The sequence below is a fragment of the Anaerotignum lactatifermentans genome, assembly GCF_016902535.1.
Taxonomy (GTDB): domain Bacteria; phylum Bacillota; class Clostridia; order Lachnospirales; family Anaerotignaceae; genus Anaerotignum; species Anaerotignum lactatifermentans_A.
The window spans coordinates 115,344-171,890 of the sequence record NZ_JACSNY010000004.1; the positions used below are offsets into that span (position 1 = coordinate 115,344).

At 52.2% G+C, this 56,547-nt stretch carries 60 protein-coding genes and 3 pseudogenes (2 of these 63 running past the window's edge); 7 read left to right on the top strand and 56 right to left on the bottom strand.

Annotation, left to right across the window (positions count from 1 at the left end; all coding sequences use genetic code 11):
* A protein-coding gene (locus H9X84_RS04575) for an RNA polymerase sigma factor (RefSeq protein WP_205133113.1) crosses the window boundary here: on the bottom strand, positions 1-301 show its 5' portion. The gene continues 122 nt to the left of window position 1, outside the view; 301 of the gene's 423 nt are visible here — the first part of the coding sequence; the start codon lies at positions 299-301; its stop codon lies off the left edge, out of view.
* A gap of 431 nt (positions 302-732) precedes the next feature.
* Positions 733-2,220, bottom strand: coding sequence for an Lsa family ABC-F type ribosomal protection protein (locus H9X84_RS04580; RefSeq protein ID WP_205133112.1), 1,488 nt, complete (start codon positions 2,218-2,220; stop codon positions 733-735).
* Positions 2,221-2,975: 755 nt separating this feature from the next.
* On the opposite strand from H9X84_RS04580, the gene H9X84_RS04585 reads away from it, so the two are divergent.
* A complete protein-coding gene (locus H9X84_RS04585; RefSeq protein ID WP_205133111.1) occupies positions 2,976-3,296 on the top strand; it encodes a hypothetical protein in 321 nt (106 codons plus the stop codon).
* 75 nt (positions 3,297-3,371) lie between these two features.
* On the opposite strand, the gene H9X84_RS04590 is transcribed toward H9X84_RS04585, so the two are convergent.
* Positions 3,372-3,968, bottom strand: a complete 597-nt coding sequence (locus tag H9X84_RS04590) for a hypothetical protein (RefSeq protein WP_205133110.1) — start codon at positions 3,966-3,968, stop codon at positions 3,372-3,374.
* Positions 3,969-4,609: 641 nt separating this feature from the next.
* Between H9X84_RS04590 and H9X84_RS04595 the strand changes: the two genes are divergently transcribed.
* Positions 4,610-5,098: a hypothetical protein gene (locus H9X84_RS04595; protein WP_205133109.1), complete on the top strand. Its 489-nt coding sequence runs from the start codon at positions 4,610-4,612 to the stop codon at positions 5,096-5,098.
* Positions 5,099-5,152: 54 nt separating this feature from the next.
* Here H9X84_RS04595 and H9X84_RS04600 read toward each other — a convergent pair whose 3' ends face one another.
* The 4 genes from H9X84_RS04600 to H9X84_RS04615 form a co-directional block, all read right to left on the bottom strand.
* Positions 5,153-5,911: a hypothetical protein gene (locus H9X84_RS04600; RefSeq protein WP_205133108.1), complete on the bottom strand. Its 759-nt coding sequence runs from the start codon at positions 5,909-5,911 to the stop codon at positions 5,153-5,155.
* Positions 5,912-6,031: 120 nt separating this feature from the next.
* Positions 6,032-6,385 (bottom strand): hypothetical protein, encoded by a 354-nt coding sequence (locus H9X84_RS04605; RefSeq protein ID WP_205133107.1) that lies wholly within the window; start codon positions 6,383-6,385, stop codon positions 6,032-6,034.
* 101 nt (positions 6,386-6,486) lie between these two features.
* Positions 6,487-7,161: a DUF4367 domain-containing protein gene (locus H9X84_RS04610; RefSeq protein ID WP_205133106.1), complete on the bottom strand. Its 675-nt coding sequence runs from the start codon at positions 7,159-7,161 to the stop codon at positions 6,487-6,489.
* Entirely contained in the window at positions 7,158-7,676 is a 519-nt protein-coding gene (locus tag H9X84_RS04615) for an RNA polymerase sigma factor (RefSeq protein WP_205133105.1), read from the bottom strand. The genes H9X84_RS04610 and H9X84_RS04615 overlap by 4 nt, the downstream gene beginning before the upstream one ends.
* Before the next feature lie 260 nt (positions 7,677-7,936).
* On the opposite strand from H9X84_RS04615, the gene H9X84_RS04620 reads away from it, so the two are divergent.
* The gene (locus H9X84_RS04620) at positions 7,937-8,182 is read left to right on the top strand and encodes a hypothetical protein (protein ID WP_205133104.1); all 246 of its coding nucleotides are present in this window, start codon (positions 7,937-7,939) and stop codon (positions 8,180-8,182) included.
* A 24-nt stretch (positions 8,183-8,206) separates the two neighbouring features.
* Here H9X84_RS04620 and H9X84_RS04625 read toward each other — a convergent pair whose 3' ends face one another.
* Entirely contained in the window at positions 8,207-8,956 is a 750-nt protein-coding gene (locus H9X84_RS04625) for a hypothetical protein (protein ID WP_205133103.1), read from the bottom strand.
* A 113-nt stretch (positions 8,957-9,069) separates the two neighbouring features.
* On the opposite strand from H9X84_RS04625, the gene H9X84_RS04630 reads away from it, so the two are divergent.
* Positions 9,070-10,107: an IS1595-like element ISSag10 family transposase gene (locus tag H9X84_RS04630; protein ID WP_002837184.1), complete on the top strand. Its 1,038-nt coding sequence runs from the start codon at positions 9,070-9,072 to the stop codon at positions 10,105-10,107.
* Positions 10,108-10,130: 23 nt separating this feature from the next.
* Complete coding sequence (lnu(C), locus tag H9X84_RS04635; RefSeq protein WP_019543803.1) at positions 10,131-10,625, top strand: lincosamide nucleotidyltransferase Lnu(C); 495 nt, start codon at positions 10,131-10,133, stop codon at positions 10,623-10,625.
* A gap of 401 nt (positions 10,626-11,026) precedes the next feature.
* On the opposite strand, the gene H9X84_RS04640 is transcribed toward lnu(C), so the two are convergent.
* Both H9X84_RS04640 and H9X84_RS04645 read right to left on the bottom strand, forming a co-directional pair.
* The gene (locus tag H9X84_RS04640; protein ID WP_205133102.1) at positions 11,027-12,430 is read right to left on the bottom strand and encodes a relaxase/mobilization nuclease domain-containing protein; all 1,404 of its coding nucleotides are present in this window, start codon (positions 12,428-12,430) and stop codon (positions 11,027-11,029) included.
* Between the two features lie 32 nt (positions 12,431-12,462).
* Complete coding sequence (locus tag H9X84_RS04645) at positions 12,463-12,900, bottom strand: hypothetical protein (RefSeq protein ID WP_205133101.1); 438 nt, start codon at positions 12,898-12,900, stop codon at positions 12,463-12,465.
* Between the two features lie 113 nt (positions 12,901-13,013).
* On the opposite strand from H9X84_RS04645, the gene H9X84_RS04650 reads away from it, so the two are divergent.
* Complete coding sequence (locus tag H9X84_RS04650; protein WP_330634401.1) at positions 13,014-13,259, top strand: helix-turn-helix transcriptional regulator; 246 nt, start codon at positions 13,014-13,016, stop codon at positions 13,257-13,259.
* 73 nt (positions 13,260-13,332) lie between these two features.
* On the opposite strand, the gene H9X84_RS04655 is transcribed toward H9X84_RS04650, so the two are convergent.
* The 5 genes and pseudogenes from H9X84_RS04655 to H9X84_RS13040 all read right to left on the bottom strand — a co-directional run bounded on the left by H9X84_RS04655 (position 13,333) and on the right by H9X84_RS13040 (position 21,920).
* Positions 13,333-13,623 (bottom strand): CD1845 family protein, encoded by a 291-nt coding sequence (locus H9X84_RS04655; RefSeq protein WP_205133215.1) that lies wholly within the window; start codon positions 13,621-13,623, stop codon positions 13,333-13,335.
* A 165-nt stretch (positions 13,624-13,788) separates the two neighbouring features.
* A complete protein-coding gene (locus tag H9X84_RS04660) occupies positions 13,789-14,133 on the bottom strand; it encodes a plasmid mobilization protein (RefSeq protein ID WP_205133099.1) in 345 nt (114 codons plus the stop codon).
* Positions 14,130-14,867: pseudogene (locus H9X84_RS13370) on the bottom strand (DUF3849 domain-containing protein); the annotation flags it as partial. The gene H9X84_RS04660 and the pseudogene H9X84_RS13370, both read right to left, overlap by 4 nt.
* Before the next feature lie 25 nt (positions 14,868-14,892).
* Positions 14,893-21,264 (bottom strand): SNF2-related protein, encoded by a 6,372-nt coding sequence (locus H9X84_RS04670; protein WP_330634403.1) that lies wholly within the window; start codon positions 21,262-21,264, stop codon positions 14,893-14,895.
* 299 nt (positions 21,265-21,563) lie between these two features.
* The gene (locus H9X84_RS13040; RefSeq protein WP_243423536.1) at positions 21,564-21,920 is read right to left on the bottom strand and encodes a TnpV protein; all 357 of its coding nucleotides are present in this window, start codon (positions 21,918-21,920) and stop codon (positions 21,564-21,566) included.
* 154 nt (positions 21,921-22,074) lie between these two features.
* Here H9X84_RS13040 and H9X84_RS13045 point away from each other — a divergent pair, with 154 nt between their 5' ends.
* On the top strand, positions 22,075-22,647 hold the full coding sequence (locus tag H9X84_RS13045) for a hypothetical protein (RefSeq protein WP_243423534.1): 573 nt from the start codon (positions 22,075-22,077) through the stop codon (positions 22,645-22,647).
* 122 nt (positions 22,648-22,769) lie between these two features.
* Here H9X84_RS13045 and H9X84_RS04675 read toward each other — a convergent pair whose 3' ends face one another.
* From H9X84_RS04675 to H9X84_RS04875, 41 genes and pseudogenes are all read right to left on the bottom strand, one after another.
* Complete coding sequence (locus H9X84_RS04675; protein WP_205133096.1) at positions 22,770-22,985, bottom strand: transposon-transfer assisting family protein; 216 nt, start codon at positions 22,983-22,985, stop codon at positions 22,770-22,772.
* A gap of 1 nt (position 22,986) precedes the next feature.
* Positions 22,987-26,280 carry an LPD16 domain-containing protein gene (locus tag H9X84_RS04680; RefSeq protein ID WP_205133095.1) on the bottom strand — a complete coding sequence of 1,098 codons (3,294 nt, stop codon included), beginning with the start codon at positions 26,278-26,280 and terminating at the stop codon, positions 22,987-22,989.
* 2 nt (positions 26,281-26,282) lie between these two features.
* The gene (locus tag H9X84_RS04685; protein WP_205133094.1) at positions 26,283-26,564 is read right to left on the bottom strand and encodes an immunoglobulin; all 282 of its coding nucleotides are present in this window, start codon (positions 26,562-26,564) and stop codon (positions 26,283-26,285) included.
* Positions 26,561-28,660, bottom strand: coding sequence for a type IA DNA topoisomerase (locus H9X84_RS04690; RefSeq protein WP_205133093.1), 2,100 nt, complete (start codon positions 28,658-28,660; stop codon positions 26,561-26,563). Before H9X84_RS04690 ends, H9X84_RS04685 begins: the two co-directional genes overlap by 4 nt.
* Positions 28,641-28,859: a hypothetical protein gene (locus H9X84_RS04695; protein ID WP_205133092.1), complete on the bottom strand. Its 219-nt coding sequence runs from the start codon at positions 28,857-28,859 to the stop codon at positions 28,641-28,643. Before H9X84_RS04695 ends, H9X84_RS04690 begins: the two co-directional genes overlap by 20 nt.
* Positions 28,856-29,629 carry a DUF4366 domain-containing protein gene (locus H9X84_RS04700; protein WP_205133091.1) on the bottom strand — a complete coding sequence of 258 codons (774 nt, stop codon included), beginning with the start codon at positions 29,627-29,629 and terminating at the stop codon, positions 28,856-28,858. Before H9X84_RS04700 ends, H9X84_RS04695 begins: the two co-directional genes overlap by 4 nt.
* On the bottom strand, positions 29,619-29,876 hold the full coding sequence (locus H9X84_RS04705) for a DUF4315 family protein (protein ID WP_205133214.1): 258 nt from the start codon (positions 29,874-29,876) through the stop codon (positions 29,619-29,621). Before H9X84_RS04705 ends, H9X84_RS04700 begins: the two co-directional genes overlap by 11 nt.
* A 30-nt stretch (positions 29,877-29,906) precedes the next feature.
* Complete coding sequence (locus H9X84_RS04710; RefSeq protein ID WP_205133090.1) at positions 29,907-31,643, bottom strand: CD1108 family mobile element protein; 1,737 nt, start codon at positions 31,641-31,643, stop codon at positions 29,907-29,909.
* Complete coding sequence (locus H9X84_RS04715) at positions 31,636-32,004, bottom strand: DUF3851 family protein (RefSeq protein WP_205133089.1); 369 nt, start codon at positions 32,002-32,004, stop codon at positions 31,636-31,638. Before H9X84_RS04715 ends, H9X84_RS04710 begins: the two co-directional genes overlap by 8 nt.
* A gap of 2 nt (positions 32,005-32,006) precedes the next feature.
* Entirely contained in the window at positions 32,007-34,388 is a 2,382-nt protein-coding gene (locus H9X84_RS04720; RefSeq protein WP_205133213.1) for a VirB4-like conjugal transfer ATPase, CD1110 family, read from the bottom strand.
* 10 nt (positions 34,389-34,398) lie between these two features.
* Positions 34,399-34,821, bottom strand: coding sequence for a PrgI family protein (locus tag H9X84_RS04725; protein ID WP_205133088.1), 423 nt, complete (start codon positions 34,819-34,821; stop codon positions 34,399-34,401).
* A gap of 20 nt (positions 34,822-34,841) precedes the next feature.
* Positions 34,842-35,711: a VirB6/TrbL-like conjugal transfer protein, CD1112 family gene (locus H9X84_RS04730; RefSeq protein WP_044943085.1), complete on the bottom strand. Its 870-nt coding sequence runs from the start codon at positions 35,709-35,711 to the stop codon at positions 34,842-34,844.
* 83 nt (positions 35,712-35,794) lie between these two features.
* Entirely contained in the window at positions 35,795-36,013 is a 219-nt protein-coding gene (locus H9X84_RS04735) for a Maff2 family mobile element protein (RefSeq protein WP_027644084.1), read from the bottom strand.
* A gap of 216 nt (positions 36,014-36,229) precedes the next feature.
* A pseudogene (locus H9X84_RS04740) lies at positions 36,230-37,054 on the bottom strand (VirD4-like conjugal transfer protein, CD1115 family); the annotation flags it as partial.
* An 87-nt stretch (positions 37,055-37,141) separates the two neighbouring features.
* Entirely contained in the window at positions 37,142-37,507 is a 366-nt protein-coding gene (locus H9X84_RS04745; protein WP_204882646.1) for a hypothetical protein, read from the bottom strand.
* A gap of 78 nt (positions 37,508-37,585) precedes the next feature.
* Complete coding sequence (locus H9X84_RS04750) at positions 37,586-37,777, bottom strand: transposon-encoded TnpW family protein (RefSeq protein WP_204882647.1); 192 nt, start codon at positions 37,775-37,777, stop codon at positions 37,586-37,588.
* A 43-nt stretch (positions 37,778-37,820) separates the two neighbouring features.
* Positions 37,821-38,684, bottom strand: a complete 864-nt coding sequence (locus H9X84_RS04755) for an ATP-binding protein (protein WP_205133087.1) — start codon at positions 38,682-38,684, stop codon at positions 37,821-37,823.
* The gene (locus tag H9X84_RS04760; RefSeq protein WP_110441039.1) at positions 38,681-39,433 is read right to left on the bottom strand and encodes a phage replisome organizer N-terminal domain-containing protein; all 753 of its coding nucleotides are present in this window, start codon (positions 39,431-39,433) and stop codon (positions 38,681-38,683) included. The genes H9X84_RS04755 and H9X84_RS04760 overlap by 4 nt, the downstream gene beginning before the upstream one ends.
* A 113-nt stretch (positions 39,434-39,546) precedes the next feature.
* Positions 39,547-39,945 (bottom strand): cysteine-rich VLP domain-containing protein, encoded by a 399-nt coding sequence (locus H9X84_RS04765; RefSeq protein ID WP_205133086.1) that lies wholly within the window; start codon positions 39,943-39,945, stop codon positions 39,547-39,549.
* Positions 39,932-40,102 (bottom strand): hypothetical protein, encoded by a 171-nt coding sequence (locus tag H9X84_RS04770; RefSeq protein WP_204882649.1) that lies wholly within the window; start codon positions 40,100-40,102, stop codon positions 39,932-39,934. Before H9X84_RS04770 ends, H9X84_RS04765 begins: the two co-directional genes overlap by 14 nt.
* Positions 40,103-40,201: 99 nt before the next feature.
* Positions 40,202-41,752, bottom strand: coding sequence for a MobQ family relaxase (gene mobQ / locus H9X84_RS04775; RefSeq protein ID WP_243423545.1), 1,551 nt, complete (start codon positions 41,750-41,752; stop codon positions 40,202-40,204).
* 195 nt (positions 41,753-41,947) lie between these two features.
* A complete protein-coding gene (locus H9X84_RS04780; RefSeq protein WP_204882651.1) occupies positions 41,948-42,244 on the bottom strand; it encodes a DUF3847 domain-containing protein in 297 nt (98 codons plus the stop codon).
* Complete coding sequence (locus H9X84_RS04785; protein WP_204882652.1) at positions 42,184-42,723, bottom strand: RNA polymerase sigma factor; 540 nt, start codon at positions 42,721-42,723, stop codon at positions 42,184-42,186. The genes H9X84_RS04780 and H9X84_RS04785 overlap by 61 nt, the downstream gene beginning before the upstream one ends.
* Positions 42,720-43,181, bottom strand: coding sequence for an RNA polymerase sigma factor (locus H9X84_RS04790; protein WP_204882653.1), 462 nt, complete (start codon positions 43,179-43,181; stop codon positions 42,720-42,722). The genes H9X84_RS04785 and H9X84_RS04790 overlap by 4 nt, the downstream gene beginning before the upstream one ends.
* Positions 43,182-43,191: 10 nt before the next feature.
* Positions 43,192-43,644 carry a sigma-70 family RNA polymerase sigma factor gene (locus H9X84_RS04795; RefSeq protein WP_204882654.1) on the bottom strand — a complete coding sequence of 151 codons (453 nt, stop codon included), beginning with the start codon at positions 43,642-43,644 and terminating at the stop codon, positions 43,192-43,194.
* Positions 43,645-43,747: 103 nt separating this feature from the next.
* Positions 43,748-44,161, bottom strand: coding sequence for an RNA polymerase sigma factor (locus tag H9X84_RS04800; protein WP_204882655.1), 414 nt, complete (start codon positions 44,159-44,161; stop codon positions 43,748-43,750).
* 528 nt (positions 44,162-44,689) lie between these two features.
* On the bottom strand, positions 44,690-45,100 hold the full coding sequence (locus H9X84_RS04805) for a hypothetical protein (RefSeq protein ID WP_205133084.1): 411 nt from the start codon (positions 45,098-45,100) through the stop codon (positions 44,690-44,692).
* Complete coding sequence (locus H9X84_RS04810; RefSeq protein ID WP_204882657.1) at positions 45,084-45,764, bottom strand: ABC transporter ATP-binding protein; 681 nt, start codon at positions 45,762-45,764, stop codon at positions 45,084-45,086. The genes H9X84_RS04805 and H9X84_RS04810 overlap by 17 nt, the downstream gene beginning before the upstream one ends.
* The gene (locus tag H9X84_RS04815; RefSeq protein ID WP_205133083.1) at positions 45,751-47,013 is read right to left on the bottom strand and encodes a hypothetical protein; all 1,263 of its coding nucleotides are present in this window, start codon (positions 47,011-47,013) and stop codon (positions 45,751-45,753) included. The genes H9X84_RS04810 and H9X84_RS04815 overlap by 14 nt, the downstream gene beginning before the upstream one ends.
* Positions 47,014-47,544: an FtsX-like permease family protein gene (locus tag H9X84_RS04820; protein WP_204882659.1), complete on the bottom strand. Its 531-nt coding sequence runs from the start codon at positions 47,542-47,544 to the stop codon at positions 47,014-47,016.
* Positions 47,545-47,652: 108 nt separating this feature from the next.
* Positions 47,653-48,315 carry a zf-HC2 domain-containing protein gene (locus tag H9X84_RS04825; RefSeq protein WP_204882660.1) on the bottom strand — a complete coding sequence of 221 codons (663 nt, stop codon included), beginning with the start codon at positions 48,313-48,315 and terminating at the stop codon, positions 47,653-47,655.
* Entirely contained in the window at positions 48,312-48,785 is a 474-nt protein-coding gene (locus H9X84_RS04830; RefSeq protein ID WP_204882661.1) for an RNA polymerase sigma factor, read from the bottom strand. Before H9X84_RS04830 ends, H9X84_RS04825 begins: the two co-directional genes overlap by 4 nt.
* Positions 48,786-48,820: 35 nt before the next feature.
* The gene (locus H9X84_RS04835; protein ID WP_204882662.1) at positions 48,821-49,339 is read right to left on the bottom strand and encodes a DUF6518 family protein; all 519 of its coding nucleotides are present in this window, start codon (positions 49,337-49,339) and stop codon (positions 48,821-48,823) included.
* 52 nt (positions 49,340-49,391) lie between these two features.
* Complete coding sequence (locus H9X84_RS04840; RefSeq protein ID WP_204882663.1) at positions 49,392-49,565, bottom strand: helix-turn-helix domain-containing protein; 174 nt, start codon at positions 49,563-49,565, stop codon at positions 49,392-49,394.
* 123 nt (positions 49,566-49,688) lie between these two features.
* Entirely contained in the window at positions 49,689-50,042 is a 354-nt protein-coding gene (locus H9X84_RS04845) for a TnpV protein (protein ID WP_205133082.1), read from the bottom strand.
* Between the two features lie 26 nt (positions 50,043-50,068).
* Positions 50,069-51,949: a recombinase family protein gene (locus H9X84_RS04850; protein WP_205133081.1), complete on the bottom strand. Its 1,881-nt coding sequence runs from the start codon at positions 51,947-51,949 to the stop codon at positions 50,069-50,071.
* Positions 51,950-52,040: 91 nt separating this feature from the next.
* A pseudogene (locus H9X84_RS04855) lies at positions 52,041-52,541 on the bottom strand (type IV secretory system conjugative DNA transfer family protein); the annotation flags it as partial.
* Between the two features lie 35 nt (positions 52,542-52,576).
* Positions 52,577-52,768: a transposon-encoded TnpW family protein gene (locus H9X84_RS04860; protein ID WP_087235179.1), complete on the bottom strand. Its 192-nt coding sequence runs from the start codon at positions 52,766-52,768 to the stop codon at positions 52,577-52,579.
* A 107-nt stretch (positions 52,769-52,875) separates the two neighbouring features.
* Positions 52,876-54,768, bottom strand: coding sequence for an AAA family ATPase (locus H9X84_RS04865; RefSeq protein WP_243423532.1), 1,893 nt, complete (start codon positions 54,766-54,768; stop codon positions 52,876-52,878).
* A gap of 15 nt (positions 54,769-54,783) precedes the next feature.
* On the bottom strand, positions 54,784-56,391 hold the full coding sequence (gene mobQ / locus H9X84_RS04870) for a MobQ family relaxase (protein WP_330612257.1): 1,608 nt from the start codon (positions 56,389-56,391) through the stop codon (positions 54,784-54,786).
* A 131-nt stretch (positions 56,392-56,522) separates the two neighbouring features.
* Positions 56,523-56,547: the 3' end of a DUF3847 domain-containing protein gene (locus tag H9X84_RS04875; protein ID WP_016147288.1), read on the bottom strand. The gene runs 272 nt beyond the window's last position; 25 of the gene's 297 nt are visible here — the last part of the coding sequence; the start codon falls outside the window, past its right edge; its stop codon occupies positions 56,523-56,525.

A 56,547-nucleotide genomic window follows, 5' to 3' on the forward strand; every position in this document is an offset into this window, starting at 1 on the left:
GGGCGTAGATCCACTTGGCCTGCTTGTCCGGTAGCTCCATCACCGCAGCATAGAGCTGATCGCGGAGCTGTTGGTTCTCCAGGATTTCTTCCGGGGTCGGCGGGCGCTGCACAATAGCCTTCTCAATGCCGTTGTCACAGTCCAGAGAGTATTGCGCTTTGTAATTATACATCTGCCGCAGGTAGAGTGCTTCGGCCCGTTTATCGGCCAGGAACACCGCTTGTACTTCATCGGTCACTTCCAAAAAAGTGTCTGTTTTATAAACATCGGGATAAAGCTCCCGAAGATTAATCTTCTGCATTATGTACCTCCATTTCGGTTCACGGGGTCAGCTGCCAGGTGAGCCGAAACGAGGGGGGAGAACGACAGTGTGGGATAGTTTCAGGCCAGTCTTGATTTGATTTTTCCCACACAAATGCAAAAGCGCCTGTGTGACAGCACGACACACAGGCGCAATTCTCGATATTATTCTGTATATTCCAACATTTTTCGCAATTATCGACACAATATATTGGAGGAATTAGGTGGCTTTTTTTAACTTGTGCTGTTGTTTTTCAAGCAGTTTACGCATAAAACCTCCAATATTTCTACATCTCTGGATACTCACCTCTTAAACGCCAAAGTTTATGTTATATTTCTATTTTATTGGGGGGAAACATAAAAAATTGTAAAACTAAAGCAGAATATCATACCTGCCATGAAGAAGACCATTTTTCGGCTTTCCCTCTTTTGTTATCCGACCGTCAAGCGTATGTTTTGGGTTGCAATCGCATTTCTGAAAGCCAGATCATGTTCTACAAAAATCATGGTAGGGGAAAACTCTTGAATCAGATTTTCAATTTGCATTCGAGAATAAATGTCAACATAGTTTAGAGGCTCATCCCACACATACAGATGCGCTTGCTCGCAAAGGCTTTTTGCAATCAACACTTTTTTCTTTTGCCCAGCCGAAAAATCTTCCATTTTCTTTTCAAACTGTATTCGTGAAAAATCCATTTTTCGTAAGATCGCCTTGAACAAACTCTCATCAATATGATTGGCATTTGCAAACTCTGATAAAGAACCGTTTAACATGGAAGTATCTTGTGGCACATAAGACAAGATCATTCCAGAACCCATTGCAACCGTCCCACGATGTTCAATTTGTTGCCCCATCAGTAACTTTAGAAGGCTTGTTTTGCCAGAGCCATTTTTCCCATCAAGAACAATGCGTTCGCCCTGTTTTATATCAAACGAGATTGGTTGGCATATATCTTTGCCATCAAAAATCGGTACAACATCAGAGAAAGTCACTAAGGTGTCTGAAAAATAGAGCAGTGGAGTAAGCTTCAAATCTTCTACTGTCTCCAAATTTTTAAGCAGGCGGGACTTTTCCCCGATTGCCCGTTGCTGCCGCGCTTCAATAGATTTTGAGCGTTTCATCATCTTTGCCGCTTTATGACCGATGTGGCCCTTGTCAGCTTTTATACCGCTGATTCGAGTTCCATTCTTGGTTTTTTCCACCTCGATAGACCAGCCTTTACTCTGTTGGGCAGCTTTTTTCATGCGCTCAATTTCTTTGCTCAATTTCACATTTTGAGCGAGTTCAAATTCTTGTTGACGTTGGAAGTTGGTAAACCAAGTAGAGAAGTTCCCGCTTTGCACTTCAATGTTTGACCGGTTAATGGATAAAATATGGTCAACACAGCCATCCAAAAAACAGCGGTCATGAGAGACTAGAATAAACCCTTTTTTCCGTTTCAGGTATGCCGAAACAGTTTCTCTGGCTTTCATATCCAAATGGTTTGTCGGTTCATCAATCAGCAAAAAATGTCCATCGTTTAGAAATAGAGCGGCAAGCAGTACTTTAGTTTGTTCCCCATTGGAAAGCGTAAAAAATGGTCTCCAAAGTACATCTTCACGGACTTCCAGATAGGATAATTCTCTCAACAGTTCCCATTCTTCTGCCATCGGGCAAACTTCCGAGAGAATGTCTGTAGTTAATTTGTTTTTATCGCTAACAGGATATGGAAAGTAATCAAATTGCACAGAGGATTGTATTTTCCCGTGGTATTCATACTTCCCAAGCAAGAGATTTAGAAAAGTCGTTTTTCCTCTGCCATTTCTACCGATAAACCCCAGTTTCCAATCTGTATCAATGTGAAAATTGACATTTTCAAAAATATTATCATAGCTGGATGGATAGGCAAAGGTGAGGTTCTCCACTCGGATCATCGACATATTGCATTCCTCCTTTCCGAGAATAAAGAACAAAAAATAAGAGCTGCAAGAAAGCCAATTCTTGCAGCTCGTCATAGCATAATAGTACCATTCCTTGTCGAGAATGATACAACTACAATATATCGAGTGAATAGACTTTTAACTTTCTTGCAATGGGCACAATGATACTGTAAAACACAGCATCACTGTATATTCCAATTTATTTGCAAGAAAAGTTAATCATCTTTTCACCTCACCTCTAATATTTATTTCAATATACCATAAGTAGACATATAAGTCAAATAGAAAGGCAGCCACAGATGATAAGTTACCCCAGCGAAGGTGGCAAGCAATGCTCCTGGATAGCCATTCGGCTTCCGGCGCTGCTTGTTGAGGGTATCCCCCAAGCCCCCATGAACGCAGAATTTCATTCTGCGGCTGCGCGTCCGTTGGACGCTTTTATCAGGCTATGAATAGCCCTGAATATGACTTTTGAGGGATGTGTTCTGTTGGAAAAAACAAATCGGGCAGCAGAATTGCCGCCCGATTTGTATGTGGACTGGGGGCAGTCCATTTTTATACCCCCTTGAGCCGTACAGGTGAACAAATACTTACGGATGAAGAAAAAAGTAAAGGGCTGGGCTTTTTTAGAAACGATGGTTGTGCTACTACTCCGAAAAAACAGAAGTAAATACTTCCTCTAAAAAAATTTTGTTGTGTCCAAATCTTGAAATGTAATTCGTTATTGAGTATAAATAAAAAAGGAGGCATATAAAATGGAAAAACTATTCTTTGGTGCAGGAGTTTTTGTTGTTCTGATCATTTTAGAGTTTGTAATGATGGGAGCTTATCAAACCCTGCCCTCTACAAAGGCCAAGAGAATTTTGACTGTCTTGTGCCGTGTCGTTTTGGGCCTTTTTACACTGGTATATCTTCTGTTGGTTGGAGCATCTCTATATATTGGCATTGACCTATTGATGAGTGGAGAAGTGAGCAAGGGTATTTCTGTTCTGCTCTTTGCGGTTATTATTGCTATTTGTATTTATATTTGGCTTCTTAAAGGCTGGCTTAAACATATCAAGCAAATGAAAAAATGAGAAGCAAACGAAACGGAATCCCCGATAGTGTCCGAAACTTTTTTCGGTACTATCGAGGATTCCGTTTATTTTGAGTTATCCGAGAACAATGTCCCAATAGCCGTTGTTGGGTTCAGGATCAGTACTATCCAGCCATTCAGCAATGGCAGTTCCAGGAGAAAGCAGGTTCTCTACAATGTTTGTAACAATGCCATCGAGATCGAGTACTTGCTTTACGCCAAACGCAGCAAGCGCACCAATTGCAGCCGAAGTAATTTTCTGGATGGCGATTTTTTTGCCAAATTGGGCAACGAGGGCTTTAACAGCTGCTCCAGTAGCCCCACCAATTGCAAGCGAGAGTGCTACATCCAAAGCAGCGGTAACAGCACTATTGGGAACACTCAAGTCAATAATTGCCCTTGTCTGGGGAACACCATGTTCCATCATATACAACAGAGAGTTGACCTGGGAAACAAACTCCTCCTCGTTGAAGTTCGGGTCGGCAGCTCTTTGCTCTGCGATGGCCCGGTTCATTACTTCATTGTATATCGCCAATTCTTCTTCAGACATTTCGGAAACATCCAAAGTGATGTCCGCAAAGGGATCATCGGTTTGAGACTCTGCAGCGAAAGCCGGGACAGCCAGACTGACCATCATAACGAGGGCAAGAAGGGCAGAAATAATTTTTTTCATAGTAGCATCTCCTTTATTCGGGGAATAGGTGAGAAAACTTCTGCTGTTCAGTTTCCTGCCCCATTGGAATCACCTCTCTCTTATAAAAGCTGTAATATAAACACATTAACCTTTAAGGATCATTTTCAGAAAGATTTATATCTTTGATGGGCAATCTGCTTCATTTACTTATATCCCGTAAACGAATAATGGAGGCTATTTTGGACAGTTGTTTTGAAAATTTTTGAAGTATTTTTTAGCGATCTATGACATCTTGATTTCACACTAAATAAATAGCCTGCTTCTTAATGCTAACTGTGCATTCCTCTGCGTCTTTGAAAAAAAATCTTTATAGTGTCCAAAATGCGAAATGTAATTCGTTATTATGTGCATAGCGCAAGTTTGAGGCGCAAACAAGCACACAATCAGCGGTGTTGCGGATTCTGCGGACCTGGAACTAACACTACCGCCAAAGTAGCCCACGCTATTGCCGGAACCAGAGCAGACCAAGAGTTTATGGAACGGGATTTTTAGTGGATATGGGTAGAAATGATAACGGAGGAGTGATAAAACCTCATCGGAACTTAATGCAGGTAAAGATGTTGCACAACTTTGTGTGCTCTAAGAAAATGAACACCGGTATATTTGAAAGGAGTCAGTTTATGAAAAAATTATTTGCTATTTCACTGGCCATCGTAGCGTTATTGGCTTTGGCAGCGTGTGGCTCAAAAACGACAGTACAAGATACCATATCAAAGGAATTGGGCCTGGATGTTTCTGGTGGTAAAGAGGTATTAAATATAAGTACTTACAGCGGTGGTGAGGGGACTTCTTGCGTCGCAGTTACCCTTGATGATGATACTGTTTTGGACGCAATAAAAAATAACACGGAATGGAAAGCATTTCCTCTTGACGAAACCGTACAAACTCTGGTTTATGGAATGGAAGATGGAACCAGCAAGGAAGGCCCATTTTTAGCTGATGAGAACGGAGATCCCATAGTGCCAGAAATCCAGAATGGCTATTATCTATTGATTGACCGCCATTCAGACACGAAAAGCAACATTTTAGAGCGTGGTTCATTTAATTTCACCGTGGGGCTGTATGATACAGACAGCAATACATTGTATTGCTGTAAACTTGATACCTAAGTAATTGGCAACGGCCGACCATGTGGTCGGCCGTTGTTGTTATGTTGTGTGGCGTTAGGCTGTAAAGTTGATGTTGATCGTTACTTTGTTCAGCACGCCGGTGTTCTGGCAAAGCCACGCCCAGTTGTTTACAAGAGTAGTGAAAAGGCTGCTGTAATCGTTATCCAGTGCAAAGTCAAAAATATCGTAGACATTGACCTTGTAGCTGGAACCGGACTTGTTAAGGGTAACGGTTGCGTTATGGAGAGCATAGAACAAATCAGCGTTATCCGATTTGGTGAACTCTCTTACCGCTCTGTTATAGGTTTTACCGCTGCTTTTGGTTGTGGAAAGGAAAGACTTGAAAGTAGATGTAGTTTTGATCTTAGCTGCAAAGGAGCCATTGTCTTCTGTGTAATTGATGCCCAGAACGGAGTGTTCGACTGCTTTTGCAGCGCAAGGATAACCAGCGAGTTTGGCCGCCTGAGCTGCTGCAAGCCATGCAGCTTTCAGCTCAATTGTGATACGCTGCGGGGCGCTTCTGGTTTCGGCTGCGTTGACAGAGGCAGAAATATCGTCAATATAGGCGTTCAGCTCGTCGATGGACATTTCCTGGAACTTCTCATATTCAGTAGCCAGGTAGTCACTATTGGAACGGACCAGCGGGTCGCTGCTTTTGGACAGAGTAGCTTCGGTGACTTCCAAATCAGGAACATTGGCCCAGGCCGAGAACTGGCTATCAGAAACAGCCGGAGTGGTTTCAGCGGCAAAGGCAGGAATGGAAATGGTACAAACCATTACCAGAGCAAGAGCGAGAGTAATAAATTTTTTCATAGTAAAATCTCCTTCACATGGGGAACGGGTGAGAAAACTGCTGCTCAATTTCCTGTCCCATTGGAATCACCTCCCTCAAAACGCAATTCGGATTCATTCAAACACATTGTTATATCGGAATTATTTGCAGGTTCCTTCCACAGAAAGTCTTGGTTGCGCCTTTCCTGCAAGAGTAACATCAACTGTTAATTGATAGGTTTTTCCTCTTGATACCGTTGCTGTGCCACTGAAGGCAAGATCTCCAACAGAAGATTTTTCCCAGGTTTTAAGGCACTGACTTCCTTGCCATAGTTTTATTACAGCATCAATGTCATCAGTCGGTCGATCCGCAGCAATGAATACCGTACAGGAAGCAGTGGTTCCATCAAAAGAGATACGTGGAACAACCGCCGCTGCCCTTGTTGATGCTGCATAGGCAGTGGACGAGAATAGCATAAGGAAGATAAACAAGATGGGTAAAATTCGCTTTTTCAAAGAGATGACCCCCTTCATTCGTTTATACCTCGTAAACGAATGAAGGGGGGTAAACGAATGAAGGGGGTCATTTTGGACAGTTGGATTCGGTTTTCTTAGAATTATTTTTTTTGGACACCCTCTGCCAATTTTATCATAGTATCTTCAGGAAGGTCTGCCATGATATAAAAAGCAAGGCCATTTTCTTCTGATGACCAAACCAGCATATTAGAGGACGTTTCTCCGTCAGCCTGATAGAAGTCTGCACGGGCATTACCAACTTGAGTAGATCGAGTCTCTGTATAGTCGGAAATAACAAACAGGCTTGCAGCATCATCCCCCCGCAAATAGGAAAATATGATACGCTGTCCCGAATCATTGGCATAAGTTAGATACATACCGCCATCAAGGTTCTGCTCTTTTTGAAAAGAAAAGCCTTCGGGCAGCCATGTTAGCTCATACTCTACGATAGCGTTTTCTTTTGTCGCGTCACCAATAAATCTGTACTCAACAAACGCCTCATACTTTTCCCGAACCCATGCGAAAAAAGCAGCTCTGGCTTCAACATCAACGGTCAACCATGTACCGCCAGCAAGAGCTACCACAAGAACAAAGCAGGCTGCATATTTGGGCAATTGATAGAGCACAGGATGATTTGCTTTGCGAAAGATGCGGCGCATTTTTCTTTGAAACGATGGGGAAAATTCACGTTTGCAGTCTGCTGGAGCGGGAAGCGAATCTCTAATTGCCTGATCAGCTTCAGCCGCTGCTTTTTTCAGCATTTCCTCACTTATCACAGGATTCCCGCCTCCTCACATAGTTTTTTCAATTTGTTTTTGGCTCGTTGATCCAATTTGATTGCGGCTGCAAGGGAGATGTCCATTATGTTGGCAATCTCTCTAACACTGTATCCATGATGATAGCGAAGCAATATCATTTCTCGATAACGGGCAGGTAATTTTAAGATACACTTTGTCAAATCGTTATTTCCCTCATAATGGGCCTCTGTTCCTTGAATATCATCAATTAGTTCGACAGTCTGGTGTTTTTGCCGCTTTCGATACTGATCTATTGCTTTGTTCTCCACAATAGTAACGACATAGCTATGCGTTTTTGGACACATTGGCTCACCAATTTTTTTAATGTTTTCTGCTACCTTTACGAAAGCCTGATGCACAGCATCTTCGGCATCCTGCTCGTTATGTAAAATATCATAGGCCACATGGAACATAAGCCCTTTATACTCCAGATAGATCTGTTCAAATTTTGACTTTTCCTCTGGAGTGTCAATCATTTGCAAATATACTAGCATAAATTCGACCCCCACAGTTGTTACTTACTTATTATATCGAAAATAGCTTCTACTTTCTATGACTAACATCATGAGGGCGAAAGAGATTTCTAGTTATTCGAGATTTTTTCTTTCTAGTGTCCACATTTGGAAAGGTAATTCGTTATTATTAAAGATAGAAGAAAAAAATTGGGAAATGCAGATAACAACTGCGAAAACTATCTGTTATGAAGCTTTTATTAAAGCGCAAGAAGTAAAGTGAGCTGAAAGGAATGACGAGTATGAAGATTTTTGTTTTTGGTCTATCTATGTTTATTACCGGTGCATTGGGACTAGCTATCCTTTGTGGTGCAGCCATGTTAAGTAATTATACAAGTGGCTCATTGTATTTTGTGGATATTTGGCGTTTGTTTGGTTTATCTAATGTTGTTATGTTTTTTCTGATAATAGGTGCTGTAGGTTTGATTTTCCTTATGTTAGATTTGGTGTTAATGATTTGGGCAAAAGTAAAAAGCAGCGGCTTTTAAGCCGCTGCTCGCTGGTTATTTCAATTACCTAGCGATGAGCTGCAAACCAAAGTAGCCATTTCGAGGAGCACCATTGGCGTAGCAGTCATCGTACTCATATGTAATGAGCTGAGGAATAGTATTCGGCCATACATAGGCAGTTTCATTTACAAAGGTGTAAACGGTGCAGGTGTAGTAGTATACAATTCGTCCTTTATACCCATTCGGAACGACCTTGCTGTAAGACTCGCTTTCTCCACGGGTATAAGACCCACCGACTGTGATGCCCAGGGCGCCTTCAACCGTACTTTTGGAGATACCGCCTTGTAAACTAAAGTCAGCATGGATCTCGATAGCCCTGCTGTACTCTTTAGTAACAGTAAATCCTTGATCTGCAAATTCAGTTGCAGGCTCATATGTGTTTAGAGTGTAACTGGATTGATTTGTTACTGTGTGGGTGTGGGGTGTGAGGCTGAAATGGTATGGTGTAGTTATTCCATCTGGTACGGTATGTCCATCATGGACAAGACCAGTGGCATAATCATCAGGATCAATATCCGGCATGGTTGTGACGGTTCCATCATTTGAAGGAGCAAGCGGAATAGTAATAATTTCGTTTCCATTTTCGTCAGTAGAAACGAGACCATATTCTTCTATGATTTCTTCCGTGATTTCATCTACATCCGCGGGTAGATATTTAATACCTTCTTCGCTTTCGGGACTGGCAGCAAAAACATTCACTGACATTCCCAGCATCATTGCAAACGAGATGATAAGAGACAAAAACTTCTTCATAAGAAATCTCCTTTAATTTAGGAATGGCTCTGTCACAACAAATGGTTGATTTTTGACGAGAAATAGCGTATAATAATAGTAAGAAACAGTACCACCGAAGGAGGTAATTGGATATGCCTACTATCAAAGACGCATTAGATATTATCGGTAAGTTGACTGTCGCAGAGCAGGAAAGCCTTAAAACAATGCTTTTAAGTCCTGCCTTTGTAAAGTCTTTGAATATTGAAGATTTCGTAGCAAAGGAACGCTTTGCAAATGGTCGTGTATGCCCTCTTTGTGGCTGTATCCATGTGGTTCGCAATGGTCATCGTAAAGATGGCACACAGCGATATGTATGTAAGGATTGTGGCAAGTCCTTCGTGATTGCTACGAACTCCATTGTGTCTGGTACAAGAAAAGACTTGTCCGTGTGGGAGCAGTACATTGATTGTATGATGAATGGCTTATCCATTCGTAAGACTGCTGTTGCTTGTGGGATTCACAGAAACACCGCATTCCTTTGGAGACACAAGATTTTGGATGCACTTCAGAATATGGCAGACGATGTTACCCTTGACGGCATTATTGAGGCTGACGAAACTTTTTTCGCCATCTCGTACAAGGGCAATCATAGCAAGAGTAAGACATTTGCTATGCCACGCAAGGCTCATAAGCGTGGTCATTCTACACATATCAGAGGCTTGTCCCAAGAAAAGGTATGTGTTCCTTGTGCGGTTAATAGGAATGGCTTGTCTATCTCCAAGATTACGAATACTGGTAGAGTTTCTACAAGAGATTTACATCATATTTATGATGGTAGGATTAAGACCAATTCCACTCTTGTTACGGACAAGATGAACTCCTATGTGAGATTTACAAATGCCAATGGCATTGACCTTGTGCAGTTAAAGACTGGCAAAGCCAAGAAAGGCATTTATAATATCCAACATATCAATAGCTACCATAGCCAGCTAAAGAGGTTTATGCGTGGCTTTAACGGTGTTTCTACCAAGTATCTGAACAACTATCTTGTGTGGAATAACCTTGTAAATTACGCCAAAGAAAGCGACATGGAGAAAAGGAACATCTTCTTAACTTTCGTTTTGGCAACATTGAAAACTGCTAAATGCAGAGATTTATCAAACAGACCAGCAGTTCCTCTGGTCGCCTAATTAGAATTTGTGGAGATGATAAGATGGTCAATATAACAGATGTAAAACAGATTCTTCAATTTGCAATAGATGCGGAGATTAAAGTCTTTCTTGATGGTGGCTGGGGTGTAGATGCTCTTCTTGGATATCAGTCAAGAGCCCATAATGATATTGACATTTTTGTAGAAAAGAACGATTATCAGAACTTTATAGAAATAATGAAAGCTAATGGCTTTTATGAGATTAAGATGGAATATACAACATTGAACCATACTGTATGGGAAGATTTGAAAAACAGAATTATTGATTTGCATTGTTTTGAATATACGGACGAAGGTGAAATTCTTTATGATGGGGATTGTTTTCCGGTAGAAACTTTTTCGGGTAAAGGAAGAATTGAGGAAATAGAGGTTTCCTGTATTGAACCATATAGTCAAGTAATGTTCCATCTGGGATACGAGTTTGATGAAAATGATGCACATGATGTGAAGTTATTGTGTGAGACACTTCATATCGAAATTCCAAATGAGTATAGATAACTGCAAATAACAGTTTGTAGGGGAGTTCTGATACTCCCCTATAAAAATGGCTATTTATCAACTGTTTGTTGTGACATAGCCTTAGGAATAATAAAAACCGTAACCGCTCAAATCCTCTCGTCCATCGGAATCACCTCTTTCTTTTTTGACTGCGAGTGCTTTGTCTTTTTTGTTTACCCCTTATAACGAATTTTCTGTTCAATTTTGGACACCCCTATTCATAAAATTCTCCTCTTCTGTAAGTTTGAAAAAGAACTCTTTCCGTGTATCTCATTTATGGTCGATGCTCTCAAAATCAGGACCATTCTCAACTAGGGCTTTTGACAGGCCTTTCTCGAATAGAACAAGATGTGAACTGTGACTTATAGATTGCAGGCATATTGCTGTAAATCAATGCACTCTTACCGCTCGTGGCCTTTTTCCTTCTGTTTTTCTTCCTCCATGCTCATGAGCCGATCCACATTGGCCTTTGCCGCCAGCAACTCTCGCATTTCCTCACGCGAGCGTCGGTACTCGGCATAGGTCTTTTTCTTCTCCTCCAGCAGCCGAGCATATTCGGCTTGCAGCTCCTTCACTTTTGGGAGTCGCTTGACCCCCATATCATCAAAGGCATTTTTGGCCGCCTGATGGAGCAGGATTTCCTCCTCATGTTCCTGGCGAAATTTCTTGGAGTAACCGGCCTTCCGGTAGGCCACATAGGTGTCACGGGTCTTGGCATAGTTGATGATATGGGTCCGCAGTACGGCGATCTCCGCCATGCGTTTCTCTGCCGCCTTGATTTTTGCAGATAGCTTATTGTGGTGGGCCGTGGCCGCCGCAGACTTTTCCTCCAGCACCGCATACTCCAGCAGGTTATGCTCGGTGAGAAAGTTCACGGTCTGCGCCATCTGTTTCAGATTAAATACCTTAGCCCACCGCACATACCCGGCACCTTTTCCGGCCTGGAGCTTTGCCTGGATGTCAACCAGCAGATTGACCTTCGGCGGATCTGCCTGCTTGACCTGCTTCTGACGGGGTGTATGCTCCTTTTGACCGGCAATGACGGCCAGCAGGTCCTCCAGGGCGTAGCCTTTACCCAGGCTGTCCAGACGGGACACTTTGCTCCAGCCAGAGAGCTTCAGACGGTAGGATTTCCCGCGTTTGGACACTTCGCAGCCGGATTCACGGAGCAGCTTCAGCAGCTCGTTCAAATCAGCAGGTTTTTGTGCCAGAGCATTGTCGATGGCCACGCGCAGCAATTCCCGATGGGAGGGCTTCGCCTGATCCCCCAGCCACTGGTCGTAGCTTTTGCCGTGGGGCTTTGGGTTCTCGACAATGGACAATCCGTTTTCAACACAGATGGTATCGCTCAAGCGACGGACGGCTTTTGTGCTACCCCAAAAGTTGCGGAACTTCCGGTCACAGTCCAGGTTGACGGAACTCCAGATAATGTGGTTATGGACATGAGCTTTGTCAATGTGGGTGCAAACGATAAAGGCGTGTTTGCCCTTGGTGAACCGTTTGGCAAACTCCACGCCCAGCCGGTTGGCTTCCTTCGGGGTGATCTCCCCAGGGCAAAAGGACTGGCGGACATGGTAGGCGATCACATCGTCCGCTCCACGGACCCGTCCGGTGGCAGCGATATACTGTCGCTTTGCCAGCATGAATTCAGCGTCGGCCACACGGCTGTCGCACTCATAGCCGGTGATGAGCCTGCCGTGGTCCGTCTTTTGCGGGTTGGCCACATAGTCGATAATCTCGCTGATGGCACGGCTTTCGGTGCGGCCTTTGCCAATATGCAGAGGCATAATGCGTGTGGTTGCCATGAAGTTTCCCTCCCTTCAAAAAATGGGCAGCTTCAGCTGCCCATCATGTCACAATATGAAATAATCTGCTTCTTTTTCTGTTTGGCGCACCGCAGCGTTGCGGCGGCTCCACCCCAATTATGGAGGACATAGGCCACCACTACATCAACGGTTTCTACCATCCAACGATTTCTGTGAGAAATTGCAAAACGGCGCGGCACAGTTTCCAACGGCGGATATACAGTTCTGTCGTAACCGGAACTTTCCTTCCTGGTGTTGAGATAAGCCAGAACGAGAACCAGCTCAATGTGCGGATACCGTCTCTTTTGCTGTCGCAGAACTGATGCTGCTAAACTGTCAAATGCCCCATATCCTCCAAGGTAAAAGGTAGTTGCTCCTTGCTCAATCAGATCTTGCGTTACGTCGCAAAGCCATTTTTCAACTTTTTCCCCCTCTGAAACCTGTGCATGGCCACAAAAGGTTACAGTCATGGTCAACACCCCTGACCTATCATAGCGCATAAATCGGCATTAGTACAGTTACAGGGACTAATTTTCACGCACCTACCCATATAATACCTTTAGTACAGGGACAGGGACGGTGAGTGAAATTGAAGCTAAATCAAGCAGTCAGCCGACGCCTTTCAGAGCTGCTGGACGAGCGAAATATGACGCAGTATCAGCTGTATATGAAAAGCGGGGTTCCCAAATCCACCATCGGCAATATCATTAACTGTTCCTATGATTCCGTAAAGCTGCGGATCATCCATGAGATGTGCCAAGGGCTGGGAATTGGGATAGATGCCTTTTTCGCATCGCCGCTTTTCAGAGAAGATAATTTGGAACCATAAGACCTCCGACGAACTTCGCCGGAGGTCTTATAATATGCAGAACACCCTCTCCACCAATGGGAGAGGGTGTTTTTTAGCCGTAGACCAAATCCTGTATTGCAAATTTCAAGTGCTGCACTTTACCAAGCAGCCAGAAGGCCAGCTGCGGCAGTCCAAACGGGCTGATAAGGAACGCAATCAGCAGCAGGATAAGGCCGTTTTGCGGGGAGTATGTCACCAGAACCGCCACGCCCAACAGGGCGATCACCATGCTGAGAAGCCCCAGCACCAAGCCGGATACATAGACCAGACCCACACAAATCCAAATAGCTACGGTGAGAAGCAGCACCACCGGTGCAACCACGATCTTCAAAATCAGTTTCATCAAACCAACTAGCAAACCCACAGAACGTCACCTCCAGTTGTATTCTAAATCCATTATGAATTATTTTCTGCCTAACATCAAGGATGCGGACAAAAAGAAAAAGCGGAGGGAGGCGCAGCGAAAAGAACGCCGTTCCTCCCTCCGCAGTTGGGATATTTATCCCTGTTACGAAAGATTGGAGAGCTGGGTCAGGATTTCCTTCACGCCCTCCCATAGTTGCTCCTGCCGCTGGGCTATATCCTCCAGGTCGGCGTCATAGACCCGCCCGGTTTCATGCACACGGCGGGTGAGCTGGTTCAGATTGTTGCTGCTCCGGCGCAGCAGGGACACCAGCTCCTTCAGCTCCGGCAGGTCAAGTTGCACCACATAACCGTCCAGGGCCATCTTCCGCAGATAGGCTTCCCGATTATTGGTCCCAAGTTGGGACATTTTCTGCTCGATCAGCGCCAGTTCCTCCGGGGAGACCCGGAAATTCAGCTGGACTGCCCGTTTGCGCTTCGGGACGCTCACCGTTCCGGCTCCTTTTTCTTATGGGCCAGAGTTTTCGGGGTTGCCTGTTTCGGCTCCTGTTTCAGATGTTTCCGGACAGAGGAACGGGGCTGGCGCAGCTCCTTGGTTCGATCTTCGCTGGCCAGGATGGTGGCATAGGTCCCAGGCAATCCTTTCATGCCGGTAAAGGTCAGACTGCGGAACGGCAGAAGATTCATCAGCCGGTCATGGTCTTTGCTCCCGGCACGATTCAGAAACTCCGGGGAAATGCGGGCCATGTAATGGGTCCCGTGAGGGCTGTTCGGCACATCCGGTGCGCGCAGCTCCCGCAGAATACGTTCCGCCTCTGCCTGGATGTCCGCTGCCGTCAGGGGCTGGCGCATCTGTTCCATACGGACCAGGTCTATAAACCCATCCAGCACGGCGGGATGGCTGTTTACGGCATAGCCGTAGCGGACAGTATCGGAGTTGTCGTTGGGAATGGTCTTTGCCCACGCCTTGTTGCGGGGCGAGTAACGACCATCCCAGTCCTGGAGCTGGACGGTATTGGCCAGAACAAACATCACCCGATCAATACCGTAAATTTCGATCACATCCTTGGCCGCATCTCGGCTGAGGTACATCCCATCGAAGTGTTCCCGTACCGCCGCTTCAATGGCCTCCTTGCACCAGACATTTGCGTTGTTTGAAGCCCGGTACTGCTCCAGCTCCCCATGCTCTTTTGCATAGGAGGCAGAGTGAGGGTAAATGACAGTATTCACATCGTTTGTTTTCATGTTTTTATCGCACCTCCTCATGCTGTTTCGGTTTCTTGTCGGGGTTGCGAGGCGGCACCGGGCGCTTCAAACTGTCCAGCACCGAAGGTCGTGCGCTCTTGGCGATCACGGACTCCGGCTGAGACCGGCCTCTGCCGTCCAGGTTCAGAAGCGTGTCCAGCTCCACCAGACGAGCAGACTTTACCCGCAGATCATCCTCATAGGGGAACGGTTTGCCCACTTCCACTTTGGCGGCAGCCTGCTGCTGGTACAGATCGTCCAGCTGGGCCTTGGTTGCCTCCAGACGTTGGGGCATTTGCGCGAGAGCGTTGTCGATACGGGTCAGGTTGCCACGGGGATCTGTTCCGAGACTTGCCCGGTGGGTCATTTTTCCTTTCAGCAGGAGCGTATATTCCTGCCGCCATGCGTCAAAAAACACCGACATGGCAAAGCCCCGGTAGCTGCCGATCTGCACCGGCTCGGAGTTTTTGATCTCCTTACAGGCGTCCAACAGAGCTGCACCGGCGTTCTCTTTGTCCGTCAGGGTATCCCCCCGGACTTCCATGCCCGCAAAGCCATCCTCCGGGTGAGGATGGGCGGCGAGAGTCTCCAGGTCTGCCTCAAACCCCTGGATATAACCTTTGTGCTTTTCGATTTCCTCCGGGAAGTATTTCAGCAGCTGGTCCTCCAGGCGGTACTGTTTGCTCTGATGGTCAGCCTTCATCAACTTCAGTTTGGAAACCTCCACATCCAGGTCCATGCGCTCCTTGATACGGGGGTCTCCGGCGCACAGGGCCTTGATCTCGGCAAAGGACAGCGCCGTTTCGTCCACATCGTCACAGGAGCGCACCGGACTTTTGCTGGTCATGATTTGCGAAATGAACTTCTGTTTGTTCTCCACCGTCTGCCACAGGTAGGCATCGAAAGTTCCCTCGGTGACATAGCGAAACACGTGAACCAGGGAATTTTGGTTGCCTTGGCGCTCGATGCGGCCCTTGCGCTGGGCAAGGTCTCCCGGCCGCCACGGGCAGTCCAGGTCGTGAAGAGCCACAAGCCGGTCCTGCACATTGGTGCCAGCGCCCATTTTTGCGGTGCTGCCCAGCAGGACACGCACCTGGCCGGTACGGACCTTCGCAAACAGCTCTTTTTTCCGCACCTCGGTGTTGGCGTCATGGATAAAGGCAATCTGATCGGCGGGCATCCCTTGGGCAATGAGCTTCTGCCGGATGTCCTCGTAAATGGTAAAGGCCGGTTCCGGCTTGGACAATGGCACAGACTGCTCAAGGGCGTGAAGCATAGGATTGTCCAGCGACTTGGCTGCCTTTTTGGAAGGGGCAGCCTGGGGCGTGGAAATGTCGCAGAACACCAGCTGGGTCAGTTTGTCAGCCTCGCCGTCCCGCCAGATCTGCATGATATTGCCCACACATTGATTGACCTTGGTGCCGGGTTCGTCCGGCAACGCCTGATTGATAATGCGCTGGTCCAGGCCCAACTTCCTGCCGTCCGATGTGATTTTGAGCATATTGTCCTGGGAGGGGTCCACCGTGCCGCTGTGTACCAGGGAGGCACGCTCGGAGAGCGCCTTCACCATTTCCTGTTGCTGCTCGGTAGGCTGGGCCACGACATTGTGGTACTCCACCTCCGGCGTGGGCAGGTGGAGTTGATCGGCGGTTTTGATGTCCGCCACCTCTTTGAAAAGGTTCATCAGCTCCGGGAGATTGAAGAACTTGGAGAAGCGGGTGCGCGCCCGGTAGCCGGTGCCCTCCGGAGCCAGTTCCAGCGCCGTCACTGTCTCACCAAAGCGCGATGCCCAGCAATCAAAATGGGTCATGTTCAGTTCCTGCAAGCGGTCATACTGAAGATACCGCTGCATGGTGTAAAGCTCGGTCATGGAATTGCTGACCGGAGTACCGGTGGCAAAGATAACACCCCGGCTACCGGTGATCTCATCCATGTAGCGACACTTGGCGAACATATCACTGGACTTTTGGGCGTCGCTGGTGGAGAGGCCCGCCACATTCCGCATTTTGGTGTAAAGAAACAGGTTCTTGTAGTTGTGTGCCTCATCCACAAACAGCCGGTCCACGCCCAGCTGCTCGAAAGTCACCACATCATCCTTGCGGCCCTCGGCCTGGAGCTTTTCCAGTCTGGCCTCCAGGGATTTCTTGGTGCGTTCCAACTGCTTAACCGTAAAACGCTCACCGCCGCTGTACTTTACTTCGGCAATGCCCTCGGTAATCTCGTCGATCTGCTCCTGAAGGAGCCGCTCCTGGCGCTCATGGCTGATGGGGATTTTTTCAAACTGCGAGTGGCCAATGATGACGGCATCGTAGTCTCCAGTGGCAATTCTGGCACAGAACTTTTTTCGGTTGTGAGTCTCAAAGTCTTTCTTGGTCGTAACCAGGATTTTCGCAGAGGGATAGAGCCTCAGAAACTCCGACGCCCATTGTTCGGTCAGGTGGTTCGGCACCACAAAGAGAGATTTCTGGCACAAACCCAGTCGCTTGGATTCCATCGCAGCGGCAACCATCTCAAAAGTTTTGCCCGCGCCCACTTCGTGTGCCAATAACGTATTGCCGCCATAGAGGATATGTGCGATGGCCCCCAGCTGATGGTCACGGAGGGTAATGGAAGGGGTCATACCGCCAAAGGTAATGTGAGACCCATCGTATTCACGGGGCCGGGTGGAGTTCATTTCCTCATTGTATTGATGAACTAAGGCTCGACGGCGCTCCGGGTCTCTCCAAATCCAATCCTTGAAAGCCTCCCGGATAGCCTGTTGCTTTTGGGCGGCCAAAGTGGTTTCCTTGGCGTTCAGCACTCGCCGCTCCTTGCCGTCTGCGTCCTCCACGGTGTCATAAATACGGACATCCCGCAGGTTCAAACTATCCTCCAGAATCTTGTAGGCATTGGCACGGCTGGTTCCGTAGGTGGTATAAGCCGCCACATCGTTTTCGGATACAGAGCTTTTGCCCGTGACCTGCCACTCGGCGGTATAGGCAGCGTAGTTGACCTGAATGGCACGCTGAAGGTAGTACGGTGTGTTGAAGGTTTCATACATGAACTGCTGGATATACTCTTTATTAATCCAGGTAGCGCCCAGGCGCACCTCGATCTCCGAAGCGTCCAAATCTTTAGGCTGGGCGGCGGTCAGGGCCTCTACATTGATGGCAAAGGCCGGGTCCTGCTGTGCAGCCCGCTGTGCCTGCCGTAATTTCCTGCGGACATTGCCGGACAGGTATTCATCGGCGGTCACATAATGGGGAGTGCCGTCTTTCTCCACCTGGCCCGGCACACGGAAGATCACGCCTTGCAGCTCGGAAACCAGCTCGTCACCGGTCTTGCCGGTGAGCTGTTCCATGTACTCCACGTCCACACGGGCTTTTTCTGCGATGGATACAGCCAGAGCTTCGCTGGCGGTGTCCACGGAAGTCACCGCCTCATGGGGCTTGATGGTCCGCTTCGTGAACATATCTGCTTTGTGCTTCAGTTGGCCATTCTCGTCAATGACTTCCAGCGCGCAAAGCAGATAGTAACTGGAATCATCGCCAAAGGCCAATCTGTTTGCCCGGTCATTGATAAGGCCGTACTTGGCGGAGAAATCATCATAGAGCCGGTTCAGCTCTGCCTGCTTCTCCCGGATGTCGTTGTCAGGCGTGGCGGCGTCCATTTGCAGATCAATGAGCTGCTGGACACATTCCCGCAGACCCACCAACCCTTTCACGCGGGCCTCAGCGGTGGCGTTCAGGTCAGGCCGCACCATACGGCTGTTTTCACGGTAATACACATCACCGTCCACAACGGTGTAGGAGTAGTTTTTTACATTGGGGTCAGCGGGAATAGAAGTGTCGATGGCTTCGTCCTCGCCCAGTTCCGGCAGCTCAGCCTCTTGGTAGGTGCCGCGAATATACTTCACGGCATCGTGCAGCTGATCGGCCAGCTCCAGGCCCTCGATGGGGTTCACGGTGTAGTCCATACCGTGAGCGGTGCTTTCTGGTTCCTGTCTACCCAGTACCATCTCGGGGTGGTCGATAAAATAGCGGTTGATGGCAAAGCCGTCCTCGGTCTGTCCGGTCTGCGTCCATTCCTGCACAATGTCCAGCGGACGCTCTCTCCTTTGGAGGAAGATAATGTCGGACACCACATCGGTCCCAGCATTTGCGCGGAAGGCGTTGTTGGGCAGGCGGATCGCCCCCAGCAGCTCGGCGCGCTGGGCAAGATACCGGCGCACGGTGGAATCCTTGGCGTCCATCGTGTAGCGGGAAGTCACAAAGGCCACTACGCCGCCGGGCCGCACCTGATCCAGCGCCTTGGCAAAAAAGTAGTTGTGGATGTTGAAGCCCAGCTTGTTGTAGGCTTTGTCGTTGACCTGATACTGGCCGAAAGGCACATTGCCGATGGCAAGGTCATAGAAATCCCGCCTGCCGGTGTTTTCAAATCCCGCCACGGTGATGTCCGCTTTGGGATAAAGCTGCTGGGCAATCCGCCCGCTGATGGAATCCAGCTCCACGCCGTACAGCTTGCTTCCGGCCATGTTCTCCGGCAGCATACCGAAAAAATTCCCCACGCCGCAGGACGGCTCCAGGATATTTCCGGTCTCAAACCCCATGCGGCCCACGGCTTCATAGATGGCGCGAATCACCGTGGGGCTGGTGTAGTGGGCATTGAGGGTGGACCCTCTGGCGGCAGCGTATTCCTCCGGGGTCAGCAGCTCCTTCAGCTGAGTATATTCCTTGCTCCAGCTTTCCTTGTCGGGGTCAAAGGCATCGGCAAGGCCGCCCCAGCCCACATACCGGGAGAGGACTTGCTGTTGCTCCGGCGTTGCCTGCCCGGTGGTTTCCTCCAGGTATTTCAGCAGCTTGATTGCCTCGATATTGGCCTGGAACTTGGCCTTGGGGCCGCCTTCGCCCAGATGATCGTCGATGATGTGGAAATTCTCGGCGGTGCGGCGCAGGTTCTCCTTGTATTCCCCGTAGGCGGCTTCCTCGGCAGCCCTGGCATTGGGGAAGGTCTGCCACTCACCATTAACTTGGATAGAAATGGGGTGTTCGTCCAGCACTTCATCCGGGGTTTTCTCCGGCTCGGCGGCAGGCGCTGGCGGCTCCGGCTCATTGGTCCGCATGGTTTGAACGATCACATCATAGGGCAGATGGTTCTTATCGCCCGGATAGATGGCCACCGTCTCGGCGTGATAAGCCGGAGTTTCGGCAGACGGTTCGGGGCGTTCCTGCCCAAAACCGTCCAGCTGACGGGCATACAGCCCGCGCAGCAAAGGCGCAACCTCGTTCCAGCGGAAAAACAGCATGGCCAGCCGCTTTTCGTCTGCGTCCAGCACTTCCAGCTCGATACCTTCAGGCATTGTGCGGTAGTCGGCGGTGTCGCCGGTCTCCAGCTCCATCGTTTCCACAATGTTGGGATAGGCTCGGCTCAGCCACAAGGCAACCTCCCGGTTGCTCTTGCCGTTGTGCAGCAGATGGGAAAGCTCCGCCTTGTCCGCCTCACCGATCAGGCCGTGGGCCAGCACATCCCGCAGGTCCTGGTCTACCGCATCCGGGTTTGCCGGAAGAAACTCGGTATAGAAGTCGTTGCGGTTATCCTCCCGTAAAAGCTGCTCAAACCGTTCCCGGCTCTCAGCCCGGTAGATGGGATAGCTCATGCCGGTGGGGAGCAGCTGCACCGTGTCATCCCGCAACTCTGTGATCTGATGGGGACGGTCATCCAGATAGACAATATCACCCACATTGTAGGGAGGAACCGCTGGATCGTAGGAGGTTCGCTCTCGGACCGTGCCACGGGCCGCAGCATATTCTTCATCTGACACAGGAACACGCGAATTGCCAGGAACGGGCTGTTCCTGCTGGTCCGCTTGTGCGGTCTCCCTGGATATGGCCTCCACATCCCGCATGACCTGCTGAATAAAAGGGTCGTTGTCCAGCTTTTCCGGGTCCACCACATGGCCGTCCACAATGCCGCGCTGGGCCAGGGCCTCCCGGATGGCGATGGGGTCCACATCGTCCAGATTATCCTGTTCGACCTGGGTGTAGAAGCGATCCTCCTTGATGAGCTGGGCAATCCGGCGCTGCACCTTGGGCCAGGGCAGCGCCGTTCCTTCGGGGCTTTCCGGGCGGATCGCAAACGGGGTTTTACCATCGCCGCCGTCAAACTCATGGGCCAGCCATGCTGCGGTGTCTCTTTCTCGCGCATGGTCTTTCATGTAGCGGACAACGGCGTGTTTGCTCTCGATTTTGCCATTCCAGCCCTGGATAGCCTTGTCGATGTCATTGTCCGAGAGAGGACGCAGCAGCTCATGGAGCTTGGGATAGGTCTCGTCGATGACTTCCCGGTGCAGGCGCTGCCGGAACTCCGGGGTGTCAGAATAGAGGCGAAGCAGCCCCATATTGCCGGACCCCAGGACAGCACGGCGAATAGCGGTGTTGCCCTCGATCACGGCGTTCTCGTAGTCGCTGTGACCGCAGGCGTTCCGGTATCTGACATCCTGGGTAACAGCCTCCAGCACGATGGGCTTGTATTGCTCATGCAGCTCCCGAAGGGTGGGCTTTGCCGCCTCTGGTTCATGGTCGGCAACTTCCGGCTGCGGCTGTTCCTGGGCAAAAGAAAAAGCAGAGGATGTTTTCACATTCTCTGCTTCGTCTATTCTTTGGATTTGTTCCGCTTCGGAGAGGAACAGGTTTAAGGTCAGCTGTTGATAAGCTCCGCCATCAGAATCTCCTCGGCCTGGGCCTTGCAGGTGTTCATCAGGCCCACCCAGCGCATCGGATCGCGGGCTTTCAGCTCCTCCGTCGCGCCCGCCGACTCCGCCAGCTGGGGCATCATCTGCTCCAGACGGCTGTTCGCCGTCTCGTCGATCTCGATGAGGTGCGGGTACAGCTTCTCGGTCAGCAGCAGCTGGTTGTAGATCAGAGGCCGGTGTTCCTTCAGGTACGCTTTCCGCATCCTGCCGTACTTGCCCAGGGGCTTCGACCGCTGTTCGGTCAGCTTCAGGTCGGGAATCAGGTAATCGCCGTTCCTCGTGTAAGTCAGGTTGTTCTCCATTTGTAACGCTCCTTTCCGCGAGTTGTTTGCGCTCATAGTTCTGGATGGTGACGCCGATTTGCCGCAGCACCTTCTGGTTCATCTGGCTGACCGCCGCTCCCAACGCCCCAACCGTGGCCGGGGTATTGAAGTCGAAAATCGGCATGAAGTCCTCATGCTGAAAATATTGTTCCGTATCCAGCCCACAGCGGGACATCAGGGCGTAGGCGATGCTGACGGTGGCGGCGGACTTAAATTGGACTTCTATGTTGAGATCATCGTACTCCTCCAGGAACGAACCGTCAACGATGTAGCGGAAGTCCTGCTGATGCTCGTCCCAATACTCACTCGCCAGTTTTCCGGCCACATCGGTGAGCTGCTGGGCAAGATCGTCACCGGCAACGCCGTAGTTGCGCTCCAGCATAGCCGACACAGGCCCGATGTGCTGTTCCTCCAGTTGCCACAGCCAGGGGGTGCGGGAATGTTCACGGGTCCCGGTGTCGGAAATATCGAACACATAGCGCAGCCGGGGCCTGTCGCCGGAATCGTCCACCAGAGCGATCCCCTTGGAGCCACGGCGCACATACCGTCCCATTTTTTCATTCCACAGGTTGTACTCGGCGCAGGCGGTGGCGTCCGGGCGCTGGGCGTAAATCATCATCTGTTCATGGAATGGGTATTTGTAGAGGCGGGCGGCAGTAGTGAGAAAGGCCGTCCATTCCTTCCAACTTCCCACAAGCCGGGTTGATACCTGCTCGGCCATCTGCCGGTAAAATTCAGCTTTGGATGGCATGGTTTTCTGTCCTCCCTTCATGTTAAATAGAAATGGGGCGGCACATCAGGCCGCCCCGCTGGGTCTTTGTGTGGTTCTTACTCGTCAAAATCCGGGAACAGCTCCAGCTCGGCAAACTCGGTGTCGCTCATGGTCTGGAGTTTCCCCAGGGCGCTGTCCGTCAGCACCCGCAGCTCGGCTTCCTCCGGCGAAAGCTCGCCGCGCATCTCGGTCAGAGCCTCGATCAGCCCGGTGCGGCTGCCGGTGTTGTAGATACAAAGCAGGTTCGTTTCCTCAAAAGTGAAGTTTCCCATATCAAATCTCCCTTTCCGCGCTCTTTTTGGGCGCTGTCTTTTTGTGTTCCGCCTTGGGCTGGCTTTTCAGCTGCTCCATGACGGACTTTTTCTTTTCCCGGTCCTCCCGGTGGGCGGCGGCAGCCAAATCCATGAGAGAGATAGGCTGGCCGCTGCGGGCCTGCTGTTCCAGCTGGGCCACCGTCGGTTCCTTGGGGCCGTTGTTGATGATACCGTCGATCATGCCATAGTCATCCTCCACGACCATTTCCACATTTTTCAACGGATTGTCCGGCAGGAATCCGGGAACCTGCTCAAAGCCGAAGCTGTCGCAGTAATGACAGGATACCTTGCCATCCCGCTTGATGGCAACGATGTCGCTGACGCTCATGGATGGATGGCGATAATCGGCGGGATGTTCATTGTTGAAGCGGTAAAAGAGCTGTTCGGCGGTATCGCCTTTCAGATCGGAGGGCAGCAGCGGAGCGGTGTAGACCAGCTCATAGTTGTCCCGCTGCACCGTCTGCCCGATGGACTGGAGCCATTCCAGGCCCTCGTAGCGGATGTCCCGCAACTCGTCGGTGTGTTTCACCTGATAAATGGCGAAGCAGTCCCCCTTGTGGGTGAGAAACGCCTGCTCCCGTTCCTCCTGGTGGGCCATGCGGTCCTTGACCAGCTTATCAAACTCCGGGCTTTCCTCCCATTCCTCGCGGGACACGGCGAAGATGCCGTCATGGGCGTCCAGGTCGGCGGTATCAAAGGCCATCGCCGGATTCTCGCCCTCTTGGATAATGTAAACGGTCAGGTCACGCTCCATCAGCTCATAGGCTCGTTCTTTGGAGAGCGGTAGAAGGTCGCTGTCCAGGCAGCCACATTTCTCCAGATCGTCCTGGGTCAGCACCGGGTCCGGCATGGGATATTCGTCCAACGCCAGCTCCATGGCGTCCGGCAGCTGGGCGGCTGCGGCTTCTGCGGTCTGCTGGTAAGCCGCCTCCTGCAAAGTCTCAATCATGGAAAGCGGCGCATACTTGATGGACTTGCCACCCATCTCCAAGTCCTTGCAGATGTGGCTGATAGCTTCAGAACGGCCCATGTCCGGCCCATCCAGCTGGCCTCCGTCCAGCTGCTTCATCGTTTCTGCATCGTAGAGGGTATAGTCCCAGCCGGTGTCGCAGGGCTGAACATGAAGATAGGTGGTATCATCCAGCACCAACAGTGCCTCCCGGTACTCGGCGCTGGGCTGGGGACTTTCAGCGTCGAAAGACAACGGAAATTCCTTATCGGAGTTCCAGGCAGTATCCACGCCCATCGCCATGGCTTCATCGGCCATCTTCGCAAGGTTGGGGTCGGGTTCCAGCTCGTCCAGCTGTTCCGGTTCCAGCCCAGGAACGAGCTGATCCAGACGCTCCAAAAGCTCGGCAGCTTTTTGGGTGGTTTCATCCGGTTCATCCTCGTTCACGATATTCTGGAGCCATTCGCGTACACCGCTGGCATCTCCGCTTCGGAGTGTGGCAGTCAGTTCGTGCAGTGCGTCCTCACGGCTATCTGCATTGTTCCGATACTCATAAGGGTCATAATCGAAAGTGAACTGGTCGATGTCTGCTGCCAGCTGCTCGATAGGGTCCTGCTGCGGTTCCGGGGCAGCGGTCAGGTCAATGCCGCGCTCCTTGCAGATTTCCCTGTAATTGCGCTCGATGTCGTTAATCAGCTCGCAGGAAGTCTTATTGATGGTCTCCAGGCTGGCCCGCAGCTCCTTCAGCTCCTTGTCCTTAGACCAGGAAGCGATATAGCCGAAGCTGTTCTCGCCGGTCTGGATACCGAAATACTGGCAGACTGCATAGGAGATGCTCTCGGCCTCCACTTCCTCGGTGTTGCGGTTCTTGGCGGCCTGTTTCACCGCCGTCAGATCTTCCTCCACTTCCAACCGCCACTCAAACCGATTCTCGTCCACATAGCGCCAGCCTTCCTCGGCGGCGGCCTGTTCCGCCTCCGCTTCGGTGGCAAAGTCCAGGCGATAATCGTGCTTGACACCGCCCTCGCTCACCATTACGATCTTCCAGGTCGGCTCCGCTTCATACTTTTTGGGGTCGTGGAGCTTACTGTGCGCGGTCTCATGGACAGCGGCGGAAACAGTCTGCACCTCGCTCATGCCTTCCCGAATGGCAATCCGCTGCTGCTCGGAGGAGAAATAGCCGTCCATATTGGCTGCCATCGGCTCAAATTCGATGGGGACCGGGGCGGAGCGGCGCAGAGCTTCCATGAACGCCTCATAATGCGGCACTGTCCCGGACAGGCTGGAGGCCAGCTCCGGCAGGGGCTTTCCGTCCGTCTGGCTCACATCGAACACCTTCACCGGACGGAACATGGGAATTTCAATTTCTTTTTCCTCCATGACCGCCTTGCCGTCTGCATCCAGGATGGGCGCATGGGTGTCCGGGTCGCGCTTCATTTCCTCGATCTTCTTTTTGTAGGGCGTAGGGGCAATGATCGTGATGCCATGCTCACCCTTTTTCACATGGCGCTCAAACTGGTTTTTCCACTTATTGAATCCAGCCACCAGGGTGGCGTCCGGGCGCTGCATATAGATGAGCATGGTGTTGTTGACGGAGTAGCGGTGGAACTTGGACATGACGGACAGGTAGCGCATATACTTTTCACTCTCGAACAGCTCCTTGATACCCTGTTCAATGCCTGCCGTGATTTCCTGCAACCGCTCCCGGTTGGTGGGCTTATCAGCCATGAATTTCACTCTCCTTTCCAAATTGGCGATTTCTGATTGATGTTCGGCAATCCACAGCTTTTGTTCCTCCGGGCCGTCCTCCAGGAAAAAATCCAGCAGATAGCCCGTATAGTCCTTTTTCTGAATTGCCTCCATAAAACGGGGATGAGGATTTTCTTCCGGCGTTTTGGGGGAATAGTTGGTTTCCCACTTTCTCAGCAGATGATAGTAGTCAGCCAGGACACGAAAGGCATGGTCCCGATCCTCTTTGAACTTCTGTGCCTCGGTTTTCTGCCGGACATAGCGCCTCCGGGGAGGGGCCTGACTGTCATAAGCCAAGCCAAAATCCTGGGCCAGCTTCTCAGCGGCCTCCTTGGGAGACAGATTGTAGAGCCGTGCGGTGAAGTCGATCACATCGCCGGTGGCTCCGCAGCCGAAGCAGTAGAAGTATTCCTCGTTCAGCTTCATGCTGGGATTTTTGTCATCGTGGAACGGGCAGCAGGCCATGCCGTTCCGGTTGACCTCGATCCCGTACATCTGCGCTGCCTCCCGGACGGTGACAGACTGCTTGACGGCCTCAAAGACACTTTCAGCCATGCTTACTCGCTGCCCTTCTTGGGGGTGGGCGGCCTGTACCCGGCAGCCTTGGCCCGTTCACTGGCCGCCTTGCGACGCTCGGCGCTGTACGGCTCACGAACTGACACGCAGCGTTTAGGGACAAGAAAGGTCTGCCGGTCCTTTTTCACGATCTGGTCCGGGTATTTCTCCGCCAGCCGCCGCAGCTTCTCCAGCAGCCGGGGGTCATGGGTATAGACCTCGGCTGCGACCTCGGCCTGGTTGTAGAGGATGATGGTTTCCTGTTCATAGAGGGAGAGCTTCATCGTTTGCCGCCTTTCTGCCGGTCAAACGCCAGCTTGAAATTGGCGTACTTCCCATCGTCCTCCAGAACCACGGTGGCGTCGTAGGTCTTGCCGGTTTTCTCGGAGTACAGGCCGGTCACATGGGCGCGGCCATCCTTGAGCAGCGCCGTCACGATGGCCTTGGTGGGCTGCTTGCGCTTCAGCTCCCACCACTTGTTGTTTTTCCAGATGGCGAATTTGCAACCCTCGTTCTGGCAGAAGAAACCCTTTTGCCGCTCCGCTACATCACTGCCACAGCGGGGGCATTTGCCCACCACTTCGCGGGGCGGCGTGAACAGGTACTCGGTGCCTTTAATCATCCGATAGGTTCTCACCAGCTCCTGGAGCATGGCGCTGATACCGGCCATAAAGTCCTCCGGGGCCAGCTCGCCGCGCTCGATCTCACCCAGCCGGTACTCCCACTCGGCGGTTAGCAGAGGCGATTGCAGCTGCTCCGGCAGCACGGTGATAAGGGACACCGCATCATGGGACGGCAGGAGCTGTAAGGTTTTCTTGCTCTTTTTGCGCTCCAGAAAGCCGGTGGACACCAGCTTTTCCAGAATCCCGGCGCGGGTGGCCGGGGTTCCCAGGCCCTTGCGCTCGGCATCCTCCGGCATATCGTCCTTCCCGGCAGTCTCCATCGCGGAAAGCAGCGTATCCTCGGTGAAGTGCTTGGGCGGGGTGGTTTTGCCCTCCTTGACGGCAACACCAGAAAGGGGCAGCGTCTGACCTTCAGACAGCTCCGGCAGAGCCTTGTCCTCGATTTCCTTGTCCGGCTCCGCATTTTTCAGCCCAGCACGGTAGGCAACATCCAGCGCCCGCCAGCCGAGTTGCTTCACCGTGCGGCCCTTGGCAGCAAACTCAGCACCGGCGCACTCCACAACAACGGCGGTTTCAGCAAAAGTATAGGGCTGAGCCACAGCGCACAGCAGCCGCAGGGCCACCAGCTCCAGCACCGCCTTTTCGCCAACCGGCAGGCTGGACAGGTCTGCGCCCGGGAGGTTGCGGGTGGGGATCACCGCATGGTGGTCGGTCACTTTCTTGTCATTGATGACCTGGGCCGCATTGCAGGCAAGCTCCATACCAGCGGCAAAGGGCAGCGCCCCAGCGGTGAGCCGGATCAGCTCCGGCAGGCTGGCCGCCATATCCGAAGTCAGATAGCGGCTGTCCGTCCGGGGATAGGTGCAGAGCTTCTTTTCATACAGGTTTTGCAGGTAATCCAGGGTCTGCTGGGCGGTGTATCCCAACAGCCGGTTGGCGTCCCGTTGGAGGGTAGTCAGGTCATAAAGGGAGGGCGGCTTCTCGGATTTGTCCTTGCGCTCCACCTTTTTCACTATGGCAGTCGCACCCTGACAAGCAGTTTTCAGCTGCTGGGCGGCGGCCTTGTCCGCCATGCGCTCCCCGGAAACGGAAAAACCGGGCAGTTCCAGCGTGACCGTGTAAAACGGCACTGGCTTGAAGGTGTCAATCTCGGCCTCCCGCTGGACGATGAGGGCCAGCGTCGGGGACATGACGCGCCCGATGTTGAGGGTCCGGTGGTACAGTACCGAAAACAGCCGGGTGGCATTGATCCCCACCAGCCAATCCGCCTTGGCGCGGCAGAGAGCCGCATCCCGCAGGCCGTCATAGTCCGCGCCGGGGCGCAGGTTCGCAAAGCCCTCCCGAATGGCGGAATCCTCCATCGAGGAAATCCAGAGCCGCTTCATGGGCTTCTGGCAGCCCGCTAGCTCGTAGACGCTGCGGAAGATCAGCTCGCCCTCGCGTCCCGCGTCGCAGGCGTTCACCACCTCGGTCACATCCGGGGCGTTCATCAGCTGTTTCAGCACATCAAACTGTTTCTTTTTGTCCTTGCTCACCACCATCTGCCAGTGGTCCGGCAGAATAGGCAGATCGTCATAGCGCCACTTGGCGTAGTCGGGGTTATAAGCGTCGGCATCGGCCAGCCCAGTCAGATGGCCCACACACCAGCTCACCCGCCAGCCGTTTCCCTCCAGGTAGCCGTCCTTGCGGGCGGCGGCCCCGATCACGGCGGCCAGACTTTGGGCAACGGACGGTTTTTCAGCGATTACCAGCTTCATGGTTTTTCATCCTCCTTTCCCGCAGCCATGCGGTCAGCTGCCGGTGGCAGAATCCCACGCAGGGCTGACCGTCACGGTAATTCCCACAGCCATAACAGGGGTGGCCGGGAGATAAAGAGGGAGAGCGGGAAGTTTCCTTCCCGCCCTCCGGCCTGCGTGTCATCATGCGTTCATAGGGGCTGTCGGTAAAGCGGGTCAAACCGTCTTGTCCTCGCTTTCCTCGTCGCCGCCCCCGTCAGCGTCCGGCTCGTCAGATTCCTCGGTCTCCCAGGGGTCCTCGTCCTCCTGGTCAGTATCGTCCTCGCCGTAGTCGTAATCGTCCAAATTATCGCTGCCCTTGGTCTTGGGCTTATTCTTGATGAATTTGAAGTAGGCAAAGGCACCGCCGCCGCCCATCAGAGCCAGCACAGCCAAAAGCAGGGCCGGATTCAACCCCGTGGGTTTCTGCGCCGGTTCCTCCGGCTCTGCGGTTTCCTCCGGGGTCTCCGGTTCCAGCTCCTTGCCCGTGCAGGCGCTCATATTGGTGGCGCACACCGGGCAGGCCGTATTCACCGCACCGGCCACACATTTCTCCGTACAGGTACAGGTGGCGGGCTGCTCCTGGGCGGTCTGGCCGTCCTCCATCAGCGCCATCAGGTCGGCTTCATCCACCTGGTTTAAGAAGTGGACGGCGGTTTCCTTGTCCTCGTTGGCCCGGTCAATGAGGATGTAGAAGTAGTTGCCCGCCTTGGTGGTGACGGTGATAAGCTGCTTGTTGCCGCCGAAGTCATCCACCAGGGCGGCGTTGCCATCCGGGGTCAGGGCCGGACTGTCCTCGGTTTCCTCCACCACCACATTGGCGTCGTTGGTGGCGTCCTCCGCCGGGGGCTGGTCTGTTCCCTGGGCAAAGGCGGTCACGGAAAGGCCCATCATCAGCACCAGGGCGGCGCAGAGGGCCGAAAAGGTCTTGAAAATTCTCTTATTCTTCATGGTCGGTGTCCTCCTGTTCGTTGTAGTCGGCGGAGGCAGCGGCCATGCCGGGGACCGTGCCGCCGGAGAGCATGGCGTTCAGCTGCTCCGGGGTCAGCCGCAGAGCGCGCACCATCTGGACGATCTCCAGGTTCTCCGCCTCGGTTTTCTGCGCCTCCAGGGTTTTCAGCTTGTCCTGGTACTCCGCGATCTTCTCGCGGACCTTGGCAATCTCCTGGTCAATGCGCTGGATTTTGTTCTTAGCCATTTCAAACACTCCTTTTCTCATAAATCGGCCTTACCAGTTCATCAGGCCGTAGCCCTTGATGCACTCGTAGGACAGGGAATAACTCTTGATCTTGCAGGCGTCGCCAGAATTGCCCTCCACGGTGTAGACCCGGCTGCCGTCTGTGCCGACCACAAGGCCCACATGGTCGGCGCTGCCATCCAGGTCCCAGTCAAAGAAGATGGCGTCGCCGGGGGCGATATTGGCGTAATCACGCCCGCCCCATTGTCCGTGAGACTGGAACCACGGAATACCCTGGGACTGGCAGGCGGCAAAGCGCGGCTCGGACAGCCCCATCTGGCCGTAGCACCAGGACACGAAGCAGGCGCACCATTCCACACGGGAATTGAAGCCGTACCAGCTCCAGTAGGGCTGACCGCCCACATTGCCCACCTGACTTTTGGCTATGTCCACAACGGCCTGATTGCCGGAGCGGGTGCCGTTGACGAATACCACACCGGTCAGGTCCTCGGAGTTGCTCGTATCCGGGGAGCCGCCGCCGAAGATCAGCGGCTTGTTGCCCAGCGTCTGCCGGTACACCTGGTACATTTCCAGCTGTTCCGGGGTCAGCAGCTCCGAAGCCACGGAAGATATGGGCTTGCTGGTGAGCTTCACATTCAGAATGTAATACTCATACGGGACTTCCTCGGTGGTCGTCTCGCCGGTCACGGGGTCCGTGGAAGTTTCGGTGCGGTATCGTATCTCCACTTCCTCGGTAAGCGTCAGTTCATACTGTGCGTCGAACACGCGCTCCAGCTCGGCCTGGGCGCTCTGCCGGGTATAGCCTTGCAGCACGGCGGACAGGTAGGCTGCCAGCTCATGGGGGTCATGCCCGATCATATCCAGGTCATAGCGGTACTCGTCATACCCCGGATGGCTGCTTTCGATGTTGTCGATCTCGGCTTGCAGCGCCGTTTCTTTGGCAGCGTAGTCGGCCTCCACCGCCACCAGCTCAGGATCATCCGACGGGTAGGTGGTGCCGGACACCACGGAACCGATACTCTGCGCCATCATGGAGCAGGAGGACATGGTGTTGAGCAGCATACAGACCAGCAGGAAGATCGCACCCGCAATCAAAAAGCCCTTTTTGTGGCGCATGACAAACGCGCCCGCTTGCCGGGCTTTCTCCTTGACCTTCTTGGCCGCCTTGCCGGTGGTCTCCGCAGTCTTGGCGGTATTCCCGGCAGCTTGACCGGCGCGCTTGGCGGCAGCGTATTCCTTTTTGATGGCCTGTTTCTGCTGCCAGCGGGAAATGGGGTTGCTGGCAAGCTGGGGATTTTCCCGCAGGGACTTCTGATACAAGGCGTTCACATTGGCCTTCTCCAGCTTCTGCTCGGCCTGGACCGCCTTGCGGTAGGGCTTCAACTTGTGGCTGCGGTAGCCTTCCCGTGCAAGCCTAACGCCGGTCTCGGCAGCCTCCTCGGACTTGTGGGCGCTCTCCACGCCCACATTGTCCTGTTCGGTCTCCCGGATTTCCTTGTGGAGCTTCCCCAGAGCGGCATTGGCGGGGGTATCCCGCACCGCATGGGACAATTTGGAGGGCGGCTTCTTCTTGTCCTCCAGCACCAGCTTGGTGGTCACTTTGCCGGTCTCCGGGTCCACCGTCTTTTGCCGGACCTGCTTTTTGGGAATTTTGGCCTGCGCCTTGTCTGCTTTGGCGGCGGCCTTATCCGCCTTACGGATGGGCTTCTCCAGCACCGGGTCAGCCCGTTCCTCGTCCGTAAAGCGCAGGCGCGGTTCCTTATTCAAACCATTCCCCCAACATGAGGGAGGCCGTCATGTAGCGCAGCTCCACATAGACGGCCAGCCCCACAGGGTCACGGGAGGGGTGCTGAAGCAGATGGGCGTAGATCTGCGCCACCACATTGGCCAGCAGCTCGGACTGCCCGCCCTCGAAGATGACGATGGCCGGGACGCCGTTCATGGCGCACCAGATTTCCGTCAGGCGCAGCAGGCCCGCTTCGCCGTTCTCGTTCAGCTCCGCAGCCTGATCCGCCGCCGTGCGGGTCTCGCTGACGGCATCGGCCAGCTCGGTGAGCAGATAGGTGCGCTCACCCTCCAGGGCATCGTCAAAAAACATCATGGTATTCAGTTCGGTGTTGGGTTTCATGGTCATTCATCCTCCTTTTTCAGTTCCTGGGGTTTGGTGGTCATAATGCGGTACAGCTCGGTGTTCTTGGGGAAATGGTCCACGAAAGGCAGGATCGTGGAGCCATAGAACAGCAGGCCCTCGCCCTCGCTGGAGTGGGTCACATAGGAAAGCTGGTGAGGGGAAATGCCCAGTTGCTTGGCGAGAATCTGCCGGTCCCCGCCCGCCTGGTTGAGCATATACACGAAGTCGGAGTTCTCAAAGATGTTCTCCACCTCGCGGGAAGAAAGCAGGTCTTTGACATTCTGCGTGATGCCGGTGGGGATGCCGCCCCATTTTCTGAACCGCTTCCAAATCTCCACCGTGTAGGCGGCGGTCTGTTCCTCTTTCAGCAGCAGGTGCATCTCGTCGATGTAGTAACGGGTGGATTTGTGGGCAGCACGGTTGATGGTAACGCGGTTCCACACTTGGTCCTGGACCACCAGCATACCGATCTTTTTCAGCTGCTTGCCCAGCTCCTTGATGTCGTAGCAGACAATGCGGTTGTTGATGTCCACATTGCTCTGATGGTTAAACACATTGAGCGAGCCGGTTACATAGATTTCCAGCGCCGTGGCGATGTACTGTGCCTCTTTTTCCTCCTGTGTCCGCAGCAGGTTGTAGAGGTCCTCCAGGATGGGCATATTCTCCGGTCGGGGGTCATTGAGATAGTCCTGATAGACCAACCGCACACAGCGGTCAATGATGGTTTTCTGCACCGGCTGCAAGCCCTCCTTGCCGCCCACGATCAACTCGCACAGGGATAAGATGAAGTCGGACTTGAGGGACAGCGGACTTTCATCGTCCGAGTAGTCCAGGTTCAGGTCCATCGGGTTGATGTAGTTGGTGCTGGTGGGCGAAATCTTGATGACCTGCCCATGCAGGCGCTCCACCAGGGGCGCATACTCGGCCTCCGGGTCGCAGATGATGATGTCATCATTGGTGAGCAGGAAGCAGTTGGCAATCTCGCGCTTTGCGCTGAAGGACTTGCCGGAACCAGGGGTGCCGAGAATCAGGCCGTTGGGGTTTTTCAGCAGTTTTCGGTCCACCATGATGAGGTTGTTGGACAGGGCGTTGATCCCGTAGTACAGCGCCTCTTTGCCGTTCTGGAAAAGCTCCTGGGTGGTGAACGGAACGAAGATGGCCGTGGAACTGGTGGTCAGCCCCCGCTGAATCTCGATCTGATTGAGGCCCAGGGGCAGCGCGGACATCAGCCCTTCTTCCTGCTGGAAGTCCAGCCGGGTCAGCTGGCAGTTGTACTTCTGTGCGATGGAGCTGGCCTGGAACACATTGTTGCCCAGCTGCCGGGGATTGTCCGCCGTGTTCAGCACCAGGAAGGTCACAAGGAACATTCGCTCGTTCCGGCTCTGCAAGTCCTGCAAGAGCTTCTTGGCCTCGGCACCGTAGGTGGCGAGGTCGGACGGGATAATGTCCATGTCATATCCAGCGCGGACGGCCTTTTTCTGTTCCTCGATTTTAGATTTATCCAGGTCGGTGATTTTCCGTTTGACCGTCTTGATGGCCTTGATCTGGTCTACGGACTGGATATGCAGGCTGACGATCAGAGAGCTTTCCATATCCAGAAAATCAGCCAGCATCCGGTCATTCAGCTCCGGGGCGAGGATCTGCAAAAAAGAAACAGCCCCGTATTTTTTACCCATACGGAACTGTTTGCCGGTGCGGAACTCGAAGCCGGACGGCGCGATGAAATCCTTGGTGGACAGACCGGACGGAGCCAGCCAGTCCCATTCAAAGCGGAACGGCACCTGTTCATCCATGTGGAAAATGCCGTGAAGCTGTGCCAGCCGCGCCTTGCCGTCCAGGGTCTCGGCGGCCACGCCCAGGCGTTTGAAGTTGTTGAGAATGTCGGTCTCAATGCGCTCCAGACGGGGCTTGGCGGCCTTGAGGCTGTCCGCGTCGATGCCGAAAGTCAGGTACTTGGTCTTGATAAGACCATTGTTGCCTCTTGCCAGCTGGTTTTGCAGCATGCTGGTGTACTCCACCCGGATGCTGTCAAAATCATCCCCCTGGAGAGGAATGTTGATGGCGCGGGCAAAGGTCTCCTCAGAGGCTGCGAGGTTCAAAAAGGACAGCTGGAACTGAATGGAGCTGTCGAAGTAGTTGAGGAAATCACACCAGCCCTCGAAGATCGCTGTCTTGTCCTCGTTCTGCGAGAGCTGATAGTTGATGTCCTGGAACTGGATGGTCTTGGTGTAATGGCCGTCTGCCACCCGGCAGATGCCGTCCGGCCACATCCGCTCATAGGGGATGCTGTCCTGGGCCGACTTTTCTTTCCGGTCCGTGCGATTGGCGCGGGCGATGGCGGCCTCGATCTGCTTTCTGTCGGCACGGGACAGCTTTTTCATCTTTTTCTGATTAACCGGCTGCGCGGTCTTTTCGTCTTTTCCGAACAGCCGGTGCAGCCAGCTTTTGATTGCCGTGAACAATGTCATACACCTCCTTGTCGAGTTTTTCCTGCCGTTCCAGAACGGCATAGAAGTTGTTGGTCTTATACGGGCGCTCCTTGGGCCGGATGACGGCCACCTTGATGATGTTGCCCACGATCTTTTCCAGGGGCTGACCGTGTTTTTCATACATCGCCAGCATGAAGAAGGGCAGCATGACCAGCATCATACACATGGCCGCCACGCTGTTTCCCGCAGGCCCCCGGAGCAAAAAGAAAAGCGGTACGCCGATAAGCGCCCCGCCGCCGAAGCAGACCAGCTGCCTCTTGGTCAGGTTAAATGCAACCTTGGTTTTGACTTTCGTCAGGTCTTTGGGTACGGGTACATAAGCCAAAGGGATTACCTCCTTCCTGGTTAATGTGCATTGAACACGGATTTTGCGAGGCTGCCGGTCTTAAAGAGCGTAAAGCACAACAGGACCGTATATCCCACACAGCTCCAGATGGCCATGATGACATCCGATTCGGTGGCAATGTTCTGTACCAGCACGGCATAGATTGCCACACAGACGATGATAAGAAATGCCTGGAAGCCCAGAGCGATCAGAGAGCGCAGATAGTTCTGGCCCATGCCGCCCCATTCCTTGCCCATCATGGTGGCCATAGGGATTGGGGCCACCGAGGTCACAAGGTAAATCTCAATCATACGGCCATAGATCACGATAAAGATACAAATGTAAAGCGCCCACATGGTAATGCCGATAAAGAGCGACTGGAACCACAGGCCGAACAGCGGCCCCAGGTCCATATCCATCAGCCGGGACTCCATATCGGTCATGACAGAGGAGATGTCGATGGAAGCGTCGGAACCGATGATGCCTGCCGCCTGCGCCACCACGCTTTGAGCTGCGTCAAACACGCCCATCACGATGTTCCAAGTGTTGGAGACGATAAGAATGGCAGCGGCAGATTTGAACACCCACTTGAAGATCATCCAGGTGTCCACATCATGTAAGTTGTTCTTGTCGGTAATCATCTGAATCAGCTCCAGCGTCATCACGATAGCCAGGATCACGCCAGCAATCGGCACCATGATGGAGTTGGAGAGGTTCTGGATCATGCTGAAAATACTCCCGTTCCAGCCCTGCGGGGTCTGGCCCACCTGCGTCGCAATGTCTGCGACCTGCTGGTTCACGCTATCGAACATCCCCGATAAGTTGCTCATAATGCCGCCTACCAACATTTCCTTGAGCCAGTCAGTAAGGGCATCGAGTAAGAAATCCATACGGTGTCAACCTCCTTTCAGCCGCCCCCGCTTTGGGGCAGGGGCGGCAAGGATTTCTTATGACAGCTTAACGACGGGAGCGATCAGACGGTGAACAGGCCGGAGAGCAGGGGTACGAGGACCATGCCGACCACGGCGACGCCAGCGCCAGCCATGAGCTGCTTCATGCCCTGGGACTTCGCGCCGGGGTTGTCGTTGCCGTAACCTTCGAGGAGGTTGATGACACCCCAGATGCCGAGACCAGCGCCGAGAGCGATAACGAGGGTCTGAAGAACGGTGATAGCCTGATTGAAAAATGCCATAAATTATAGTTAGCCGGAATCATTTGAAAAAGGTTGATTTAGTCATTCATAGGCATACAAAAGCCGGAACAATCTGCCGCCCGGTTTCCGGGGGCTGATTCCGGCTGTCCTCCTTTTTTCATTATTTTTTGGTAATTGTCCGCTTTGTACGCCGATGGCCCCGAAAGGGCGGTTGAGGCGGGTAGATAAGACCACTCCTTTCACAGCGGAACAGATTTACGCGCCCTCTGCGTCTACTTCATACACATCGTAGACTTCGTTGGGCTTGAGTTTGAGCCGAGCAGACAGGAACGCCTCAATGTCAAAGGCGTTTTTGGGGTCCGCATCGGCTGTGAGCTTAAAATTGGGGTGCTTGGTGATGTCGTACTTGTCCGAAAGGAAAGGCCGCACACCACGCAGCTGGAGGATACACTTGCCGCCGTCCATAACGGCCAGTTCGTCCTGGCTCATAAGCTCTTTGCCGAGCTTCTGGTAGTTGAGAGAGTGGGAGGTTTCCCGCCCACGGCTCTCGCCGGTGTTGTAGGTGTCGATGGTTTCCTTGCCCAGCACGGCGGCCAGCTCCTTGAGGGTAGTCGGTTCCTTGCCGCCCAGGAAGATGGAGGTATCCATGTTGCCGATGATGGTATCGGCGTTGTCCTTGTAGATGGCTTTCAGCTGGGACTGCGCCTGCAATACCAGACAGGCGGAGATCTCACGGCTGCGGATGGTGGCGACCAGTTTTTCCAGCTTGGGAATTTGGCCGATGTTGGCACACTCGTCAATGAGGCAGCGCACATGGACCGGCAACCGCCCGCCGTACACATCGTCCGCCTTTTCACACAAGAGGTTGAACAGTTGGGTGTAGCACATGGAGATCAAAAAGTTAAAGCTATCGTCCGTGTCGCTCATAATGAGGAACAGGGCGGTTTTCCGATCTCCCAGAGTGTCCAGCTCCAGCTCGTCGTAGGAAGTGACCTCCCGCAGTTCCGCAATGTCGAATACGGCAAGGCGCGCACCGCAGGAAATCAGAATGGATTTTGCGGTTTTGCCCGAAACGAGTTGTCAAGGACTTTTTAATCAAATTCACAAAAAAGCTACAAAAAAAGTGCCAGAAGCACTTTCATGCTCCTGACACTCAGGTGGGTGAGGTTACTTGCATCTGCTTAACAGTTCATCGCAAAGATACGCATATTCTGGCAACTGGTCGATATAGGTTTTCCAACGCCGTTTGATTTCGGCCAGTTCCAGCGGGTCGGCTTCTTCTATCGCGTGGTCGTTGCCTGTCATATACAGAACATCCATCGCAACATCATCCAGGCACTCGTGACAGAGATCGGCGGCAGACTCTATCCTCCTTCCGGTATCAACATAAAGCGGGTTTAGGCCAATCGCCAGCCAGACAAAGCCCACTTTATCAGACCATAGCAGTTCAAAATTAGTGCTTTGTTGAAGATGCTCGGCAAACACCTTTCGTACCCGTTCAATCTCAGTTTTCTCTTTTTCTGTGTACAGCATTTTCATGTCCTCCTTGGCTAAAAGTTTTGGTGTGTACCATCATCAGTTTAACACAAGGCGGCTGGCTTTATCAGCCGGTCACATCTGCTGTATCTCGTTTTTGAGCATACGCTTGATTTTGTCGCTCATGGTTTCAGTGCTGGTCTGGCTAAAATGGACGCGCACTTTGTAGGTGGTCTTTCCGATTTTCTTTACCAGCGCGGGGGCGTCCTCCGGCGCTCTGGCCGGGGTGGTGTCTGCGGTCTGCATGGTACGGATTTCTTCGCTCATGGCGCTCCTTTCTCCGGGCGGGGCTGCACCGTCCGGCACAAAATTACTCATGCTTACGGTTTACAATGTCTTTTGCCGCCTGCTTGGTGGCTCCGGCATTTTCCTCCCGGAAGTTCTTCCCGGCAAAGAGGATCGGGGCGCACCGTTCCAGGATACGGTCATAGATACGGGCGTGGGCCAGGTCAGGCGGGTTCTTGAGTTCGGCCAGCTTCAGGTTGGTGGTGATAATCATGGGCCTGCGGCTGCGGTAGCGGCTGTCAATGACGAAAAACATCTGCTCCATCGCATACTCGGTACTGCGTTCCACACCCAGATCGTCAATGATAAGCAGGTCGTACTCGTCAAAGCTGGCGATAAAGTCGGCCCTGTCCTCGGAAAACATTCCGGTCAGGCGGTTCAGGATGGTGGGAAAGTTCGTCATCAGCACCGGCACATCCCGGTCAAGCAGGGCGTTGGCGATACAACCGGCGAAAAAGGACTTGCCAGTTCCCACATCTCCGAACAGCAGCAGGCCGGTGTTGTTTTTGTATGCCTCCTTCCAGTTCTCCACATAGGCGCGGGCCTTGTCCATCAGCGGATTTTGGCCGTTGTCGTTGGCAAAGGTGTAGTCGTACAGATAACGGTCTTGCAGGCCCTGGGCCTTCCGGCGCTTGATACGCTCCATGCGGTGCTGCCGTTCCTCGGCGGCCTTGCGCTGTTCCTCGGCCTCCCGCTGGCACTGGCAGATACAGCGGGGCATGAAGTAGCCCGGTTTTCCAAAGCATGGCACAACGGTCTGCCTCTGGCCGCCGCACCTCTTACAGTGAATGAGGCCGTCTGCCGGGTCTATGTACTCGTCCCCGGCCAGCTCCACACCGGCGGCTGCCTTGTCGATCAGCGCCCGGATTTCTGCGGTAATCTCCATCATACGGTTTCATCCTCCTTTACGCTGTAATCCCGGTTTCGGGTGGGCGGGGCTGCTTTCTTCGCGTCCTCACCGGCCCAGCGCCGGATGGTGGCGGCATGGCTCTGATACCGCTTGCCGGTAGAGGCCATGTACTCGGACAGCTTTTCGATGTACTGGCCCCATACCGTGGGAAAGCTGGCCTGCAAGTCTGCCAGTTCCTCGTCTGTCAGGAAAACATTCTGGTAACGGCCATAGGCGCGGGCGCTCTCACTCTCTCTATTCTCTATACTCTTATCTCTAATATCTAATCTCTTATCTCTAATCTCTGGTGGACAAATGTCCCCCCGGCTATATGGTGGACAAATGTCCGCCCCTCCGGATGGGAGCAGTTTTTGGCGCTTCAATCGCATACGCTCTTTCTTTTTCCGTTCCCCCTCGGTAGAGGACTGGCCGATCAGCAGTTGGATGTCGGCCATGTAGTAGGCCCCGTCGGTCAAAATTTCCACAAGGCCAAATTCAAGGAACACCTTCAAGGCCCTCTCCACCGTCCCCACCTGATGGCGGGTAAAGGTGGCGATGGTCTGGGGCGTGTGGGGCAGATGGTCGTTGAGCATGAGGATACCGCCGCTTTTGAGTGACATGAGGTACATTTTCAGCAGCAGATTGGAGTACAGCAGACCATCCTGCATACTCTCCAAAATAACCATCGTTTCGCTGTTGTAGAAGTTTTCTTTCAGCTTGAGATAGTAATATTTTCGATTGTCTGACATGGGTTCCTCCTTGGGGTTCGTTTTGGGCTTCTGTACGCATTTAGAGGGCCGTTTTGGGGGCCAGAGGATAAATCTATCAGGCCCCCAGCGACACCCTCGAAAAAGTCCTTGATTTACAAGGGGTTTTCGGCCCCTAAAGCGTGACATTTAGCCCTCTGTTTGCGCTTACGCTGGGCGGCCTTGATACGCTTCATGCGTCCGGCACATTCCGGGCAGTATTTGGCCCGGTTGGAGCCTGGGGTGAACAGCGCCCCGCAGACGGCGCACCGTTTGGCGTCCAGGCGGTGGAACAGGGCCGTTTCCAGTTCCCTGTCCAGCGGCAGCACCGCCGCTCGGAACCACCGGCACAACAGGGAGTAGGAAATGGACTGGAAGCAGACACATTCCTCCCCATCATCCAGCGCGATACAGTTGCCGCCGTCATAGTTGCAGCACTCATGTACCAGCCGCCGCGCTCTGCGGTACTGGCGGTAGTCCATGACGGGGACGGGTTCAGGCTTACTTTTCTTCATGCTGGCACTTCCCACACCCGCCGCAGTTGCCGCAGCCCTGGCAGGCATGGGCCTCCGGCTCCGGGCCGGTGGGCGCTGCTGCCGGTTCCGGCTGCAAGAGGGCAAGGGGCAGGCGGATATTCAGATAGACAGTAACGGGTAAAATAATCTGCTTCATAGGGCAATCTCCTTCCGTGAGTGAATGTTGACAGTTCTGTGCAAAGGGGTGTCGTGAAACGCGACGCACCTAAAAGGGGTCGCCAAAACGCCGTACCCTTTACCGTTCCGGTCCCCGGTCATGGGACTTGTCCCGTTCCTGCCGGGCCAGTTGGTCGGCGGCCTTGCGGAGCCGTTCCACGGCTTTCAGTTCCTCCCGCATGGCCTTCATGTCTATGGTGTCCACCTGCTTCTGGGCGGTCAGCAGGTCAATCTCGCGCTGCCATGTTTTGGGGGTAAGTTTTTCACCGCTGTCCTTCAGTTCCTTCAGATACCGGGCCGCCGCGTCATAGAGGATCAGTTCCCGGCTGTGGCGCTGCTCGAACAGTTCCCGCTTCTCCGGCTTCACCTTGGCAAGCTGCTTATGGACAGCCTTGTACTCGTTGTACTGCGCCCACATCTCCCCGCGCTCGGTGAGGACAGCGATCCGGCGCTCGGCCTGGACAATCTTCCCCCGCAGGTCATAGTAGCTACTGTTCATGTCGGAGATTTTATCATGGAGCTGCTGCATGGTCTTAATTTCATTTGCCTGCATAAAGCTGAACAGGGCGGCGCTCTCCTGCAAAGCCCGGATTTTGCCGGTGCGGGTATCAGGCCGCATGAGCTGCTGCTGGGCCTCCCACAAGTCAATCATGCTGGGCTGTTGGCCCTCCGGCTTTTCGGCCTCGGCCTTCGACCAGTTGTAAAGGCGGGTAATGCGGGCCTTGATTTCCTTGAGCAGCTTGTTGTCGGCGGCGATCTGCCGGTTGACTTCCCCCTTGCCGGTGCGGATGCCGCGCTTCTCCATCTGGCTGGCCGCTGGCCCCAGGTGGACAGAGGGGATTTTATCAATGCCCCGGCGTTTGTAGCTGCGGTGATCTACCAACGCAGGCTGACCGGCGGCCTCCAATGCCCGGTTGGTATAGGCCGCCCATGCCGCCCGCCAAATATCCACATTCCCTTTGTCGTTCCAGTCGGTGGTATCCTCCCGGTGGTTCTTCCAGCCGCCTTTCCCGTCCGGGATACGCTGGCCGTTCTCGTCCAGGTCGTATGCCTTGCGGCACTTCGCGCCCCATGCGCCATTTTCTTTCAGGGGCCGGACGGTCAGCATGATATGAACATGGGGGTTGCCGGTTCCCTTGTCATGGATGGCGAAGTCGGCGCACATCCCCTTGTCCACAAAGTTGTCCTTCACATAGGCCCGGACAAGGGCAAGCTGCTGTTCCCTGGACAGTTCGCGGGGCAGGGCCGCCTCAATCTCGCGGGCAAGCTGGCTGTCCCTGGCTTTCTCGATCTGCTCCACACTGTTCCAGAGAATGGAGCGGTCTGAAAACTCTGGCGGGGCGTGGGCGGGCAGCATGATTTCCGCATGGACAACGCCGCCCTTCCGGGTGTAATCATGGGTCAGGCCGTCCCATTCATTCGTCAGCTTGGTTCCGCTGCGGTAGGCGGCTGCGGCAACAGCGGAACGGCCCTCGCTGCGCTTGATGATACTGACGGGGATATGGCAAAAATCTATGAGTGGCACCTCCTTTCGGTGAGGGGTATTCAGGCGACCTGGAGCCGGACAGACGCGAAGCGGGTGTCTGGCTGCGCGGGGCGCACAAGGGGTTTGGGGAGTGTAGCTCCCCATCGCGCTCGGAGAGCGCAACAGCCCAAACATGGGGCCCCCACGGAAACCCAGCGGAGCGGTTTTTGTGGGGAAAGGAGGAGCAAGGGAGCGTGTGCAGTTTTCGCCGCAAGGCGGAAACGGAACAAAGCGGACTTTGCGACGACGCGCGCACGACACCGGCAACGGTGTATAAGTGCGCCCTTGTAAACAAGGGACTTACAGCTTGTCCCCGGATTTCGGCAGTTTTGCGGCCAGTTCCGCCGCCCCCGGAAGATGGGACAGGGCAATCAGGAACGCCTTGACCTCCACGCCGGAAAGGTCTGGGGCCAGAGGGAAAATGCCCTCCAAAATGGCCCCGCGCTCAATCAGGCGGCGGGTGCGGGCCTTGCGTTCCTCGTTGCGCTGCTTGTTCTCCAAAATCTTCTGGCGGTTCTCAAGCTGCCGGATCTCCTTCAGGACTTCTGCGCGCTCGTCCTTTTTCGGTTTCTCTTGGGCGGTGTGGTCTTTGTGCATATCGCTTTCTCCTTTGGCGGCTCCATCCAGCCGCGCTTGATATAATATTTCTGTAACTTGATGATGGCGTTGCGTACCGTGACAATGGCCGCCGATGTGGTAAAGCCCTCGGCTTCTGCAATCTCCTTAAACTGCTTGCCTTCCCAAAACCGAGCGTGCAGGCAGCTTGCCTGCCGGGGCGTCAGGGTGGCAAGGGCCTCCCGGAGCCGTTCCATCATCAGGGCATGGGCGGCCTCCTGTTCCCGTTCCGTTTCCTTCTCCATCAGAATATCCTCCGGGGAAACGGCCTGCTCCGGGAAATGGTTTTCCATGCCGGGGGATGCGTCCAGAGAGTAACAGTGATAGTGCTGCTTGGCGTCATTGGCTTCCTCTGCGCGGCTTTTCTCTACAATGGCGTCTGCCACCTCGTCCGGCACTTCCACAAAGGTGTCTTTCTTACAAATCGGGTAGTAGTATTTTTTCAGATTGATGGTTTTCATAGGCCGCTTGTCCATTTCCGGTGTATGAAGTACCGGCGCAGCCGCCGAAGCGCCGCATGGATGGACTTCCCCGCCTGGGATGGGGTAATACCTTCCATCGCGGCAATGTCCTTCACTTTCATCCCCAGCATATACCGGGCATGGACGCGCCGGGCCTGCGTTGGGGTCAGAGAAGAAATGGCCTCATAGAGCCGCCGGAGCAGTTCGGCATATTCGGCCTGCGCCTCCTTTTCCATCAGGCAATCCTCCGGTGATGGCTGTGCCCAGCCAATGGCGGCGTTCTCAATCCCATCATCGCAGTCAAGGGAGTAAAACGCCTTGTAGCGGTACATCTTGCGCTCCCTGGCGGCCTCGGCCCGCTTGTCCAGCAGGAACGCTTCAACGATTTCATCCGACACCTCCACAAAGGTGTCCTCGGTGCAGAACGGGTAATATTGCTTGAGGTTGATCGTCTGCATAGGCCCGCCCTCACTCTGCCGGGAAAAGGCAGTTATAGCAGCGGCGCATATTCCGCAGGCCCCGCCGGATGGCAACGCTGACCTTGCTGCTGTCTACGCCCTCCATCCGGGCAATTTTCGGCTGGTTGATACCGGCGATGTAGTAGGCCCGGACGCGGCGGGCCTGTGTAGGGGTGGCATGGGTCAGGGCCTCCGGCAAGGCGGCAACCAGCCGCAGGCGGGCGGCCCGTTCCTCGCGCTCCAAAGGGATTTCCTCCGGCGATCTGCTGTGTTCCAGCGCATAGTTCTCTGTCCAGCTATATGCGTCCAGAGAGTACCAGGCGCGGTGGTAGACCTTCCGGCGCTCATAGTTGTTCATCTCGCGCTGGGCCTGCCGCATGACTTCCCAAACCTCATCGCTGACCTCCACAAACTCGTCATGCCGGTAGTGGGGATAAATCCACCGCAGATTGATTGTTTTCATAGGCTTACCTCCTGAAAATGGGAGAGGCGGGCAGCTTGTCCGCTGTCCGCCTCCCGCTGGGATAAGGGAAACAATCCCTTTCACTTGGTAGCCCGAAAACAGGTCATTCGTGGGGCCTGTTTTCAAAAAAATCTTTGAAAATTTTTCTGACCGCGATAATGGAGTCCCGAACAGAATACTTTGAGCAGCCGCAAATCGTTCCGATCTCTGCATAGCTCAAACCGTCCAGGGCATAGAGAAGGAACCGGCGGCGCTGGGCCTCGGTGCAGGTGTCCAGGACGGCCATCAGCTCGCCCAGCGTTTCCATACGGCACAGGTAATCCTCCGGCGTTTCGCCGTAGATACCCACGCCCTCGGTGGCAACTATGTATTCGTCAAACTCCCGGCCATCCCAATGCCGCCGCTGCTCATGGGACAGGTTCTCGGCTTTGTGGTCGGCCCGGTCAAGAAATTCATAGACTTCCAGCGTGACCTCCACGGCCACAGCTTGTCCGTTATAATTGATGGTGACTTCCATCGGCCTTTCCTCCGTTCAGATTTTTGCGGGAAAATCTGAACGGGGCGGCGGGGAACGACACCGGGGACAAGGTTCGGGCCATGTTGGCCCGATGTTCCGGCCCCATAGGTATGAAAAAACGCTCGGACAGCATGAAGCTATTCGAGCGCAAAAAACACGATATTCAGTTACATTGTGACAATTTTCGCACTGGCTGCCAGACGGGGCCGGTTCGGTGGCTGGGCTTTTTTTGACGGTAGTGCAAACATCGTCTGAATTTGTCGGCGGTCAGTGTGCTTCATGGCGGCTCCCTCCTAAAGCCGCCGTGTCAGCGTATGGGCGTCACTCCTTTGTCGAGGGCATAAGAAACGGCGGCCTTGATTTTCTCAAAGCCGCCGTAGGTGTATTTAGGGCATGGCGATTACCTGCTGGACGACGGCTTTTTTTCTTTGCCGTCGTCCGGCAGGTTATTAAATTATTATGTTTCTTTGTTTTGTCCCCCAAAAGTTCAAACAGCGGTTAGTGAATAAACTGCCCGATTATCTACTATTATCGCGTTAATACTTCTACTGCAACATCACCTTTGGTTTCGGGAACAATAGTGATCGAAAAGCAAGCTGTTTCCGTTGTATTTGCAGGAATGTTTATTTTATCATTACATGGAGCAGAGGAATTGACGATATACATTTTTTCTTCCGCGTTCTCATAGGTAAGACTGATTTCTATTGTCCCACTTTCACAAGTTGTGTCTACTTTGAATTGATAATCTGTATCGGCTTCAAGCGTAATCACCTTTTCATACTCGCTATATTCTTCCTCATATTCTTCGGGGATAAAGTGATATTCAAAACTTCGTAAAGAAGTAAACTCGTCGGCTTCACTGTCATTACAGGCCGTAAGAGCAAAGATAAGGCAAATAGCAAGTAAATAAACTCCGATTTTTTTATATTCCTTCATCACTTAAAATCCTCCCGTCTTGAATGGTAATTAGTCTTTTGGCGTATGACGCAACATTTTTATCGTGTGTGATAAGAATGACAGTCTTTCCCATGTTGTTTAATTCCGAAAATACTCGCATAATTTCATTTCCTGTCTTGCTGTCTAATGCGCCTGTTGGCTCGTCCGCAAGTATTGTTTCGGCTCCGCATACAATCGCCCTTGCGATTGCTACTCGTTGCTTCTGACCGCCGGATATATTCGACGGTTTCTTTTTGGCTAAATTAGATATGCCTACAAGTTCCAATGCAGATAAGACCCTTTTCTTTCGTTCAGCTTTTGATAGCGGCTGCTTTATCAATGGGATTTCTACATTTTCCAATACGGTATAATCCCCGATAAGGGCAAAGTTTTGAAAGACAAATGATATTTTTTTGCCGCGAATGGAAGATAAGCGTTTTTCCTTTGCACCCCCTAAATCTTCGTTATCAAGCAAATATGTACCACTGGTAGGAACGTCCATGCAGCCTATAATGTTTAATAATGTTGTCTTGCCGGAGCCTGAAGCCCCCATTATCGCTACAAACTCACCAGTGCCTATTTTTAAGCTGATATTTTTCAAAGCCGGAGTAATAATTTCATCACTCCTGTATTCTTTTGTTATGTCTTTTAATTCAATCGTTGTCATTTGTATCTCCTCCTATCAACTCGCAAGGCTGATACTTCAATAATTTTGTTATAGGAATTAACGCTGCAATTCCCGTCAAAATAAAAGTAAGTACAATACAGATTGGAAGCGTGTATCTGATATGCGCTGTTAGCAAAACAGTTTTGAATAGATCTGTACTTCGAGCAAACTCTATCCATTTCATTCCCCAAGCAAAAATACCCGAACAGAAAATGATGATGAATATTTCAATAGCTATTTCAGCCGCTATATCGGAGAGAGTAAAGCCGTTTGCAATCCAAATGCCATATTGTTTTTTCTTCAATAAAGCATTGGTAGTAAATACTGCAACAACGGAACTAATTGCCATAATAGAAATAAAAATCGCAAGTATCATTTGCCGTATAGTAAATGTTGCTGTTTCTGACTGATATACTTTATATTCGTCCGATAAAAGCATAGCCGACGCTTCAAATCCATGTTGTAACGGATATGTAGAAATCTGCTCTTTAAGAAAATTTATATCCGCACTATCGGAAAGGAGTATATAGGTGTTATGCAAAGAAGAAAGCTGCGTCATAATATCATTACGGCTTTGCTCCGTAAAAGGAGCAATAAACCAGCCTTTTAATGAAATCAAGGGAAAGCGGATTAAATCATCTTCTTCAACCCATTTTGCACCTGTGGGAATATACCCAACAATTTCGTACTGATCTCCTGCGCGCTCATCGGTAAGTATCTGCCCCTCTGATAAAATGTCCTTGAATATTTCGCTTACATAGAGAGGAAGCAAACCGCTTGTAGTAGTTGCATATTCTGTAATACCGCCTTTGACAAATGACAACATTTCTTCGTCGATACTCAATAGCTGTGATATTCCCGGATAATTTTCGTATTTTTGACCTTTTAATAACTCACCATTGATTGCTCTATATTCGTCCATGTTTTCGAGTTCGGAAAAATACATACCTGTTGCGTCAAACTGGCCTACTGCTTGTACGCCCGGAAGTTCTTTGATATAGTCAAGATATTGCCGGATCACATTTGCAAACTCCGGGCTTTCTTCTGTATATTGGTAATCCAAGTGCAATACCTGTTCCATGTCAACGCCTATATTGCTTTCAAATATTTTTTGCTGATAAGCTGCGCTGGTCGCATTTGTGATAGCAGATAGAACCGTCTGCATAGCAATAACACATACAAGTAATATCAATATTGAAAAAAACTTCTTTTTTCTAATTTCCTTGATAGATAATCTTAAAAGTTTCATTTATGAAATCGCCTCCGCTGGGTGTATTTTCAAAATGCGAATAACAGGAATGATAACGGAAATCACCAATGTAAAAAGCAAGAGCAGAAGCGTACCACATAGGAAAAAAGGTGTTATATGAATGGATATGATACCCTCTGTCATGCGTGAAAACACCTCGATTAAAAGAAACCCTATGCAAAGGCTGACAAGCAATATTTCTGCCATTTCTGATACCACCGCGCAAATGAGGTTATAATTTGACCAGCCGAACGCTTTACGGATTGCCATGTCTCGACGCTTCGTAATAATCCAATAGTTTGTAACCACAAGGCAATTCACAATCGAAAACAGATAAATTGAGAGTGCAAGGGAAATCCCTGTGTTTTGCATGGTATTAAATATGGGGATTTCTTGATCGGCTTCTGCTAAAGACGTTAGAATATCATTGGTTGCGCTAATGCCGACCAATACGGACATTATGGAAATGGAAAAGCCTATTGCTAATAAGATTGTGGTAGGGCGGCACTTCCGCTTTAATTTCTGAAACATAGTAAACCTCTCTTTCCTCTTTTCTCTATGACTACGCAACTTGCAATTCGTTACAAAAAAAATGGCGCACTTTTTTGTGCGCCACTTTCCAATCTCTGATATGAACTACTATTTGCTCCAAAGCAAAACGGAATTGTCAATTATTTTCTGCAAATCACCTATATCCATGCTTTCTATTCCTGTATAATCCCCTGTATAGTAAAACACACGGTCAATGCGTTCTGCACCCTTATTAGCAGCACATAACACATATTCGGAAAATACATCATCGTTTGTAAGAATATCGTCCCACTTTGTTCCCGACAGATAGAAGAACAAATAGGTGTCTTTCTGCCCGTTATTCTCGATTTCCACTTGCTTTATTTTAAGATAATTTGCTTGATTGCCTTGTAATCTGCCGATCAAGCTGTCGTCTACCATTGATACAGAGATATTATCCTTATAGGAAATTACCTGCTCGGATTTTTTCAAAAGGCCGACAATCGAAAAAGATACGACCGCAAATATGGCAAATGCGAGTACAACAACAAATATTTGCTTTTTGCGTATTTTTCTTTTTATCGAGCGAAAAGACGCTGCTTTTTTCATTTCCAACTCGGCATTTTGTGGAGCCGCAAAGATTTCATCTGCTTCACAAAGAGAATTGTAGTAGTCCTTACAAGAAGAACATTCCGACAAATGAGCTTCAATAATTTTGTTGCTTTCTTCGCTGCAAACCCCGTCATGGTATAGGGGCAATAAGTCCTGTATCAAACTACAAGGATATTTCATTTTATGCCCTCCTTAATCTTTAATTTTGCTCTATGATAAGTTACCCTCGCCCAGCTTTCAGATTTTCCAAAAAGGCTTCCGATCTCTGCAAAGGAGAGTTCACCAAAAGTACGCATCCAAAATACCTCTTTATAGGGATCGTCTAACCGATGAAGCAATCTGTGAAGTTCAAAAGCAGTTTCTTTATTGAGTAATTGCTGCTCTATGTTTTCAGTAACCGGGATAGTATCTAAAGGATAGTCAGTTTGTCTTTGTTGCCGTTTGACCTCTGTATAAAATGTATTTTTTGCAATCTGGCAAAGCCAAACACTTAATCTACATTCCCCGCGAAAAGTGCCAATATTTTTTAGAGCCTTAAAGAAAGCCTCTTGAGTGAGTTCCTCTGCCCATGCCTCGTCTTTGCAAAGGGAAAGTGTATATTGAAATACTGTATCGAAGTATTCCGAATATATCTTTTCAAAGTCTTTCACTCCACCACCTCGCTTTCTTTATCTTTTTGATAGCCTTATTTTTTGAATAAGATGAAGCCTGTTAAAACTGCAAATAGAATGTCTGATACTCTGATTTTATCAAACAGTACGATTGAAGCCACAAGCATTACTATAATAATTCCAATAGAGATTATCCTTGAAACCCAGCTTTTCCCTTTCGAGTACCAAACGCAAAATCCCATAAGCGGAGAAAATAAAGCGAATATCGTCCACCCATAAACAAAGGTGAGTGAATAAACGCTTGCCGTCATTTCTGCTGTTATGTAATAGGTTAATAACATTCCCATGCAAAAACCAAATACATTAACCGCGGCTCTTATAGCGGAATTGCTATATACGGAAATCAATGTGCAAAGAAAAATCCAAACAGATACTTGCGAAAAAATATTTCCGAGATTAGTAGTATAAATATCGAGCAGCTTAATCAATACTCCCGTCATTAGTCCTAAACAGGTAATAATGGCAGTATGGAGAATTGCTTTGGATAGAGGAATAGGCTGCTCGGATTTTCTGATATGACTAAATAGGCTCATTTGCACTCTCCTTTCTTTTAAGACTAACGATATTGAAAAACGTTACAATCATTTATAAGATATTCTTTCTTCTTCCGTCAATCGGCTTCTCCGCGTCTTTGGGTATCAGCCAAACACCGGCTATCTTCACAGCGCCAGGGATACGGCCCTCAACGCAGTAATAGTTGACTTGACGAGACGAAATGCCCCATTTTTCGCTTGCTTCTTTAAGTGTCATGTAGTCCATATTTGTACCTCTGACAACATTTTTTATTATATTTCATTTGCTTAAAGGACACAAGGCAGAAGATATGTCGAAAGCGTAAAAACAGACAGAGGCCGCAAATAGCAGCCTCCGCTTGTAAAAGAGCTATTGATAAATCAGCTCTGTCAGCACAATTTCCTCCGCCTGTGCTTTCAGCGTGTTCATCAGCCCCACCCAGCGCATAGGGTCACGGGCTTTCAATTCCTCGGTGACGCCCGCCGCCTCCATCATGCGGGGCAACATGACGTCCATCCGTTCACGCGCCGCCCGGTCAATCTCCAACAGGTGCGGGTACAGCTTTTCACTCAAAATCAAGCTGCTGTAAAGGCCGGGCCGGTGTTCCTTCAGGTAGCGTTGCCGCATACGGCCATACTTGCCGATGGGGGCCTCCGGCTGCTCGGACAGCTTCAGGTCGGGGATGTAGTAATCTCCGCAGCGGGTGTAAGTCAATTTGTTCATGTTCGTCCTCCTTTGCACTATGATGGTTAAACTGCGGCGCTGGCCGATAAGACGGCCTTGCGCGGCTCCTGCCTGGGTAACTGGCTGACAGGGATAAAAATGCCTTTTGCCATGTCCTCGGCCCGGATCGCAGCCTTTGCCGCCTCCATTTTCGCCTTGCGCTTGGCGTTGTAGCGTTCTTCCCATTCCTTCTGCTTGCCATTAGCCTTGCGGCGCAAGTAGTTCTGGTGAAGCCTGTCCTTGCGTTCCTCCTTCTTCCGCAGTTCTTCCTGTTCCTCCGGGGTCAGGGGAACCGGCTGCAAGGCAGGCGGGATATACCGGCCCACAAAATTGAAGTAGATTTCAACCTCCTGTGTGGTGTCCTGGCTGCCTTTCCGGGCGCGCTCATGGACAAGGATTTTCTCTACAAACTCGTTAAGCATGGTGTTTGTCAGCGTGTCAAAATTCTCATACTTGTCAATCAGGGCAATAAACTTCTCCGCAGATTTCCGGCTCTGCTCATAGCCGGTAACAGCCTTTTCCAGTTCCGTGATTTCCGCATTGAGAGCGTCCTGCTCTTTGGCATACTGTGCGTCCAGAGCCTCATACCGGGCATCCGGCAGCTTACCCAGGGCGTTGTCCTCATAGATTTTGCAAATCAGCCGTTCCAGTTCCCCGGCCCGCTTTTGGGCGGCGGCCAGCCGTTTCCGCTTCTTGGAGATGTCGGCGGTCTGCTGGGCGGCCTGCGTTTCCTGGACGGTGCGGATAAACTCGGCCCGGTCATTCCTGGAATACTCCGCGATGGCCCGGAGCATATCGGCAATCAGGGTCAGAACAGCTTCGGCCTTGATACGGTGCTGTGTAGGGCAAAGGGAGCCGATAGGGTACTTCCCATACTGGCCGCAAGTGTACTGCGGGACGCGCTTACCGTTGTAGGTACGGTGAACATACATCTTGCCGCCGCAATCGGCGCAGTACATCAGACCGGTCAGGGGATGGGCCTCCCCAAAGCCGTCCGGGTAGCGTCTGGCGTTTCCCCGGATACGCTGCACATTGTCAAAGGTTTCCTGGTCGATGATGGCCTCATGGGTATTCTCGAAAATCGTCCATTCGCTTTCGTCAACATAGTGGCTTTTCTTGTCCTTAAAGTGCTTGCGGGTCTTAAAATTGACCGTATGACCTAAATACTCACGCTTTTTTAGGATTTCAACAACGGTAGAGGCACTCCAACGGTAAATATCCGCAAAGGTCTTATTTTTGTTCACTCCCTCGCCATAGCGGGCAAGGTGAACGGCGGGCATTTCGATTTTTTCTTCTGACAGCTTGGTTGCAATCTGATAGGGGCCGTAGCCCTCCATCGCCAGCGCGAAAATATGTCGCACTACTTCGGCGGCTTCTTCGTCAACAAGCCAGTGTTCCCGTTTTTCGTCCCACAGGTAGCCATAAATGACGGTGCCGGTCAGGTGTTTGCCACTCATGCCTTTGGACTTAAACACGGAGCGGATTTTCCGGCTGGTGTCGCGGGCGTAAAACTCGTTCATAATGTTGCGGAACGGGGTAAAATCATCATCGCCTTTCAGACTGTCCACACCATCATTGATGGCGATCAGCCGGACGCCGCGCTGCCGCAAAATCTCCATAACCTGGCCGACTTTTAGATAGTCACGCCCCAGGCGGCTCATGTCTTTGATAACAATGGCCTCCACCCGTCCGGCCTCGACTTCCTCCATCATCGCCAGAAATCCGGGGCGGTCAAAACGGGTTCCCGATACGCCATCATCGGTGAAATGGGTGGGGTTCGGCAGCCCATTCCGGCGTGCGAAGTCCTCTAACATCTTTTTTTGGTTCGATATGGAGTTGCTTTCGCCCTGTAACTCATCGTCGCGGCTCAAACGCTCATACAGAGGGGTGATTTTCTCGTTTCTCATGGCTGTACCTCCTGAAATGAAAATGCTCTAAGTGACTGCTTCACTAACCATGACAAAAACCATGATTAAGAAGTCACTTAGAGCATACATCTCCCGCAGCCAGCTTGTACTTTTTATACTGGCGGACGGCAAAGTGGTTTGGCTTTTCCGCTTCCAATGCGTCAAACATCAGGTCTACGGGGTTCTTGAACTCCTCGTCATCCTCTCGGACCTCCATGGCGTTGATGAACTCGATAAGGGTGGAGAAATTCTGTTCCTCCACCGGGGCCTCGTAGTGGATATACCCGATGAGGGCGCAGTACAAAAGCGTCTCGGCCTTAACCCAGAAATCGTCCCCGGCCTTGCCCTCGCCCTTGGTGTTGGCGATCAGCGTCGTGACCAGTTTCAAGATGTCCTTTTCGGAGTGGATGTAGGCAAAGGGATTATAGTGCATGGACTTCTTGAAGTTGATGGTATTGAGGACTTTGATCCGATAAGGCTCATAGATGACCTTGCCGCGCTTATCCTTCATGGGCTTGCCGTCCTTGCCCAGCTTGGGTGTGCCGCGCTGAAGCATTTTGCCGCACTCCACCAGGATGGTGCCTTTCGGGTTTTGTCAATAAGGAACAAGAAAAAAGTATCTTGCTTTTAAGCGGTTTCATCGCCGCTGTCGTTCTTGATAAGGCGCACAACCTTGTCCGTAAAGGTTTCCCGGCTGGTTTCGCTGAAATGGATATGAATGTCAAAGGTCGTGCCGCCGATGTTCTTCACAAGGTCGGGTTTGGCGGTCAGAGGGGAAGCGGCTGCGGGGGTGCTGGTCTTGCTGGTTTCATTGTTCATAGGCTCTCCTTTCAAAGATAAAGCCCCATGTGGTCGGCACATGAGGCGGTCATATCGGGTAAGGGTGCAAGGATGCAACAATGCAAAGGTATCTGCGGATTGCATTCTTACTTTGCACTCTTGGCTTCGTTCCTGCGGTAGTACCATTGATTTCCCCGGCGTATGACTTCTATCTGGGTATCAAGATTGCGGCGGGCATTTTTAACTGTCCTCTCGGATATTCCGGCTTCGGCTGCGGCCTTTACAATGTCCTCGCTGGCAAGCTCTTTCCCGTCTGCGAGTAAGTCAAGTATCAGCTTCTCGGCTTGCTCGGTCTTGGTGGCGGTGTTCCCGCCCGCGCCGGATAGCAGTTCGTCGGCGGTTATGTCGTATTCGCCTATCCATGAAAAGCCTGTTTCCGGGTCAAGGCAAAAGGCAACGGGCTTGCCCTCCGGCGCAAGGGAAGATTTGTCATGGACGATAACACGCACATTCGGCTCCCGCTTCACGCGCCCGATCAGCAGGACGCTCCTTGCTGCGGCGCGGAAGTCAATAGAACCTAAGCCCCGGTATGCGCTCTGCCCTCCGGCAGCTTTGTTCAAGTGTCCGATAAGGATAACGGCACACCCGGTACGCTCGGCAACATCGGCAAGGCGGCGGAACATGGGGCGCACTTCGTTTGCCCTGTTCATGTCGGTCTTTTCGCCCATGTACGCCTGTATGGGGTCAAGGATAATCAACCGCGCCCCGTTCTGCGTGATTGCCTTTTCTATGCGCTCGTCGGAGAGGGTAAGCTCCCGTTTGGCTTCATCAATGACAAGCACGCGGTCAAGGTCGGCTTCGGCTTCTATCAAGCGGGGCTTGACGGTATCACCCAGCCCGTCCTCGGCGGTCTGGTAAATCACTTGGAATGGCGGCAAGGGCTTCATTCCCGGCAGCGTTCCCCCGGTGGTGCAGGCAGCGGCAAGGCGTAGGGCAAAGGTGGTCTTGCCCTCGCCGGGGTTGCCTTGCACAATGGTTACTTTCCCGAAAGGGATATACGGCTCCCATAGCCATTCAACGGTCTGCGTGTCAACCTCACTCATGCGGATAATCTCGACGGTTTCTTCCTGCGGCGGCTCTTTCAAGCCGTAAACCGCTTCCCGGATATACTTCCCGTCTGTGATTTCTGCCCGGTGCTGCAATACCTCGTTCCAGTCCTTAAACAGCGGCACAAGGCGGTGGACGGTCAAGCCCTCCGGCACAAGCTCCGCAAGGCGGCTGCAAGCGTCGTTTCCGGCTTGGTCGCTGTCAAGGCAGAGGTAAACGGTCTTGATGTTCGGACGGTCAGAAAGGAAACGCAACAGGGCTTTTTCTCCCACGCCGCCCAATGACAAATAGCTCTGCTTCTGCCACGCCTTTTTGAACAGGCAGAGGAAAGAGAGCAGGTCAACGGGGGCTTCAAAGACAAAAAGCCTGTCGCCCTCGCCCCGGTAGCAGAAATTAAAGGCTTTGTCGCTGCCTTTCACATCAAGCCGGAAGTTTCCCGCCGTTCCCTTGCTGTGGGCGTAGCGCGGTATTCCGTCCTCGTCCCGCCCCACAAATACGGCGTTGTGGTGGGCTGTGTCCTCGTAAATATCGCCGCGGGCAAAGAAAAAGCCCGTCACATCTTCATCAATGCGGCGGGCTGCTGTGAGGTAGTTCCTCGCTGTTCGGTTGTCGCTGTTTGGGGGTGGTAGCCGGAAGTCGGAAAGGGACGCGGGGCAAGGTCTGTCCGGCGGCGGTGCGGCTCCCTTTTCTCCTGTGAGAAGTTCCACGGCTTCGGTGAAGCTCTTGCCGAAAAACTCCATAACAAAATCAACGGGGCCGCCGCCCTTGCTCTGGCTGTGCCTGTACCATTTGTTTCCCCGGACGGTCAAGCTGTTGTGCCGTTTCCAGCGGTATTCATTCCCGGCGCGGGTAAGCTGCTCGCCCTGTGATTGCAGGAAAGAAACAAGGTCGGCTTGATTCGCCCGGTCTATCTGTTCTTGGGTGTAATACAAAAATCTCAACTCCTTTCATCGTTCTAAGTCGTGCCGCTTGGCGCGGGTCTGCTCCGGCTGGTCAGCTTTCAGTGCAATATCAACGCACTTGCGGATATTGTGCAGCTCGGCAACCTCGGCGCGGGTTTCTTTCAGCTTGGTATATTCCGCTGTTCTCTGCCCGCTGATGGTGGCGTACTCTTTTTCCCATTCAGAGATAGGCAAGCTCTTTGTCCCTTTCGGCAGATTTGCATGGAGATAGCGGCTCGCTGCGTTCCATAGCGTAAGCTCGGCGCGGTGGGCTTCCTCGTACTTGTCGCGCTTGCTCGTCCAGCCATTTTTCAGCTTTTTCAGCTCGTCGTGAATGGGTTTGTACTCGGTGTAGTTCTTCCCGTATTCAATCAGCTTTTGCAATTCTTTCATGCGCTTCTCGGCGGTTTTCATCCCCTCCCGGATAGCGTCGGCTTGGTCGCTGACAGAGGAAAGGGCAGCGTCCAACTCCGCAAGGGTAGAAATGCCATGCTCGGAAAGATAGCCTACCGCCTTTGCAACGGTTTTCAGTTCATCGGCGGCGTGCTGCCTTTGCCAACTCTGCGAATACTTCCGGCTCTTTTCTCTCTGAACGCTTAAATACTTCATCAGCAGATTTGCAAGGCCGGGGGATTGCGGGGGCTGCTCCGGGGCGGTTTCCCGCGCCTTGAACAGCTCGCCAATCCATTCTTTGAGCTTTCCAATCTGCGCCCGGATTTCCCGGATAAGGCGGTTTGCCTTTTGGATATTCCGGTTCAGCTCGCCTTTCTCGGTGGCTATGCCTTTCTTCTCCATTTGACAGGCCGCTACGCCCATGTGGACGGTAGGCAGCTCGTCAATGCCGCGCTCGGCGTTACTGCGGTGGTCGATACGCTCCGGGCGTCCGGCGCGTTCAAGGTAGGCGTTTGAAATATCCGCCCATGCCTTGCGCCACAAAAGTGCGTTGCCCTTGTTGTTCCAGCCTGTGAGGTCAACTTTGTGTGTCTTGTATCTGCCGCTTGGTAAGCGTATGCGCTCGCCGTTCTCGTCAAGGTCATATTCCTTTTTGGACTTCGCCGCCCATGCGCCGCGCTCGTCAAGGGGGCGCATGGTAAGCATGATATGACAATGGGGGTTGCCGCTGTCGGTGTCGTGAATGGCAAAATCAACGCACATTCCTCTGGAAACAAATTGAGAGGAACAGTATTCCCGGACAAGCCGGATCTGTTCCTCTCTGGATAATTCTATGGGGAGTGCTGCGTCAATCTCTCTGGCAAGCTGGGCGTTCCCGGCTTTCTCGTAAAGCTCCACGCTGTTCCATAGGGTAGCGCGGTCAGAGAAAGAGGGCGGGGCATGGGGCGGCAATAGGATTTCCGTATGGACAACGCCGCGCTTGCGGGTGTAGTCATGGGTCATTCCGTCCCACTCGTTTGTGATTTTCTCGCCGCTTCGGTAGGCGGCTGCGGCAACGGCTGACTTGCCTTTTCCTCGGCTCACAATGCTGATATTACAATGGTAAATGGCTATGGGTATCACCTCCCGGATAGGATAACAAAACCCGCAAAAATGGTACAGACGCCAACGGCGGGTGTACTGTTTTTGTGGGTGTGCAGGGATAGCCGCGAAGCGGCGCAAGGGGTGCAGCCCCTTGTTGCGGCAAAGCCGCCATATCGGAGCGCGGGGAAAGTTCCCTGTGCGGAGATAAGCCCTCGGCAGAGCGCACACGCCCGCAAGGGTGTATAAGTGCGCCCTTTGTGCCAAAGGGATTATTCGCTTTTCCCGCCCTTGGTG

Bases quoted from the DNA above. Each gene is read 5' to 3' on its own strand.
- H9X84_RS04580 (WP_205133112.1), bottom strand. From the start codon at position 2,220: ATGTCGATGATCCGAGTGGAGAACCTCACCTTTGCCTATCCATCCAGC.
- H9X84_RS04585 (WP_205133111.1), top strand. From the start codon at position 2,976: ATGGAAAAACTATTCTTTGGTGCAGGAGTTTTTGTTGTTCTGATCATT.
- H9X84_RS04590 (WP_205133110.1), bottom strand. From the start codon at position 3,968: ATGAAAAAAATTATTTCTGCCCTTCTTGCCCTCGTTATGATGGTCAGT.
- H9X84_RS04595 (WP_205133109.1), top strand. From the start codon at position 4,610: ATGAAAAAATTATTTGCTATTTCACTGGCCATCGTAGCGTTATTGGCT.
- H9X84_RS04600 (WP_205133108.1), bottom strand. From the start codon at position 5,911: ATGAAAAAATTTATTACTCTCGCTCTTGCTCTGGTAATGGTTTGTACC.
- H9X84_RS04615 (WP_205133105.1), bottom strand. From the start codon at position 7,676: ATGCTAGTATATTTGCAAATGATTGACACTCCAGAGGAAAAGTCAAAA.
- H9X84_RS04620 (WP_205133104.1), top strand. From the start codon at position 7,937: ATGAAGATTTTTGTTTTTGGTCTATCTATGTTTATTACCGGTGCATTG.
- H9X84_RS04625 (WP_205133103.1), bottom strand. From the start codon at position 8,956: ATGAAGAAGTTTTTGTCTCTTATCATCTCGTTTGCAATGATGCTGGGA.
- H9X84_RS04630 (WP_002837184.1), top strand. From the start codon at position 9,070: ATGCCTACTATCAAAGACGCATTAGATATTATCGGTAAGTTGACTGTC.
- H9X84_RS04640 (WP_205133102.1), bottom strand. From the start codon at position 12,430: ATGGCAACCACACGCATTATGCCTCTGCATATTGGCAAAGGCCGCACC.
- H9X84_RS04645 (WP_205133101.1), bottom strand. From the start codon at position 12,900: ATGACTGTAACCTTTTGTGGCCATGCACAGGTTTCAGAGGGGGAAAAA.
- H9X84_RS04655 (WP_205133215.1), bottom strand. From the start codon at position 13,623: ATGAAACTGATTTTGAAGATCGTGGTTGCACCGGTGGTGCTGCTTCTC.
- H9X84_RS04670 (WP_330634403.1), bottom strand. From the start codon at position 21,264: ATGGGGCTGCTTCGCCTCTATTCTGACACCCCGGAGTTCCGGCAGCGC.
- H9X84_RS13040 (WP_243423536.1), bottom strand. From the start codon at position 21,920: ATGGAGAACAACCTGACTTACACGAGGAACGGCGATTACCTGATTCCC.
- H9X84_RS13045 (WP_243423534.1), top strand. From the start codon at position 22,075: ATGCTGAAAATATTGTTCCGTATCCAGCCCACAGCGGGACATCAGGGC.
- H9X84_RS04675 (WP_205133096.1), bottom strand. From the start codon at position 22,985: ATGGGAAACTTCACTTTTGAGGAAACGAACCTGCTTTGTATCTACAAC.
- H9X84_RS04680 (WP_205133095.1), bottom strand. From the start codon at position 26,280: ATGGCTGAAAGTGTCTTTGAGGCCGTCAAGCAGTCTGTCACCGTCCGG.
- H9X84_RS04685 (WP_205133094.1), bottom strand. From the start codon at position 26,564: ATGAAGCTCTCCCTCTATGAACAGGAAACCATCATCCTCTACAACCAG.
- H9X84_RS04690 (WP_205133093.1), bottom strand. From the start codon at position 28,660: ATGAAGCTGGTAATCGCTGAAAAACCGTCCGTTGCCCAAAGTCTGGCC.
- H9X84_RS04700 (WP_205133091.1), bottom strand. From the start codon at position 29,629: ATGAAGAATAAGAGAATTTTCAAGACCTTTTCGGCCCTCTGCGCCGCC.
- H9X84_RS04705 (WP_205133214.1), bottom strand. From the start codon at position 29,876: ATGGCTAAGAACAAAATCCAGCGCATTGACCAGGAGATTGCCAAGGTC.
- H9X84_RS04715 (WP_205133089.1), bottom strand. From the start codon at position 32,004: ATGAAACCCAACACCGAACTGAATACCATGATGTTTTTTGACGATGCC.
- H9X84_RS04720 (WP_205133213.1), bottom strand. From the start codon at position 34,388: ATGAAAAAGCTGTCCCGTGCCGACAGAAAGCAGATCGAGGCCGCCATC.
- H9X84_RS04730 (WP_044943085.1), bottom strand. From the start codon at position 35,711: ATGGATTTCTTACTCGATGCCCTTACTGACTGGCTCAAGGAAATGTTG.
- H9X84_RS04735 (WP_027644084.1), bottom strand. From the start codon at position 36,013: ATGGCATTTTTCAATCAGGCTATCACCGTTCTTCAGACCCTCGTTATC.
- H9X84_RS04745 (WP_204882646.1), bottom strand. From the start codon at position 37,507: ATGCTGTACACAGAAAAAGAGAAAACTGAGATTGAACGGGTACGAAAG.
- H9X84_RS04750 (WP_204882647.1), bottom strand. From the start codon at position 37,777: ATGAGCGAAGAAATCCGTACCATGCAGACCGCAGACACCACCCCGGCC.
- H9X84_RS04755 (WP_205133087.1), bottom strand. From the start codon at position 38,684: ATGATGGAGATTACCGCAGAAATCCGGGCGCTGATCGACAAGGCAGCC.
- H9X84_RS04760 (WP_110441039.1), bottom strand. From the start codon at position 39,433: ATGTCAGACAATCGAAAATATTACTATCTCAAGCTGAAAGAAAACTTC.
- H9X84_RS04765 (WP_205133086.1), bottom strand. From the start codon at position 39,945: ATGAAGAAAAGTAAGCCTGAACCCGTCCCCGTCATGGACTACCGCCAG.
- H9X84_RS04770 (WP_204882649.1), bottom strand. From the start codon at position 40,102: ATGAAGCAGATTATTTTACCCGTTACTGTCTATCTGAATATCCGCCTG.
- mobQ (WP_243423545.1), bottom strand. From the start codon at position 41,752: ATGGGGAGCTACACTCCCCAAACCCCTTGTGCGCCCCGCGCAGCCAGA.
- H9X84_RS04780 (WP_204882651.1), bottom strand. From the start codon at position 42,244: ATGCACAAAGACCACACCGCCCAAGAGAAACCGAAAAAGGACGAGCGC.
- H9X84_RS04785 (WP_204882652.1), bottom strand. From the start codon at position 42,723: ATGAAAACCATCAATCTGAAAAAATACTACTACCCGATTTGTAAGAAA.
- H9X84_RS04790 (WP_204882653.1), bottom strand. From the start codon at position 43,181: ATGCAGACGATCAACCTCAAGCAATATTACCCGTTCTGCACCGAGGAC.
- H9X84_RS04795 (WP_204882654.1), bottom strand. From the start codon at position 43,644: ATGAAAACAATCAATCTGCGGTGGATTTATCCCCACTACCGGCATGAC.
- H9X84_RS04800 (WP_204882655.1), bottom strand. From the start codon at position 44,161: ATGGAAGTCACCATCAATTATAACGGACAAGCTGTGGCCGTGGAGGTC.
- H9X84_RS04810 (WP_204882657.1), bottom strand. From the start codon at position 45,764: ATGACAACGATTGAATTAAAAGACATAACAAAAGAATACAGGAGTGAT.
- H9X84_RS04815 (WP_205133083.1), bottom strand. From the start codon at position 47,013: ATGAAACTTTTAAGATTATCTATCAAGGAAATTAGAAAAAAGAAGTTT.
- H9X84_RS04820 (WP_204882659.1), bottom strand. From the start codon at position 47,544: ATGTTTCAGAAATTAAAGCGGAAGTGCCGCCCTACCACAATCTTATTA.
- H9X84_RS04825 (WP_204882660.1), bottom strand. From the start codon at position 48,315: ATGAAATATCCTTGTAGTTTGATACAGGACTTATTGCCCCTATACCAT.
- H9X84_RS04835 (WP_204882662.1), bottom strand. From the start codon at position 49,339: ATGAGCCTATTTAGTCATATCAGAAAATCCGAGCAGCCTATTCCTCTA.
- H9X84_RS04840 (WP_204882663.1), bottom strand. From the start codon at position 49,565: ATGGACTACATGACACTTAAAGAAGCAAGCGAAAAATGGGGCATTTCG.
- H9X84_RS04845 (WP_205133082.1), bottom strand. From the start codon at position 50,042: ATGAACAAATTGACTTACACCCGCTGCGGAGATTACTACATCCCCGAC.
- H9X84_RS04850 (WP_205133081.1), bottom strand. From the start codon at position 51,949: ATGAGAAACGAGAAAATCACCCCTCTGTATGAGCGTTTGAGCCGCGAC.
- H9X84_RS04860 (WP_087235179.1), bottom strand. From the start codon at position 52,768: ATGAACAATGAAACCAGCAAGACCAGCACCCCCGCAGCCGCTTCCCCT.